44 protein-coding genes and 3 tRNA genes (2 of these 47 only partly in view) are annotated in these 57671 nt (G+C 66.0%); 27 read left to right on the top strand and 20 right to left on the bottom strand.

The features are described from left to right. The 3 genes from SB764_RS29300 to mfd form a co-directional block, all read right to left on the bottom strand. A protein-coding gene (locus SB764_RS29300; protein WP_183717029.1) for a threonine/serine dehydratase crosses the window boundary here: on the bottom strand, positions 1 to 961 show its 5' portion. Its footprint begins 50 nt before the window's first position; 961 of the gene's 1011 nt are visible here — the first part of the coding sequence; the start codon lies at positions 959 to 961; its stop codon lies off the left edge, out of view. 61 nt (positions 962 to 1022) lie between these two features. Then, positions 1023 to 2267, bottom strand: coding sequence for an acetylornithine deacetylase (gene argE, locus SB764_RS29295; protein WP_065065565.1), 1245 nt, complete (start codon positions 2265 to 2267; stop codon positions 1023 to 1025). A gap of 216 nt (positions 2268 to 2483) precedes the next feature. Beyond that, a complete protein-coding gene (mfd, locus tag SB764_RS29290) occupies positions 2484 to 5954 on the bottom strand; it encodes a transcription-repair coupling factor (protein WP_065065564.1) in 3471 nt (1156 codons plus the stop codon). 330 nt (positions 5955 to 6284) lie between these two features. Between mfd and ispD the strand changes: the two genes are divergently transcribed. The 3 genes from ispD (at position 6285) to SB764_RS29275 (ending at position 8908) form a co-directional block, all read left to right on the top strand. Further along, entirely contained in the window at positions 6285 to 7016 is a 732-nt protein-coding gene (gene ispD, locus SB764_RS29285; protein ID WP_065065563.1) for a 2-C-methyl-D-erythritol 4-phosphate cytidylyltransferase, read from the top strand. A 33-nt stretch (positions 7017 to 7049) separates the two neighbouring features. Further along, a complete protein-coding gene (gene ispF, locus SB764_RS29280) occupies positions 7050 to 7538 on the top strand; it encodes a 2-C-methyl-D-erythritol 2,4-cyclodiphosphate synthase (protein ID WP_065065562.1) in 489 nt (162 codons plus the stop codon). 230 nt (positions 7539 to 7768) lie between these two features. Next, positions 7769 to 8908 carry an acyltransferase family protein gene (locus tag SB764_RS29275; protein ID WP_176079259.1) on the top strand — a complete coding sequence of 380 codons (1140 nt, stop codon included), beginning with the start codon at positions 7769 to 7771 and terminating at the stop codon, positions 8906 to 8908. Between the two features lie 41 nt (positions 8909 to 8949). On the opposite strand, the gene SB764_RS29270 is transcribed toward SB764_RS29275, so the two are convergent. From SB764_RS29270 to ompR, 3 genes are all read right to left on the bottom strand, one after another. Continuing rightward, on the bottom strand, positions 8950 to 9498 hold the full coding sequence (locus tag SB764_RS29270; RefSeq protein ID WP_065065560.1) for a peroxiredoxin: 549 nt from the start codon (positions 9496 to 9498) through the stop codon (positions 8950 to 8952). A 194-nt stretch (positions 9499 to 9692) separates the two neighbouring features. Continuing rightward, positions 9693 to 11042: an ATP-binding protein gene (locus tag SB764_RS29265; RefSeq protein WP_065065559.1), complete on the bottom strand. Its 1350-nt coding sequence runs from the start codon at positions 11040 to 11042 to the stop codon at positions 9693 to 9695. 55 nt (positions 11043 to 11097) lie between these two features. Continuing rightward, positions 11098 to 11832, bottom strand: coding sequence for a two-component system response regulator OmpR (gene ompR / locus SB764_RS29260; protein WP_027814652.1), 735 nt, complete (start codon positions 11830 to 11832; stop codon positions 11098 to 11100). A 263-nt stretch (positions 11833 to 12095) separates the two neighbouring features. On the opposite strand from ompR, the gene SB764_RS29255 reads away from it, so the two are divergent. From SB764_RS29255 to SB764_RS29245, 3 genes are all read left to right on the top strand, one after another. After that, positions 12096 to 12383 carry a hypothetical protein gene (locus tag SB764_RS29255; RefSeq protein ID WP_231957791.1) on the top strand — a complete coding sequence of 96 codons (288 nt, stop codon included), beginning with the start codon at positions 12096 to 12098 and terminating at the stop codon, positions 12381 to 12383. Between the two features lie 663 nt (positions 12384 to 13046). Further along, on the top strand, positions 13047 to 14465 hold the full coding sequence (locus SB764_RS29250; RefSeq protein ID WP_410865845.1) for a DUF1800 family protein: 1419 nt from the start codon (positions 13047 to 13049) through the stop codon (positions 14463 to 14465). Positions 14466 to 14576: 111 nt separating this feature from the next. Further along, positions 14577 to 15806 (top strand): DUF1501 domain-containing protein, encoded by a 1230-nt coding sequence (locus SB764_RS29245; protein WP_410865837.1) that lies wholly within the window; start codon positions 14577 to 14579, stop codon positions 15804 to 15806. A 49-nt stretch (positions 15807 to 15855) separates the two neighbouring features. On the opposite strand, the gene SB764_RS29240 is transcribed toward SB764_RS29245, so the two are convergent. Continuing rightward, positions 15856 to 16698, bottom strand: a complete 843-nt coding sequence (locus SB764_RS29240) for a squalene/phytoene synthase family protein (RefSeq protein ID WP_183038122.1) — start codon at positions 16696 to 16698, stop codon at positions 15856 to 15858. A 352-nt stretch (positions 16699 to 17050) separates the two neighbouring features. Between SB764_RS29240 and SB764_RS29235 the strand changes: the two genes are divergently transcribed. Next, positions 17051 to 17137 (top strand) — tRNA-Leu (locus tag SB764_RS29235). Between the two features lie 128 nt (positions 17138 to 17265). Here the strand turns inward: SB764_RS29235 and SB764_RS29230 are convergent. Together SB764_RS29230 and SB764_RS29225 are read right to left on the bottom strand one after the other, a co-directional pair. Beyond that, on the bottom strand, positions 17266 to 17712 hold the full coding sequence (locus SB764_RS29230) for a MarR family winged helix-turn-helix transcriptional regulator (RefSeq protein WP_065065555.1): 447 nt from the start codon (positions 17710 to 17712) through the stop codon (positions 17266 to 17268). Positions 17713 to 17994: 282 nt separating this feature from the next. After that, positions 17995 to 19149, bottom strand: coding sequence for a glycerate kinase (locus tag SB764_RS29225; protein ID WP_321905513.1), 1155 nt, complete (start codon positions 19147 to 19149; stop codon positions 17995 to 17997). A gap of 689 nt (positions 19150 to 19838) precedes the next feature. On the opposite strand from SB764_RS29225, the gene tig reads away from it, so the two are divergent. The 8 genes from tig to SB764_RS29185 all read left to right on the top strand — a co-directional run bounded on the left by tig (position 19839) and on the right by SB764_RS29185 (position 29200). Continuing rightward, on the top strand, positions 19839 to 21185 hold the full coding sequence (gene tig / locus SB764_RS29220; protein ID WP_065065553.1) for a trigger factor: 1347 nt from the start codon (positions 19839 to 19841) through the stop codon (positions 21183 to 21185). Between the two features lie 154 nt (positions 21186 to 21339). After that, the gene (gene clpP / locus SB764_RS29215) at positions 21340 to 21993 is read left to right on the top strand and encodes an ATP-dependent Clp endopeptidase proteolytic subunit ClpP (protein WP_065065552.1); all 654 of its coding nucleotides are present in this window, start codon (positions 21340 to 21342) and stop codon (positions 21991 to 21993) included. A gap of 253 nt (positions 21994 to 22246) precedes the next feature. Further along, positions 22247 to 23518: an ATP-dependent Clp protease ATP-binding subunit ClpX gene (gene clpX, locus SB764_RS29210; protein WP_065065551.1), complete on the top strand. Its 1272-nt coding sequence runs from the start codon at positions 22247 to 22249 to the stop codon at positions 23516 to 23518. Positions 23519 to 23709: 191 nt separating this feature from the next. Beyond that, entirely contained in the window at positions 23710 to 26133 is a 2424-nt protein-coding gene (gene lon / locus SB764_RS29205) for an endopeptidase La (RefSeq protein WP_065065550.1), read from the top strand. Between the two features lie 305 nt (positions 26134 to 26438). Further along, positions 26439 to 26789, top strand: coding sequence for an HU family DNA-binding protein (locus SB764_RS29200; protein WP_220033099.1), 351 nt, complete (start codon positions 26439 to 26441; stop codon positions 26787 to 26789). An 89-nt stretch (positions 26790 to 26878) separates the two neighbouring features. Next, positions 26879 to 26954, top strand: a tRNA-Val gene (locus tag SB764_RS29195). 117 nt (positions 26955 to 27071) lie between these two features. Further along, positions 27072 to 27148 (top strand) — tRNA-Asp (locus tag SB764_RS29190). A gap of 102 nt (positions 27149 to 27250) precedes the next feature. Continuing rightward, positions 27251 to 29200, top strand: a complete 1950-nt coding sequence (locus SB764_RS29185; RefSeq protein WP_124261008.1) for a SurA N-terminal domain-containing protein — start codon at positions 27251 to 27253, stop codon at positions 29198 to 29200. A 119-nt stretch (positions 29201 to 29319) separates the two neighbouring features. Here SB764_RS29185 and SB764_RS29180 read toward each other — a convergent pair whose 3' ends face one another. Continuing rightward, on the bottom strand, positions 29320 to 29667 hold the full coding sequence (locus tag SB764_RS29180) for a hypothetical protein (RefSeq protein WP_065065547.1): 348 nt from the start codon (positions 29665 to 29667) through the stop codon (positions 29320 to 29322). A gap of 115 nt (positions 29668 to 29782) precedes the next feature. Beyond that, positions 29783 to 30451 (bottom strand): arylesterase, encoded by a 669-nt coding sequence (locus SB764_RS29175; protein ID WP_110329039.1) that lies wholly within the window; start codon positions 30449 to 30451, stop codon positions 29783 to 29785. Positions 30452 to 30556: 105 nt separating this feature from the next. Between SB764_RS29175 and SB764_RS29170 the strand changes: the two genes are divergently transcribed. Then, a complete protein-coding gene (locus tag SB764_RS29170; protein ID WP_410865836.1) occupies positions 30557 to 31288 on the top strand; it encodes an ABC transporter ATP-binding protein in 732 nt (243 codons plus the stop codon). A gap of 81 nt (positions 31289 to 31369) precedes the next feature. Here SB764_RS29170 and pgi read toward each other — a convergent pair whose 3' ends face one another. From pgi to SB764_RS29155, 3 genes are all read right to left on the bottom strand, one after another. Beyond that, a complete protein-coding gene (pgi, locus tag SB764_RS29165) occupies positions 31370 to 32989 on the bottom strand; it encodes a glucose-6-phosphate isomerase (RefSeq protein WP_410865835.1) in 1620 nt (539 codons plus the stop codon). Between the two features lie 327 nt (positions 32990 to 33316). Beyond that, a complete protein-coding gene (locus SB764_RS29160) occupies positions 33317 to 34969 on the bottom strand; it encodes an NAD(P)H-hydrate dehydratase (protein WP_410865844.1) in 1653 nt (550 codons plus the stop codon). A gap of 199 nt (positions 34970 to 35168) precedes the next feature. Then, the gene (locus SB764_RS29155; RefSeq protein WP_110329015.1) at positions 35169 to 36464 is read right to left on the bottom strand and encodes an FAD-dependent oxidoreductase; all 1296 of its coding nucleotides are present in this window, start codon (positions 36462 to 36464) and stop codon (positions 35169 to 35171) included. A 561-nt stretch (positions 36465 to 37025) separates the two neighbouring features. On the opposite strand from SB764_RS29155, the gene purL reads away from it, so the two are divergent. Together purL and SB764_RS29145 are read left to right on the top strand one after the other, a co-directional pair. Then, a complete protein-coding gene (gene purL, locus SB764_RS29150) occupies positions 37026 to 41111 on the top strand; it encodes a phosphoribosylformylglycinamidine synthase (protein WP_183717037.1) in 4086 nt (1361 codons plus the stop codon). Between the two features lie 191 nt (positions 41112 to 41302). Continuing rightward, on the top strand, positions 41303 to 42424 hold the full coding sequence (locus SB764_RS29145) for a Fic family protein (protein ID WP_410865834.1): 1122 nt from the start codon (positions 41303 to 41305) through the stop codon (positions 42422 to 42424). A 61-nt stretch (positions 42425 to 42485) separates the two neighbouring features. Here the strand turns inward: SB764_RS29145 and SB764_RS29140 are convergent, their stop codons facing one another. The 5 genes from SB764_RS29140 to SB764_RS29120 all read right to left on the bottom strand — a co-directional run bounded on the left by SB764_RS29140 (position 42486) and on the right by SB764_RS29120 (position 46346). Beyond that, on the bottom strand, positions 42486 to 43265 hold the full coding sequence (locus SB764_RS29140; RefSeq protein WP_065065542.1) for a peptidylprolyl isomerase: 780 nt from the start codon (positions 43263 to 43265) through the stop codon (positions 42486 to 42488). A gap of 51 nt (positions 43266 to 43316) precedes the next feature. Further along, positions 43317 to 43628: a BolA family protein gene (locus SB764_RS29135; RefSeq protein WP_110329013.1), complete on the bottom strand. Its 312-nt coding sequence runs from the start codon at positions 43626 to 43628 to the stop codon at positions 43317 to 43319. Continuing rightward, positions 43625 to 44158, bottom strand: coding sequence for a septation protein A (locus tag SB764_RS29130; protein WP_065065540.1), 534 nt, complete (start codon positions 44156 to 44158; stop codon positions 43625 to 43627). The genes SB764_RS29135 and SB764_RS29130 overlap by 4 nt, the downstream gene beginning before the upstream one ends. Before the next feature lie 105 nt (positions 44159 to 44263). Further along, positions 44264 to 44683, bottom strand: a complete 420-nt coding sequence (gene msrB, locus SB764_RS29125) for a peptide-methionine (R)-S-oxide reductase MsrB (protein ID WP_065065539.1) — start codon at positions 44681 to 44683, stop codon at positions 44264 to 44266. Between the two features lie 64 nt (positions 44684 to 44747). Beyond that, the gene (locus SB764_RS29120; RefSeq protein ID WP_321855436.1) at positions 44748 to 46346 is read right to left on the bottom strand and encodes a protein adenylyltransferase SelO; all 1599 of its coding nucleotides are present in this window, start codon (positions 46344 to 46346) and stop codon (positions 44748 to 44750) included. 182 nt (positions 46347 to 46528) lie between these two features. Between SB764_RS29120 and SB764_RS29115 the strand changes: the two genes are divergently transcribed. The 4 genes from SB764_RS29115 (at position 46529) to SB764_RS29100 (ending at position 52637) form a co-directional block, all read left to right on the top strand. Beyond that, complete coding sequence (locus SB764_RS29115; protein WP_321868161.1) at positions 46529 to 48265, top strand: 3-(methylthio)propionyl-CoA ligase; 1737 nt, start codon at positions 46529 to 46531, stop codon at positions 48263 to 48265. 280 nt (positions 48266 to 48545) lie between these two features. Then, positions 48546 to 50642: a 3-hydroxyacyl-CoA dehydrogenase NAD-binding domain-containing protein gene (locus SB764_RS29110; RefSeq protein ID WP_322007438.1), complete on the top strand. Its 2097-nt coding sequence runs from the start codon at positions 48546 to 48548 to the stop codon at positions 50640 to 50642. A gap of 59 nt (positions 50643 to 50701) precedes the next feature. Beyond that, positions 50702 to 51337, top strand: a complete 636-nt coding sequence (pncA, locus tag SB764_RS29105; protein ID WP_410865833.1) for a bifunctional nicotinamidase/pyrazinamidase — start codon at positions 50702 to 50704, stop codon at positions 51335 to 51337. Between the two features lie 121 nt (positions 51338 to 51458). Continuing rightward, positions 51459 to 52637, top strand: coding sequence for an acetyl-CoA C-acyltransferase (locus SB764_RS29100; RefSeq protein WP_074984161.1), 1179 nt, complete (start codon positions 51459 to 51461; stop codon positions 52635 to 52637). On the opposite strand, the gene SB764_RS29095 is transcribed toward SB764_RS29100, so the two are convergent. Continuing rightward, a complete protein-coding gene (locus SB764_RS29095) occupies positions 52582 to 53118 on the bottom strand; it encodes a hypothetical protein (RefSeq protein ID WP_410865832.1) in 537 nt (178 codons plus the stop codon). The genes SB764_RS29100 and SB764_RS29095 overlap by 56 nt on opposite strands. 72 nt (positions 53119 to 53190) lie before the next feature. Here SB764_RS29095 and SB764_RS29090 point away from each other — a divergent pair, with 72 nt between their 5' ends. The 5 genes from SB764_RS29090 to SB764_RS29070 all read left to right on the top strand — a co-directional run. Further along, positions 53191 to 54681 (top strand): PLP-dependent aminotransferase family protein, encoded by a 1491-nt coding sequence (locus SB764_RS29090; protein WP_065065533.1) that lies wholly within the window; start codon positions 53191 to 53193, stop codon positions 54679 to 54681. Positions 54682 to 54786: 105 nt separating this feature from the next. Continuing rightward, positions 54787 to 55089: a Dabb family protein gene (locus SB764_RS29085; RefSeq protein WP_065065587.1), complete on the top strand. Its 303-nt coding sequence runs from the start codon at positions 54787 to 54789 to the stop codon at positions 55087 to 55089. Positions 55090 to 55217: 128 nt separating this feature from the next. Further along, positions 55218 to 55667 carry a PaaI family thioesterase gene (locus SB764_RS29080; protein ID WP_065065532.1) on the top strand — a complete coding sequence of 150 codons (450 nt, stop codon included), beginning with the start codon at positions 55218 to 55220 and terminating at the stop codon, positions 55665 to 55667. A gap of 135 nt (positions 55668 to 55802) precedes the next feature. Continuing rightward, complete coding sequence (locus SB764_RS29075; protein WP_410865831.1) at positions 55803 to 56801, top strand: NADP-dependent oxidoreductase; 999 nt, start codon at positions 55803 to 55805, stop codon at positions 56799 to 56801. A 61-nt stretch (positions 56802 to 56862) separates the two neighbouring features. Then, positions 56863 to 57671: the 5' portion of an SDR family oxidoreductase gene (locus tag SB764_RS29070; protein ID WP_065065530.1), read on the top strand. The gene runs 88 nt beyond the window's last position; the window shows 809 of its 897 coding nt (coding positions 1–809); the start codon lies at positions 56863 to 56865; the stop codon falls past the right edge of the window.

Genomic DNA, 57671 nt, shown 5'->3' with positions numbered 1-57671 from the left:
TGCCGCACAGCAGAACGCCCACGCGCCTGCCTTGCAGCGTCTCGCGCAACGGGCCGTAGAGGCCCGCGAGCGCCGTCGCGCCGGCCGGTTCGACCGCGAGCTTCAATTCGTCGAAGAGACGGCGCATGGCGGCGCGCAAGGCGTCGTCGGAGACCGTGACGATGCGTTCGAGGTGACGCCGGCACAGCGTGTAGCTGTAGTCCTCCGTATGCGGCGACATCAGCGAATCGGCGATCGAATGCATCTGGCTCATGCGCACCGTGTGATTGGCGGCGAAGCTGCGGCTCATCACGTCGGCGCCTTCCGGCTCCACGCCGTACACGCGCACGCGCGGATTCGCGAGCCGCAGCGCCGTGGCCACGCCCGCCGCGAGTCCGCCGCCGCCGATCGGCACGATCACGGCGTCGAGGTCCGGCGCCTGCGTCGCCCATTCGTAGCCGAGCGTCGCGGTGCCGAGCACCGTGCGAAAACCGTTGAACGGATGCACGAAATAGCGGCCTTCCTCGGCTTCGACGCGGCGCACGATGTCGAACGCCTCGTTGCTGTCGTTCGCGCGCACGATTTCCGCGCCGAGGTCCCGGCACTGCGCCACGCGCGCCTCGCTCGCGGTGCGAAACAGCACGACCTTCGCACTGATGCCCAGACGCTTCGCCGCGTATGCCACGGCGATCGCATGATTGCCGCCCGACACGCAGGTCACGCCCGCGCTGCGTTGCGCGGTGTCGAGCGCGAGCAGATGCGTGAACGCGCCGCGCACCTTGAAACTGCCGCTTTCCTGCAGTAGTTCGAACTTGAAGTTGACGAAAGTGCCGTCGAGCGACGGCAGATCGTGGCGATCGAACACGGGCGTGCGCAGCACCCATGGTGTGAGCGCGAAGTGCTGCGAGGCGATCTCGTCGAGCGAGGGAATGGCTTCACCGTCGATGGTGCGGTCGGTCGGCAGCGGCGTGGCGGTGGACATGGGCGCGCTTCTCGTCTCGTCTCTCGTCTCGGCTCTCTCGCGTAAGCGGCGGGCGCGCCCGTTATTGCACGTGCGCGTCGACGGAGAGGCCGCGCACCAGCTTGCGCAGGAAACCTTCGCACGCCGCCAGTTGCGCGAGCGAGACGTACTCGTTCGGCTTGTGCGCCTGCTCGATGTCGCCGGGACCGCACACCACGCTCGGAATGCCCGCGCGCGCGAACAGGCCCGCCTCGGTGCCGTAGGCCACCTTGCGGCGCGACTGGTCGGCGGTGAGGGCGCGCACGAGTTGCGTGACGGCGGCCTGCTCGGTGTCGTCGAGACCGGGCGCAGCGGCGATCTTCATGAACTCGATCGCGCCCGCCGGGTTTTCGCGCTGCATTTTCGGCACCAGGGTTTCGCGCGCGTATTGCTCGATGCGCGCGAAAATCGCGTCGGGGTCGAGCGTCGGCAGATTGCGGAACTCGAACGCGAAGCGGCATTCGGCGGGCACCGTGTTGATCGCGTTGCCGCCTTCGATCGTGCTGGTCTGCGCGGTCGTGAAGGGCACGTCGTAGAGCTCGTCGAACGGACCGTTGGCGCGGAACGCGTCGGCCATGTCGCGGATGTAGCAGATCAGGCGCGCCGCGTACTCGATCGCATTGAGACCGCGCGGCGTCAGCGACGAATGCGCCGCATGACCGCGCACGCAGCACTGATACGCGTTGATGCCCTTGTGCGCCACGATCGGCCGCATGCTGGTGGGTTCGCCGACGATGCAGCCTTCGGGCTTCACGCCGCGCTTCACGAGTTCCTCGATCATCAGCGGCGCGCCCACGCAGCCCACTTCCTCGTCGAACGAGAGCGCGAGGTGCAGCGGTTTGGCGAGCTTCGTCTGCTGGATCTCGGGCACGAGCGCGAGCGCCGCGCCGATAAAGCCTTTCATGTCGCAGGTGCCGCGTCCGTAAAGCAGGCCGTCGCGAATCTCGGGCTTGAACGGATCGCTGTCCCACTTCTGGCCGTCGACGGGGACCACGTCGGTGTGGCCGGACAGCACGATGCCGCCGTTCGTCGAGCCGTCGTGCGCGGGCAGCGTGGCGAACAGATTCGCCCATTTGCCGTCGCGGCCGTAGGTGAGCGTCGATTCGATGCCGCGCGCGCGCAGATCGTCACGCACGGTCTCGATCAGGCCGAGATTCGGATGGCGGCTGACCGTGTCCATCGACACGAGGCGGGTGACCCAGGGAAGCGAGGCGGGAAGATCGGCGGACGTTGCCGCGGACGTTGCAGACGATGAGGAAGACTGCGCTGATTCAGCGGCGATGGTCATGGTGGGCTCCGGCTTGCTGTGGATTCCATCTTACCCAAAAAGAATCCCGCAAGCTAAAGAGCACGGCGAGGCCCGACGGCGCACGGGCAGCGCGCTGCCGGGCCGATCAAGAGAACGGATGGCGCAGCGCAGCATGGCGCGCCCGCGCTCGTCGTGAGCGCGGGCGCCGCCAAAAAAACATCACGCGTCCAGGCGCGTTTGCGCGCGCCGCGCCGCTCAGGCCCGCGACGGCGCGCCGAGCGCGCGCAGTGTTTCCTTCACCGTCGCCACGCGCACCGCGAGGTCGGGGCTGCGCGTTTCGATGCGCAGCTTGTCCTGACCCGCGAGCTTCACGTGCTTGTGCTTCTGCACCATCTCGATGATTCGCATCGCGTCCACCGGCGGATTCGGCACGAATTGCAGGCCGATCACGGCCTCGCCCGCGTCGATCTTCGTAATGCCGAGCGGCTTGGCAGCGAGTCGCAGTCGATGCGTCTCGATCAGCGCGTGCGCCTGCGGCGGCATCTTGCCGAAACGGTCGATCAGCTCTTCCTGAATGCCGTCGATCGAATCGTCGTGCTCGCAGTTCGCGAGGCGCTTGTAGAGCGACAGACGCTCCTGCACGTCGCCGCAATAATCGGCGGGCAGGATCGCGGGCGCGTGCAGATTGATCTCGGTGGTCGCCGCGAGCGGCGCGTTGAGATCGGGCTCGCGGCCGTCCTTGAGCGCCTTCACGGCGTCGTTGAGCATGTCGGTGTAAAGCTGGAAACCGATCTCCTGAATCTCGCCCGATTGCTTGTCGCCGAGCACTTCGCCGGTGCCGCGAATCTCCAGATCGTGCATCGCCAGATAGAAGCCCGAGCCGAGTTCTTCCATCTGCTGGATCGCTTCGAGACGGCGCTGCGCCTGCTTCGTGAGGCCCTGCGGATCGTGCACGAGCAGATACGCATACGCCTGGTGATGCGAGCGCCCGACGCGGCCGCGCAACTGGTGAAGCTGCGCGAGGCCGAATTTGTCGGAGCGGTGGATCAGGATCGTGTTCGCGCTCGGCACGTCGATGCCGGTCTCGATGATGGTCGTGCAAAGCAGCACGTTCGCGCGCTGCGCCACGAAATCGCGCATCACGGTTTCGAGTTCGCGCTCGTGCATCTGACCGTGCGCCACGGCGATGCGCGCTTCGGGCACCAGCGCTTCGAGCATCGCGCGGCGGTTTTCGATGGTCTCGACTTCGTTGTGCAGGAAGTACACCTGGCCGCCGCGCTTGAGTTCGCGCAGCATCGCCTCGCGAATCACGCTGTCTTCCTCGCGGCGCACGAAGGTCTTGATCGCCAGACGTTTTTGCGGCGCCGTCGCGATCACGGAGAAGTCGCGCAGGCCTTCGAGCGCCATGCCGAGCGTACGCGGAATCGGCGTGGCGGTTAGCGTGAGCACGTCGACTTCGGCGCGCAGCGCCTTGAGCGCTTCCTTCTGGCGCACGCCGAAACGGTGTTCCTCGTCGATGATGACGAGCCCGAGCCGCTTGAATTGCACGTCCGACGAGAGCAGCTTGTGCGTGCCGATCACGATGTCGACGCTGCCGTCGTTGATCTGCTGGATCGCGCTCGACACTTCCTTCGCGCTCTTGAAACGCGAGAGTTCGGCGATGCGCACGGGCCATTCTGAAAAGCGGTCGGTGAAGGTTTGCGTGTGCTGTTCCGCGAGCAGCGTGGTGGGCGAGAGGATCGCCACCTGCTTGCCGCCCATCACGGCGATGAAGGCGGCGCGCAGTGCGACTTCGGTCTTGCCGAAACCGACGTCGCCGCAGACGAGGCGGTCCATCGGCTTGCCGCTCGTCATGTCGCCGATCACGGCGGCGATGGCGGCGGCCTGGTCGGGCGTTTCCTCGAAGCCGAAGCTTTCCGCGAACTTCACGTAGTCGCGCGGTTCGAGCGCGAATGCGTGGCCCTCGCGCGCGGCGCGGCGCGCGTAGAGGTTGAGCAGTTCGGCGGCGGTGTCGCGGATCTGCTGCGCGGCCTTGCGGCGCGCCTTTTCCCACTGACCCGACCCAAGCGCGTGCAGCGGCGCGCTGTCCGGATCGGCGCCGCTGTAACGCGAGATCACGTGCAGTTGCGACACCGGCACGTAGAGCTTGCTCGCGTTCGCGTATTCAAGGTGCAGGAATTCGGTGTCGCCTTCGCCGAGGTCCATCGTCACGAGGCCGTGATAGCGGCCGATGCCGTGCTGCGCGTGCACGACCGGATCGCCCACTTTCAGCTCGGAGAGGTCGCGCACCATCGAATCGACGTTGCTCGCCTGTTCCTGGCGGCGGCGTCCGGCGCGGCGCGCGAGCGGGCCGTACAGCTCCGTTTCGGTGATGACGGCGAGTTGCTCGCCGGGCAGCGCGAAGCCGGTCGACAGCGGCGCGACGCCGAGCACGAAGCGTTCGTCGCTTTCGAGCCAGCTCGCGTAGCTGTCCGCCGAGGTGGGGCGCAGGTGGTTGTCGGCGAGCAGTTGCGCGATGGTTTCGCGGCGGCCCGCCGATTCCACCGCGAACAGCACGCGGTTCTTCGTGGTGTCGAGATAGCTGCGCAGCGTCGCGAGCGGGTCGTCGGCGTGACGGTCGATCGCCAGCGTCGGCAGCGGCACGGCCCAGCCGCCCGCGCTCGCGGCGGGCAGCACGAGGCGGCTGAACGGCTTGGCGAGCGTGAAGAAGTCCTCGTCGCTCAGAAACAGGCGCTGCGGTTCGAGAATCGGCCGCTCGCGATCGTGCGACAGGAAGTTGTGGCGTTGCTTCGTGTCGGCGGTGAAGCGGCGGATCGAGGCTTCCAGATCGCCGGAAAACACCAGTTGCGCGTTCGACGGCAGATAGTGGAACAGCGTGGCCGTCTCTTCGAAAAAGAGCGGCAGATAGTATTCGATGCCCGCCGAAGGCACGCCGTTGCCGATGTCCTTGTAGATCGTCGCGCGGCTCGGATCGCCTTCGAACACTTCGCGCCAGCGGCTGCGAAACGCCGTGCGCGAGGCTTCGTCGAACGGAAACTCTCGGCCGGGCAGCAGGCGCACGTCCTTGACCGGATAGAGGCTGCGCTGGCTGTCCGGGTCGAACGCGCGGATCGAATCCACCTGATCGTCGAACAAGTCAATGCGGTAGGGCAGCGGCGAGCCCATCGGGAACAGGTCGATCAGCGAGCCGCGCACGCAGTATTCGCCGGGCCGCACGACCTGGCTCACGTGCTCGTAGCCCGCCAGCGTCAGTTGCGACTTGAGCTTCGCTTCGTCGAGCCGCTCGCCCTGGGTGAACGAAAACGTGTAGGCCGCGAGGAACGAGGCGGGCGGCATGCGGTAGAGCGCCGTCGTGGCCGGCACGAGCAGGATGTCGCAACGGCCTTCGCCGAGATCGTGCAGCGTCGCGAGGCGCTCGGAGACGAGATCCTGGTGCGGCGAGAAGGTGTCGTACGGCAGCGTTTCCCAGTCGGGCAGCAGGCGCACGCGCGCCTCGGGCGCGAAGAACGGGATTTCCTGCGCGAGGCGCTGTGCGTCGACGGCGCTCGCGCAGATCACGGCGAGGAGCGGCGCGCCGGCGCGCGAGGCTTCGCGGTAGCGGGCGATCAGCAGCGCGTCGGACGAACCGTGCGTGCCGTCGAACGAGAAGCGCTGCCCGGGCTTGACGACGGCAACCGGTGACGAAGACGTGGACGGTGACTGCGAGGATGCGGCGATATCGGACATAGAGGCAACAGGTTGGCTTCGCGATGCGGGCCGGACTCCAAAAAAGTCGCGGGCGCGCGCGAGGCGGAGAGCATGCGATCCGGGGTTGACAGTTAATCGTAACGTTAGCGTAAGGTTTGCGCGCGCGCCCAAACCCGCTGCGGGCCGCGTGCGAGCGGCTTCCCAGCGGGCGCCGGCGCGGCCCGAACGTCGTCTGCACGTCGCTTTCGAAGGGCTGCCGTCGTGCCCGCCAGGCCGCCGCCCGCGTGCAGATTGCGGGCGATGGCCGTGCGGGCAAAGGACCTATTATAAAATCCGTCCTTTACTTTGACTCATGCGGCTCGCGACACCGTGACCTCACGCCTTTTTGCCTTGATCCCCTGCGCCGGAACCGGCAGCCGTTCGGGATCGGCCATGCCCAAACAATATCGAATGGTCGCCGGACGCGAACTCCTGCACTATACGCTGGCCGCCTTCGATGCCTGCTCCGAGTTCACCCAGACGCTGGTGGTGATTTCCCCTGACGATACTCATTTCGACGCTCGCCGCTTCAGCGGCCTGCGCTTCGCCGTGCGCCGTAACGGCGGGGCGTCGCGCCAGGCGTCGGTGTTCAACGGACTCGCCGCGCTCGAAGAGTTCGGCGCCACCGACGACGACTGGGTGCTCGTGCACGACGCCGCGCGCCCCGGCATCACGCCCGCGCTGATCCGCTCGCTTGTCGAGGCGCTCAAGGACGATCCGGTCGGCGGCATCATGGCGCTGCCGGTCGCCGACACGCTCAAACGCGTCGCGCCCCATCACGTGCCGGGCGGCCCGCGCATCGAGCGCACCGAATCGCGCGACGGGCTCTGGCAGGCGCAAACGCCGCAGATGTTCCGCATCGGCATGCTGCGTACCGCCATCGAGCGCGCGCAGCAGGACGGCCACGATCTCACCGACGAAGCCAGTGCGATCGAATGGCTCGGCCATTCACCGCGCCTCGTGCAGGGCAGCCTGCGCAACTTCAAGGTGACGTACCCCGAAGACTTCGCGCTTGCCGAAGCCATCCTCAGTCACAGCAGCAACCGGCCTGCCGGCGCCTGACCGCGCGCCGCGCCTCACCACACGGAAACACACATGGATATCAGAATCGGACAAGGCTACGACGTGCACGCACTGGTCCCGGGACGCCCGCTCGTGATCGGCGGCGTGACCGTGCCGTACGACCGCGGCCTGCTCGGCCACTCGGACGCCGACGTGCTGCTGCACGCCATCACCGATGCGCTGTTCGGCGCCGCCGCGCTCGGCGACATCGGCCGTCATTTCCCCGACACCGACAAGCAGTTCTACGGTGCGAACAGCCGCGTGCTGCTGCGCGAATGCCTGCGCCGCGTGGAAGAAGCGGGTTTCAAGCTCGTGAACGTCGACAGCACGGTGATCGCCCAGGCGCCCAAGCTTTCGCCGCATATCGACGCCATGCGCGCGTGCATCGCGGAAGATCTCAATCTGCCGCTCGATCGCGTGAACGTGAAGGCGAAAACCAACGAGAAGCTTGGCTATCTCGGTCGCAGCGAAGGCATTGAAGCGCAAGCGGCGGTGTTGCTCACGCGCGCTTCAATCGGGTGAGTCGCTGTTTGAGCCCTTGAAACAAGGGCTTTTCTGAACGGCGCACACGCTGGAGTCACGCTGCGCAAGCGTCGTGCCGCAAAAGCGTTCAACAGCATGAGCAGGTCGCGTGCCTGTTCGACATTCGGGGCGATGGTTGCATCTGCAATCATCGCCCCGTGCTTTTCTTGCCGATTACTTTTCGTTTTTGTCGCCTTATGCTGATGGCGTAACCGGAAACGGAAAGGGCAATGACGGTACTCGAAAGACGCGTGAAAGGCCTCGACGGTCTCCGGGCGCTGGCCGTGATGCTGGTGTTCCTCTCGCACAAGGCGCATCTCGATGCGATCGACGCGGGCAAGATCGGTGTGTGGCTTTTCTTTCTGATCAGCGGCTATCTCATCATCGGTGAGTTGCATCGCAACCGGCTGCGCGTCGAAGGGCAGGGCGCGCGCCGCGACGCCGTGCTGTATGTCTTTTTCGTGAAGCGCGCGCTGCGGATTTTTCCGGTTTATTACCTGCTGCTGATCGCGTTGACGATCGCGCACGCATGGTTTTATCAGCGCGATGTCGAACTCGGCCTCGCGTGGCATTTCGTATTCCTGTCTAATTTATGGATCGGCGTGGTGCGCGATGGCTGGCCTGGCACGGTGTCGCATTTCTGGAGTCTCGCGGTCGAGCAGCAGTTCTATCTGATCGCGCCGTTCGTGCTGCTGTTCACGCGCGCGTCGCGGCATCTGGGAATCTGCATCGGCATGATCGGGGCGGCGGCGCTCGCGCATCTGGCGCTTTACGCGACGGGCGCGATCGAGCCGCTGGTCTACGCGTTTTCGCCGTGGAATTTCGCACTGCTCGCGCTGGGCGGCTCGCTGGCGATCGGCGGCGAGCGTGTGCAGATCGACGGACCGGTGCCGCGCGCGGCATGGTTCGCGCTGGCGTTCGCGAGCCTCGCGGTGTTCGCATTCGCGCGCGCCGACTGCGAGACCTGCGAAGCGACGCAGCGCGCGGTGCTGCCGGGCTTGTTCGATATCGGGCTGGCGATGTCGCTCGGCGCGGTGTTCCTGTGGATCGTGCGCGCGCAGGACAGCGTGCTGGTGGCCGCGCTCGAAACGAAGCCGCTCGCGTATCTCGGCACGATCAGCTACGGCTTCTACCTGTTTCACAACCTCGTGCCCTCGCGTCTGGGCGACGCGCCCGTGTTCTATACGCGGCTCGGCCTGCCGCCGCTCGCGCAGGACGCGCTGGCGCTCGGCGTGCAGTTCGCGCTATCCGTGCTGCTCGCGCATCTGTCGTGGCGTCTGCTGGAAAAGCGCGTGCTCGAATGGAAGGAGCCGCTGGCCGGAGCGATCCGCGAACGCCTGCCGGCGCGCGCGGCCGCCGGCCCGACCTGATTCAGTGCAGGAGACCACCCCGGGCTAACCGACGACGCCGCTCAGAGCGTCGCGCCGCCCACCTCGCGACCGCTCGGGCACAGCTCGCCGGTTTGCAGCGCGTCGAGCACGCGCAGCACTTCGGCGGCGCTGCGCCCGACGCTGAGCGTGTTGACGCTCACGTACTGGATCGTGTTGTCCGGATCGACGATGAACGTCGCACGCAGCGCCACGCCCGCTTCCTTGTCGCGGATGCCGAGCTGATCGATCAGCTCGCCTTTCACGTCGCCGAACGCGTAGTGGTTCAGGCGGTCGAGATCCTTGTTCTCGCGCCGCCACGCGAGCTTCACGTATTCGTTGTCGCAACTGCCGCCGAGCAGCACGGTTTCGCGATCCTCGAATTCCTTTTGAAGCCGCGCGAACGCGACGATCTCGGTCGGGCAGATCACGGTGAAATCCTTCGGATAGAAATAGATGACCTTCCACTTGTCCGAAAAACTTTGCTCGGTGATTTCCTGAAACGCCGATTCGCCGTTTTCTTCCGGAAAATTAAAGCCGGGTTTGGCGGCCGTGACGGTGAAGGCTTCGAGTTTGTCGCCGATGGTTTTCATGTCGCTGCTCCCCTGGATCGAGACGGGCAAGAACGCCTGCGCGCATGACGCGCGCGGCCCATCGTCAGATTGTGGCAGGGGAAGCCGGCGCGTGCCGCGACGGTGCGCCTCGACGCGCGCGTGCGTTGATCCGCGCCCGTGCAGGCGCGAATCAACGAGCGTGAATCGACCGGAAGAAAAGTGGAGAAAGCGCCTCAGGCGCCCTTGGCGAGCGGAAACTCGATCGTGACTTCGAGGCCCGGGCCGGGCGCGCGGTTGCGCAGACGCAGCGCGCCGCGATAACGGCTCACGAGGCGCTGGACGATCGCCATGCCGAGGCCGGTGCCGTTGGCCTGCGTGCGGGCACTGTCGACGCGATAGAACGGCCGCGTGACAAGCGCGAGCTGATCCTCGGGAATGCCGGGGCCTTCGTCGACCACCGAAAGCTCCACGCGCGAGTGCGAAACGCGCGTTTCCAGCATGATGTGAGGAATGCCGTCGGAATCGCTTGCACCATATTTGCGCGCATTCTCGATCAGGTTGCCGACAATGCGGCGCATATCGGTGTCGTCGGCTTCGACCATGGCCGTGGGCGCGAGACGCGTGATCAGGCGCACGCCGTCCTCGGTCGCCAGGCGCGCCGCCATCTCGCTCGCGATCACGGACAGATCGACGCGCTCGGTCATGCGCTGCACCGGCCGCGCATAGTCGAGGAAGCGCCCGATGATCATGTCCATCTGCTCGATGTCGTCGATCATCGCGTCCTTGGTCGCCTGATCGGACGGGCTCATCTCCGTCTCCAGCCGTAATCGCGCGAGCGGCGTGCGCAGATCGTGCGAGATGCCCGCGAGCATCAGCGCCCGATCGGCCTCGAGCTGTTCGAGGTCGCGCACCATCTGGTTGAACGAGCGATTGGTTTCCGCCGCCACGCCCATGCCGCTTTCGGGCAAGGGCGAGGGCGACTGGCCGGAGCCGACCATGCGGGCGGACATTGCGAGCCGCGCGAACGGGCGGTTCACGAGACTCGTGATGAACGCCGCGCCGAACAGCGACAGCGCAAGCGCGGAAATGCCCCAGCCGACCCACTGCAGGCCGGTGACGTTGTCGAGCTGATCGCGGTCGAGCGCCACCCAGTAGTCGTCGTCGTCGATCTTGAAGCTGATCCACACGCCCGGGATGTCGTTGACCGACTGGGCAATTACCGTGTCGTCGCCGAGACGGCCGCGGATGTCGTGCTCGATCAGACGATTGAGCGATTCGTCTGGCTGCAGCTTGTATTTGTCCGTGGTCTCGCGCGGATACACGCGCACGCCCTCGTTACTCTCCAGATCCTGCAGCAGCGCGCGGCGCAGATCGGGATCGGAGTAGAGGAGCGCAGTGCGCGTGAGCTTGACCACGGCGACGAGCTGAAGCGCCACGCGCTGGGCGCGTGGCTCCCGCTCGATCACGCGAAAGCTCTGGAACCATGCCGCAAGACTGACCGCAATGAGCAGCGCGATCAGCAGGAAGGTGCGCCAGAACAGGTCGCCGAACGCGAGCGTCAGCAGACGCCGGTCAATCCGCATGAACCCTTCCCGTCAACAGAGGTCGTGCAGGCAATGAGACGCCATCCATCCTGTATCAGGCAGCGCCGTCGGGGATGAACACGTAGCCGAGGCCCCAGACCGTCTGGATGAAGCGCGGGCTGCCCGGATCGGGCTCGATCAGCTTGCGCAGACGCGAGATCTGCACGTCGAGGCTGCGGTCGAACACTTCGTATTCGCGGCCGCGTGCGAGCTCCATGAGCTTTTCGCGCGAGAGCGGCTGGCGCGGATGACGCGCGAACACCTTGAGCACGGAGAATTCGCCCGTGGTGAGCGGAATTTCCTGGCCGGCCTTGGTGAGCGTGCGGGTGGCGAGGTTCAGCGCGAATTCGCCGAACTCGAATACTTCAGTGGTTTCCGACGGCGCGCCCGGCAGTTCGGACGGCGCCTGACGGCGCAGCACGGCGTGAATGCGGGCGACCAGCTCGCGCGGATTGAAGGGCTTCGGCAGATAGTCGTCGGCGCCCATTTCGAGACCGACGATACGGTCGACGTCTTCGCCCTTGGCCGTGAGCATGATGATGGGCGTGCGGTCGTTGCTGCCACGCAGGCGGCGGCAGATCGACAGGCCGTCTTCGCCCGGCAGCATCAGGTCGAGCACGAGCAGGTCGAAGCGTTCACGCACCCACAGCTTGTTCATGGCAGGGGCGTTTTCCGCAACATATACGTTGAAACCCTGCTCGCCGAGGTAGCGGCGCAGCAGGTCACGCAGTCGGGGGTCGTCGTCGACCACGAGAATTTTGGACGGGTTCTTGGTTTCCATGCCTGGCATCTTAGCGCGATTGGGTTGCAGTGCGAGATTGCACCGATTAACGGGTTACAGTCAGTTACAAAATTTACCCGTGCTGTGCTACGGCATCAAGCACTGACAGATAGACTTCTTTACGTTGAGCGGCCATTCGGTAGATACTTCATTCGATTTTGAACCAGTGCCCGTGTTGAACTGGGTCCGAACAATGCAATCGAGGTAGCCGTTTGCCGCGTCAAGAAGGGAACAAAACGATGGGAGGGGTCAGGCCGACAATGCGCCACACCATGATTGCTCTGGCGTTGGCCAGCGGCGTCGTGGCTGCATTGGATGCGGCGCCGGCACACGCCCAGCCCTTCGGTGACGGGCCCGGTGCGGCCCGCTACGGCGGCAGGCCGCCCATTCGTCGGGTGCGCAACGACATGCCGCCTCGTCCCGCTTCGGACATCAATCAGCGCAACGCCGTTCCTCCCGATCTCGACCAACGCCGCCGCGACGGCCACATGACGCCCGACGAGCGGCGCCTGCTGCGCCAGCACATCGAAGACGCCGTGCGCGAACTCTACAAGCGCTAGACGCATCTCGCCACGTCGCGTGTGTTGCGTCGCGTGTTGCGTTGTATTGCCTGCCAGGTCATCTTTCGCCGTCGCGCTGATCGCATCTTTCGTCATTCGCTGCCTTTCTGCTGTTACGCGTTGTTTCCAGGCGTTTCTCGCTGTTTCCCGTTGTTTCCCGCTGTGTCCCTGCTCTTGTCCGTTCGGACCGCTTCGCGCGGCGCCCGTCGCTGAAAAAATCAGTTTCAAAATCCTTTGCGCCCGAGTGGCCCGCGGAGTCAACAGCGCGCCCGCTCCACTCGTTATGCCGGTACATTCACCAGGTTCGCGCGTGAACGGCAGCGGTCGTCTGGCCGGTCGTTGCGCGCTCCTTGAAACCCAGGCGCCATGAAAAGCTTCTTGCCGGTGTTCCCGCCGCGCCGCGCGGCCAGCCATGTGAGCGACGCGAGCGATGCAGCCGACGCCGGCGCATCCGTGCGAGCATCACTGGATCAGCCAGCCGTCACGCGCGCCGCGTTCTTCACGCTGTCCACGCTGCCGTTAGCGTCGGCGCTCGGCGCGTGGTCCCGACGCGCTTGCGCGCAATCCACCGCAGATGCGAGTAGCGAGACGAAGCCCGAACCGCCGCGCCGCGCGTCGCATCTTTCTCACGTGCATCGCCATGCGCCGGCGGCATCTGCGGCGATGCCTTCGTCCGTCGAAACCGAACTGCTCGACGCCGACGACGCGAGGCATCTGCTGATCCGCACGGGCTTCGCACCGGCCGGCGCCGACCTCGCGCCTTACGTCGGCCTCACGCGCGCCGAAGCCGTCGACCGCGTGCTGGCCACCGCCCGCACCGAGGCCGTCACGCCGCTGCCCGCCTGGTGCGCCGAGCCGCTGCCGACGCGCGCCGAGCGCAACGCCTGGACGCCCGATCAGCGCCGCGACGCGCAACGTACGCGCGGCAGGCATTACGACGAATTGCGCGCGTGGTGGATGGGCGAGATGCTGGTCACGCCGTCGCCGGTCACGGAGCGCATGACGTTGTTCTGGCATAACCATTTCACGTCGGGTCAGGACAAGGTGCCGGAGCCCCAGATGATGGCCCAGCAAAATTCGCTCCTGAGGCGCCACGCGCTCGGCAATTTCGCGACAATGCTGCACGAGGTGGCGAAAGATCCGGCGATGCTGCTCTATCTCGACGGCGCGAGCAATCGCAAGGGCAAGCCGAACGAGAACTTCGCGCGCGAGGTCATGGAGCTGTTCACGCTCGGCGAAGGGCAGTACACGCAGCAGGACGTCGGCGAGGCGGCGCGCGCCTACACGGGCTGGGCCGTCGACCCCGATACCGGGCAATTCGTCTCGCGGCCGGCGCAGCACGACGACGGCGTGAAGACCGTGCTCGGCCACAGCGGCCCGTTCGATGGCGACGCGATGCTCGACATTCTGCTCGGCGAGCCACAGACGGCGCATTTCGTGGCGGCGAAAATGTGGCGCGAGTTCGTGTCCGACACGCCCGATACCGCGCAGCTCGACCACGTCGCCGCGCATTTTCGCGCGAGTCGTTACGATATTTCCACTGCGTTGCGCGCCTTGCTGCTTATGCCTGCGTTCTGGGACGAGCGCAATCGCGGCGTGCTGGTCAGTTCGCCGGTGACGTTCATCGTCGGTACGATTCGGCGCTTCGGCGTGACGTATGGCGACACCGCGCCGTTCGCGCGGACCTCGGCGGCGCTCGGCGAGAATCTGTTTTATCCGCCCAATGTGAAAGGCTGGCCCGGCGGCGTGGCGTGGATCAACAGTTCGACGCTGCTCGCACGCAAGCAGTTCGTCGAGCAGCTGTTTCGCGCGACCGAGGCGGGGCGTCCACGTATGGGCGCAGCGATGACGAAGACGACCGAAAAAGCGCCGCTGCGCACGCAAGGCGGCATGCGTTTCGATCTCGACGGCTGGCTCGCGCGTTACGGCCTGAGCGCGAGCGACAAGCCCGATCTCTCGCAGCAGTTGCAGATGCAGCATGCCGTGCTGCCGCTCGCGCCCGTCGACGCCATTGCGGCGGGCAGCAGTGCGCAGGCGTATCTCCAGGCACTCCTGATGGATCCCGTGTATCAGCTCACTTGAGCGCGCCTCGAAACGAAGACGGACGATGATATCCACGAACGAAGCCATTCACCGCAGCACGCACAGCAACAACACCGCCGCGCAGCGGCGCATCGACGAGCGAGGCATGGCATGAAGCGACGCGATTTTCTGGCTGCGGCGGCCGCGGCGACGGCGGCAGGCGCGGCGTCGTGGCTGCCTGAGAGCGTCCACGCGCAAACGCTCGCCGCGACTGCGCAAGCGCGAGCGAGCGGCTACGAGAATCTGCTGATCCTCGTCGAGTTGAAGGGCGGCAATGACGGCTTGAACACCGTCGTGCCGTACGCCGATCCGCTCTATGCGCGTTATCGCAGCACCATTGGCGTGCGTCGCGGCGACGCGATCCAGCTCGACGAACGCACCGCGCTGCATCCGGCGCTCGCGCCTCTGCTGCCGATGTGGCGCGCGCACGAACTCGCGATCGTGCAGGGCGTGAGCTACGCGCAGCCGAACCTCTCGCATTTTCGCTCGATCGAGATCTGGGATACGGCGTCGCGCTCCGATCAATATCTGCGCGAAGGCTGGCTCACGCGTGCGTTCGCGACCACGCCCGTGCCGAAGGGTTTTGCCGCCGATGGTCTGGTGCTCGGCAGCGCCGAGATGGGGCCGCTCGCGAACGGCGCGCGCGCCATCGCGCTCGTCAATCCGGCGCAGTTCGCGCGCGCTTCGCGGCTCGTGACGCCGGTCGCGCTTCAGGAGCGCAATCCGGCGCTCGCGCACCTGCTCGATGTGGAGAACGACATCGTGCATGCGGCCGATCAGTTGCGGCCGCAGCCCGGTGAATATGCGTTGAAGACGGCGTTTCCGGCGGGCGCATTCGGCGCCTCGGTGAAGACGGCGATGCAGGCGCTGGCGTCCGGCGAAACGGCACAAGGCGCGCCGGTGCAAGGCGACGGCGTCGCGGTCATCCGCCTCACGCTCAATGGCTTCGATACGCACGAGAACCAGCCCGAACGTCACGCGGAGCTGTTGCGCCAGTTCGCGGCGGGCATGGTCGCGATGCGTTCGGCGCTGGTCGAAATGGGGCGTTGGGATCGCACGCTGATCGCCACGTATGCCGAGTTCGGACGGCGCGTGCGCGAGAACCAGAGTCGCGGCACCGATCACGGCACGGCATCGGCGCATTTCGTGGCGGGCGGGCGCGTGGCGGGCGGTCTGTATGGCGAGGCGCCGGCGCTTGCGCGTCTGGATGGCAACGGCAATCTGCCCGTGGCCATCGATTTCCGGCAGATCTACGCGACAGTGTTGAACGGATGGTGGGGACTCGACGCCGCCTCGGTCTTGCAGCAGCGCTTCGAGCCGTTGCCGTTGTTGCGCGCTTGAAGTTGCTCGACGTCGCGCGATATTGAAAGCGGCGCGCTTTGCGCCGGTCTCAGTTACGTCGTGCCGCGCGCCACGCGATCCAGAGCTTGCGGATTGGCGTGAGCGCGATGTGCTGATGCAGCACCTGAAAGCCTTCGCGTTCCACTTCGTCCAGCAGCGCGAGTTCGAGCGCGGCGAGCGCGCGCAGCGCTCGCTGCGGTTTGCGCTCGGCGGCGGGAATCGCGTCGAGCGCGGCAGTCAGCGCTTCGCGCGCACGCGCCGTCTGGAACTGCATCAGCTCGGTGAATTCGGCGCTGTAGCGGCGGTTGATCAGATCGGCGGCGGTGACGTTGTAGCGCTGCAATTCGTCGATCGGCAGGTAGATGCGGCCATGACGCGCGTCGTTGCCGATCTCCGGCACGAACTGAGCGAGCGTCAGCGCATTGCCGAGCGGGGCGGCCCAGCGTGCGGCCGACTCGTGTTCCTGCGGCGTGCGCACGCAGGCCTGCGCGACGAGCGTGGCGAACGTGCCGCCCACGCCGTCGATATAACGGCGCAGATTCGGCATGTCGAGATAGCGGGCCTGCTCGAAATCCATCTCGAAGCCCGCGAGCAATTGCTGTAACAGGGGATAGAGATTTGCGGGATCGTCGAGATGCGCGGCGAGCGCTTTCGTGACCGGATGCGAGGGATTGCCGGCGGCCAGCGCGGCGAGTTCCTTCTGCCACCAGGCGAGCTTCGTGCGGCCCACGGTCGGGTCGCTCGTTTCCTTGGCGGTTTCCTCGAGTTCGCGGCGCAGGGCGAACAGGGCGGCAAGGAGCGGCTGGCGCGCGGCGCTCGCCTGGCGCAGCGCGTAGTACGTGCTCGATCCGGGTGGGGCCGCCTTTTGCAGGCAGTAATCGTCGAAATTCACGGCGTTCGGGGCGTGGGGAGGCGCGGCGCTGTCGCTGCCCGGCTGAATCGTTCAGCGAGGTCGGCGGTGGGGCATAGAGCCGCGGAGCGGCGATTCTAGCACCGGCCTGTTTTTCGGGCCGCGGGCGCACCGGTCGCCGCCCGTCCGCCGCCCGTCGAGCGAGGAAAGGGCGCAATCCACGCCGCGCTGCAAGTTGCAGACAAGCGCAATTCAATCGGTTAGAATCTCGCGCTTGCGCGTTCGCGGCGGTTTTATCCGACCGAGCAGCGCGCCCAGGCAGGTCCGTATTGCATTCGATGCACGCGATGGTTCTCAGTCGTTTCCACTCGCAGCGGTCTCGCCAGCAGCATTCGCGTGAGTGGCGAAATTGGTAGACGCACCAGGTTTAGGTCCTGACGCCCGCAAGGGTGTGCCGGTTCGAGTCCGGCCTCACGCACCAAAGACAAAGGCCACGTACCTCAACGGTACGTGGCCTTTTTTCTTGTGCCGATTACGCCGGGCGCGCGGTGAATCGGCCCGCCGATCAGCCCGTATTAACCATCTGTTTCGTTTATCGCGAAGGCGCGGTTACAGATCTTCCTGGGCTGCCGCGATGACTTTCTCCAGCGCGCGGTTCAGCAGTTCGCGCTCCTTCTCTTCGAGGCAGGCGAACAGGTCCACATTCCACTTGCGGGCGATGGGCATGACCTTGCGATAAAGCGCGCGGCCTTCGGCCGTGAGCGAGACGAGCACGAGCCGGCCGTCTTCCTCGCTGGCGTCGCGTTGCATGAGGCCGCGGCGCATCAGCGCTTCCGCGGCGCGGCTGGCCTGGCTCTTGTCGAGATTCGCGTGGCGCGCGAGCTCCATCACTGAAAACGGGCCGAATGCGCCGACCGCGGCGATGAGACGTGCTTCGGGCAGGGTAACGCCGAGCTTCGCCTGGTAGCGCTCGCTTGCGCCGCGTTCGGAGAGCTTGTTCAGGACATGGAGCCGATAGGTCAAAAATTGTTCGAGTCCGGCTTTGCTTGCCTTCATGGTCGTCCTGGTCTGGTCGCGTGAGGTATGCGCGATCGTGTCGCGATGATCATGATTGTTGCCTCAACGAGCGCCGGGGTCAACGCGCATGAACCCTCGTAAGCGCATCTTCAATGAGCGTACGAATCTATTAATCGCTTACTGCGAACGCAAGCGCGTTCGCGGACCAAAACGTCTGACTATTCGCACGATTCAAGGAGCGGTTTAACGCTTCGCGCGCAACGAGCGCCAGCAGCAAATGCGATTCGTTGCGCGCGAAATGTCCTGTGCTCCGGGCGGCGCTCAAGGGCGCGCGGCACCGTACTTGAGACGCGTGAGCTGTTCCGCTTCGTTCGCGAGCAGCGCGGCGGCGTCGCGAATGGCGGTTTCGAGCGTGATCGGGCCGGGCGCGGGCGAGAAGCAGCCGCTGAAGTGCTCGGCCAGCCGCGGCAGCGCGGCGGAGTCGACGGCGCCCGAGAGCAGCGTCGCCGGCACGCCCGCGGCCTGCGCGTGGCGGCAGGCGATGAAAGGCGCCTTGCCGTGCAGGGTCTGCACGTCCGAGCGTCCCTCGCCGGTGATGAGCCATTGCGCGCCCGCGAGCGCCTGATCGAGGCCGATGGTGCGCGCGACGACTTCCGCCCCCGGCTCGAAGCTCGCGCCCAGCATGCGCAGCGCGAAACCGAGGCCGCCCGCCGCGCCGGCGCCCGCTTCGTCACGCGCGGTGCGTCCGAGTGCGGCTTCGAGCAGATCGGCGAAACGGCCGAGCGCGGCGTCGATCGGCGCGACTTCGCCGGGCGTCACACCTTTTTGCGGACCGAACACGGCCGTCGCGCCGTGATCGCCGGTCAGCGGATTGTCGACATCGGACATCGCCACGAAGCTGGCCTCGGAAAGACGCGCATCGAGCCCCGATATGTCCACGCGCGCGACGCGCGTGAGCGCTTCGGGCGTGGGCGCGAGCGCATTGTCCGCCGCATCGAAGAGTTGCAGGCCGAGGCCCGCGAGCAGGCCCGCGCCGCCGTCGTTGGTGCTGCTGCCGCCGAGCGCCACATAGAAGCGCCGCACGCCTTCGTCGAGTAGCGCGCTGATCGCTTCGCCCATGCCGCGCGTGCTGCGCGCGGCGACCGGCACGCCCATGCCGACGGGGTCGGTGATGCCGACGATCTCGGCGGTTTCGACGATCGCGCTGCCGTCGTGCAGCAGGCCGACCGTGGCGTCGCGGCGCGCGAGCGCGGCGCCTTCCACATTGAGGATGCGGCGTTCGCCGCCCACGCTGAGCATGGCATCGAGCGTGCCTTCGCCGCCGTCGGCCATCGGGCAGATGCGGATTTCGGCGTCGGCGCGCGCGCGGCGAATGCCTTCGGCGATGGCGGCGGCGACCCCGTCCGCGCTCAGCGAGCCTTTGAATGAATCGGGAGCAATGACGACGACGGGTGCCTCGAACGACGGGTTGGACATGGTGCCTCGACGGAAAGAGTTGGGATGGCGGCTGCATCCGGCGGGGCGTCCGGCGCGAGCACTAGCTTAACAGCGCGGGGCCGGGCGCTGGATAAGCGCGCTGCGATAGCGTGCATCGCGCAAGGCCGTGCCGCTAACGTGCTTACAGTACGAAAGCGCCGCGGAGCGTGGCGCTCCGGCGTCGCATCAACGAGTCGATGCGGACGCGACGAAGTCGGCACCCGAGCGAAGGCCGAAGGGCGATTCGGGCCTGAAAACCCACCAAATTCACATGGAAAGGCGCCGTTTTGGCGTCCCGAACGGCAATTCCATTTGAGTGGGGAAATAGTTTGCTAAAATACTTGGCTCTTTTGACGGAACCGCACGGCAAGCCGTCCGTTTCGGCCTTCACCGGCCGATGTCGGCCGGGCCGGGTCTCGCGGCTTCCGGAAAGGGCGCCGCCCAGCCGGCAGCGTCCGCGAAGCGCCCGTTCCACGCCGTTGCGTGGTGCGCGGCCAGCGCGGCGGTCTGCGGCGAGAGGCGCCATGGGATGCGCCCGCCGGCCTTGGGCGCGACCGAATGGTCGCGATCGAAGCCGGCAGGCGGCGCCGACGAGGCACTAGCGAGACGCAGGCGATGCGGGCTTTCCCATCGAACTGCGGCAGCAAAGATTACTGATACGCTCGAACAATTTTAGGACGATTGAAGCCATGGCTAACGCTGTTGAAAACCTCGGCAAGCTCGAACGCCGCGTGACGATTTCCCTGCCGAAGGACGCCGTGCAGAAAGAAGTCGATTCGCGCATCCGCCAACTGGCAAAGAACGTGCGCATGCCGGGTTTCCGCCCGGGCAAGGTGCCGCTGAAGATGGTCACGCAGCAGTACTCGGGCCAGGTGGAAGCCGAAGTTCTGAGCGACAAGGTCGGCAAGGAATTCTTCGACATCAGCCGCGCTGAAAACCTGCGCGTCGCCGGCCAGCCGAGCTTCGCCCCGAAGGCGGACGCCGCTGAAGGCGACTACGCATTCGACGCGACCTTCGAGGTCTACCCGGAAGTCAAGCTCGGCGACGTCGGCACGGCCGAAATCGAGCGCACGACCACGACCATCAGCGACGCGGAAATCGACCGCACGCTCGACATCCTGCGCAAGCAGCGCGTGCACTTCCACGCACGCGGCGAAGCCGGCGAGCACGGTGACGGCGGCGCCGACACCGCAGCCAAGGAAGGCGATCGCGTGACGGTCGACTTCGTCGGCAAGATCGACGACGTCGCATTCCCGGGCGGCAGCGCGGAAGGTTTCGCGTTCGTGCTCGGCGAAGGCCGCATGCTGCCGGAATTCGAAAAGGCCGCCATCGGCCTGAAGAACGGCGAGTCGCGTGAATTCGACCTCGCGTTCCCCGAGGACTATCACGGCAAGGAAGTCGCCGGCAAGACCGCGAAGTTCACGATCACGATGCAGCAGATCGAGTGGCCGCACCTGCCGGAAATCGACGGCGAATTCGCCAAGTCGCTCGGCATCGCCGACGGCGACCTCGTGAAGATGCGCGCTGAAATCAAGGACAACCTTGAGCGTGAAGCGAAGCGTCGCACGCAGTCGATCGTCAAGAACCAGGTGATGGACGCGCTGCTGAAGATCGCCGAACTCGACGTGCCGAACGCACTGATCGAACAGGACCAGGAACGCCTCGTCGAAATGGCGCGTGCCGACCTCGCGCAACGCGGCGTGCCGAACGCCAAGGACGCACCGATCCCGGCCGAAATGTTCAAGGAACAAGCCGAGCGTCGCGTCAAGCTGGGCCTCGTGCTGGCCGAGCTGGTGAAGGCCAACGGTCTCGAAGCAAAGCCGGAACAGATCCGCGCTGAAGTCGACGAATTCGCGAAAAGCTACGAAGACCCGAAGGAAGTCGTGCGCTGGTATTATTCGAACCAGCAGCGTCTGGCCGAAATGGAAGCCTACGTCGTTGAATCGAACGTCGTGGACTTCGTGCTCGGCAAGGCCAAGGTAACGGACAAGCAAGTCAGCTTCGAAGAACTGGCAAGCGCGACGGCGCAGGCTTAAGTCTGCCCGCCACGGCGTGCCGGCTGTCGGAGCGACCGACGGCCAGCACGCCGTTTTTGTATCCGCTGAATTTAGCCATGCTGTCCGTGTGGTTGATTTATGCGGGGTCCGTCGCCATACCAGAACAACTCTCTTCCAGACAAGGATGCACCGCATGACTTTTCGCGCTCAATCGCTGGACACGCTGACCTCCCAGGCTTCGCGGGATTTCGATCCGCAGGCGCTCGGGCTCGTGCCGATCGTCGTGGAGACGAGCGGCCGCGGCGAGCGTTCGTACGACATCTACTCGCGTCTGCTGAAGGAGCGCGTGGTGTTCCTGGTCGGTGAAGTGAACGACCAGACGGCCAATCTCGTGGTCGCCCAGCTGCTGTTTCTCGAAAGCGAAAATCCGGACAAGGACATCAGCCTGTACATCAACAGCCCGGGCGGTTCGGTGTCGGCCGGCATGGCGATCTACGACACGATGCAGTTCATCAAGCCGAACGTTTCGACCCTTTGCATGGGCCTCGCGGCCAGCATGGGCGCGTTCCTGCTGGCAGCCGGCGAGAAGGGCAAGCGCTTCGCGCTGCCGAACTCGCGCGTGATGATTCACCAGCCGCTCGGCGGCGCGCGCGGCCAGGCATCGGACATCGAAATCCAGGCGCGGGAAATCCTGTACCTGAAGGAGCGCCTGAACCAGTTGCTCGCGCACCATACGGGTCAGCCGGTCGAGCGTATCGCGCGCGACACCGACCGCGACAACTTCATGTCCGGCGACGACGCGCAAGCCTATGGTCTGGTCGATCAGGTCCTGCACAAGCGTCCCTGATCCGGAACGCGTTTCGGCGCCCCTCGCGGGCGCCGGTTCAGGCGCCTGAATGGTGCAAATCGGGCGCCCGGGCGGCGTGCCACCCCCGTGAAAAAGGGGATAGGCACAGCCGCCCGGAGCCTGTGAAATAATCGGCAAACGCGCTTCGCGGCCTGCGGCCCCAACGCCGTCACAGCAAGCGGTTCACGCGTCCCCCGGCACGCCGGGGGAAACGGCGTATCATGTAACAGAGTGTCCGGAGGCTCATCTATCCATGGCGGACAAAAAAGGTTCTAACAGCGAAAAGCTGTTGTATTGCTCGTTTTGCGGCAAAAGCCAGCACGAGGTCAAGAAACTGATCGCTGGCCCGTCGGTGTTCATCTGCGATGAATGTATCGACCTGTGCAACGAGATCATTCGCGACGAGGCCGCCGGTGCGGGCGTCGACGCGGCGCTGTCGCGCTCGGACCTGCCGAGCCCGCAGGAAATCCGCGACATCCTCGACCAGTACGTGATCGGGCAGGAACGCGCGAAGAAGATCCTTGCGGTGGCGGTGTACAACCACTACAAGCGTCTCAAACATCTCGACAAGAAAGACGAAGTCGAACTCTCGAAGAGCAACATCCTGCTGATCGGCCCCACGGGTTCGGGCAAGACGCTGCTCGCGCAGACGCTCGCGCGCCTTCTGAACGTGCCGTTCGTGATCGCCGACGCCACCACGCTGACCGAAGCCGGTTACGTGGGCGAAGACGTCGAGAACATCATCCAGAAGCTGCTGCAGAACTGCAATTACGAGGTCGACAAGGCCCAGCGCGGCATCGTCTACATCGACGAAATCGACAAGATCAGCCGCAAGTCGGACAACCCGTCGATCACGCGCGACGTGTCGGGCGAGGGCGTGCAGCAGGCGCTGCTCAAGCTCATCGAAGGCACGATGGCGTCGGTGCCCCCGCAGGGCGGCCGCAAGCACCCGAATCAGGACTTCATCCAGGTCGACACGACCAACATCCTGTTCATCTGCGGCGGCGCGTTCGACGGTCTGGAAAAAGTCATCACGGACCGCACCGAGAAAACCGGCATCGGTTTCGGCGCGAGCGTGAAGAGCAAGCAGGAGCGCGACGCGGGCGAAGTGCTGCGCGAGACGGAACCGGAAGATCTGATCAAGTTCGGCCTGATTCCCGAACTGATCGGCCGTCTGCCGGTGGTCGCCACGCTCGGCAAGCTCGACGAAGCGGCGCTCATGAAGATCCTCGTCGAGCCGAAGAACGCGCTCGTCAAGCAGTATCACAAGCTCTTCAACATGGAGCGCGTGGAACTGGAGATTCGCCCGGCTGCGCTGCAGGCCGTCGCCCGCAAGGCGATCCGCCGCAAGACCGGGGCGCGGGGCTTGCGCTCCATCCTGGAACAGGCATTGCTCGACGTCATGTACGAGCTGCCGACCATGAAGGGCGTGAGCAAGGTGATCATCGACGACAACGTGATCGATGGCGACGGCAAGCCGCTTTTGATCTACGAAGACGCTCCGAAGGTTTCAGGGTCGAACTGATGGTGGTGATCGGCTAAAGAGTTCCTGGAAAAAGCCGTTCATACAATGGGATGAACGGCTTTTTCGTTTCACTTGTGGTCGATGGCGCACTTTTTTGGAGTCACTGAACTTTTCCCACACGCGAGAGGCTTGTAATCGACTTTTCAGGCCTCACTTACCGAACGAATTGATTCCACTCATGGGGAAATGAAATGTCAGGAACCCAACTCCTCCCGCCGGAACGCACCACGCTCCCGCTGCTCCCGCTGCGAGACGTCGTAGTCTTCCCGCATATGGTGATTCCCCTTTTCGTGGGCCGGCCGAAGTCGATCAAGGCCCTCGAGGCGGCAATGGAAGGCGGCAAGCACATCATGCTCGTCGCCCAGAAAACTGCCGCCAAGGATGAGCCGACCGAAAAGGACATGTACGAAGTGGGATGTATCGCGAACATCCTGCAAATGCTCAAGCTGCCCGACGGCACCGTGAAGGTGCTCGTGGAAGGCCTGCAGCGCGCGAAAACGCTCTCGATCGAAGAGCAGGAAACGCAGTTTTCGTGCGAGGTCATGCCGCTCGAGCCCGACCACGCGGACGGCGCCGAAACCGAAGCGCTGCGCCGTGCGATCGTCTCGCAGTTCGATCAGTACGTGAAGCTCAACAAGAAGATCCCGCCTGAGATCCTGACCTCGCTGTCGGGTATCGACGAGGCCGGTCGTCTTGCGGACACCATCGCCGCGCATCTGCCGCTCAAGCTCGACCAGAAGCAGCACATCCTCGAAATGTTCCCGGTCGTGGAACGTCTTGAGCATCTGCTTGCCCAGCTCGAAGCCGAAATCGACATCCTCCAGGTCGAGAAGCGCATCCGTGGCCGCGTCAAGCGCCAGATGGAAAAGAGCCAGCGCGAGTACTACCTGAACGAGCAGGTCAAGGCCATCCAGAAGGAACTGGGCGAAGGCGAAGAAGGCGCGGATCTCGAGGAACTCGAGAAGCGCATCACCGCCGCGCGCATGCCCAAGGAAGCCAAGAAGAAGGCCGACGCCGAGCTGAAGAAGCTCAAGCTGATGTCGCCGATGTCGGCGGAAGCCACCGTCGTGCGCAACTACATCGACACGCTGATTGGCCTGCCGTGGCGTAAGAAGAGCAAGGTCAACAACGACCTGACCAACGCCGAATCGGTGCTCGACGAAGACCACTACGGTCTCGAGAAGGTGAAGGAACGCATTCTCGAGTATCTCGCGGTGCAACAGCGCGTGGACAAGGTCAAGGCGCCGATCCTGTGCCTCGTCGGGCCTCCGGGCGTCGGCAAGACCTCGCTCGGGCAGTCGATTGCGCGTGCAACGAACCGCAAGTTCGTGCGCATGGCGCTGGGCGGTGTGCGTGACGAAGCCGAAATCCGCGGCCATCGTCGTACGTACATCGGCTCGATGCCGGGCAAGATCCTGCAGAGCCTGACCAAGGTCGGCGTGCGCAATCCGCTCTTCCTGCTCGACGAAGTCGACAAGATGGGTATGGATTTCCGCGGCGATCCGTCGTCGGCGCTGCTCGAAGTGCTCGATCCGGAACAGAACCACACGTTCGCCGACCACTACATCGAAGTCGATTTCGATCTCTCCGATGTGATGTTCGTGGCAACGTCGAACTCGCTCAACATTCCGCCGCCGCTGCTCGACCGGATGGAAGTCATCCGCCTTTCGGGTTACACGGAAGACGAGAAGGTCAGCATCGCCCAGCGTTATCTCCTGCCGAAGCAGAAGAAGAACAACGGGCTGAAGCCGGGCGAGATCGACGTGACCGAAGGTGCGATCCGCGACATCATTCGCTACTACACGCGTGAAGCGGGCGTGCGTTCGCTCGAGCGCGAAGTGTCGAAGATCTGCCGCAAGGTCGTGAAGATGCTGCTGCTGAAGAAGGCCGACAAGGCCGTCACGGTGGACAGCGCGAATCTGGACACCTTCCTCGGCGTGCGCAAGTACGACTTCGGTCTGGCCGCGAAGGAAAACCAGATCGGTCAGGTCACAGGCCTCGCATGGACGGAAGTGGGCGGCGACCTGCTGACGATCGAAGCGGCGGTCATGCCCGGCAAGGGCAACGTGATCCGCACGGGTTCGCTCGGCGACGTCATGAAGGAATCGGTCGAAGCAGCACGCTCGGTGGTGCGCTCGCGTTCGCGTCGTCTTGGCATCAAGGACGAAGCGTTCGAGAAGCAGGACATCCACATCCACGTGCCGGAAGGCGCGACGCCGAAGGACGGTCCGTCCGCCGGTATCGCAATGACGACCGCGCTGGTGTCCGTGCTCACGGGCATTCCGGTGCGCGCCGACGTTGCGATGACGGGCGAGATCACGCTGCGCGGCGAAGTGCTGCCGATCGGCGGGCTGAAGGAGAAGCTGCTTGCGGCGCATCGCGGCGGCATCAAGCTCGTGCTGATTCCGGAAGAGAACGTCAAGGATCTCTCGGAGATCCCGGACAACGTGAAGAACGCCATTGAAATCGTGCCGGTCCGCTGGATCGACAAGGTGCTCGAACTGGCGCTCGAACGTGTGCCGCAGGCACTGCCGGAAGAAGAGGCCAAGACCGAAGAGGCCAAGACGCCCGTGGCCGAGTCGAAAGACGCGGCAAGCGAAGTGGTGAAGCACTAAGCTGAAACACTTGGCGCTATTCAACTAGCGTCATTTCGTAGCACCCTCGAAGAACCCGCGGCCTCGTCCGCGGGTTTTTTATTGCGCGCGCCGCGAAGATCGTTGGGCTTGCAACCGCTTGTGCGCGCGGCGTGCGAGCTTGGCGTCTTCAAGGTCGAAAGGCGTTTGGAAGTTGCTTTCACATGGCCGCGCGAGATCGAATGCACGCGGGAGAAATCGGGCGGAACCCAGCTTGACATGGGTCTTTCGGCCTCGTTAAATGAGCGGGCTTCGGCGCAGACCGAAGTCGTTTTGCCAATAAGTTGATGTCCTTCCCGGCGCCGCGCCGGCGTGTCTCATGGCGCGTGCCATCACGATTGCCCAACACATTCTCGGGGGCTGGAATGAACAAGACGGAATTGATCGACCATATCGCGCAGCAAGCGGACATCTCGAAAGCGGCGGCAGGGCGCGCACTCGACGCCGTGATCGGCGGCGTCAAGGGAACGTTGAAGAAGGGCGGGTCGGTCACGCTGGTCGGCTTTGGCACGTTCGCGGTCAGCAAGCGCACGGCGCGCACGGGTCGCAATCCGCGCACCGGCGACGCTATCAAGATCAAGGCAGCCAAAGTCCCGAAATTCAGGCCTGGCAAAGCGCTCAAAGATGCGCTAAACTAGCGGGCTCGCTGCTTGATGAGGCAGCGCAGCAGAAGTCGCAGTGCCGCAGCAGTTTTCAGCAGGTTTTCGGCGGTCATCAGCATGAAGCTGGGTGCTTAGCTCAGTTGGTAGAGCGGCGCCCTTACAAGGCGTAGGTCGGGAGTTCGAGCCTCTCAGCACCCACCACAGCTTCAGATGAACCTCGGTCGAGCCGAGCAGTCGTGCATCAGCCTGAACGCAGGCTAAAGCAGACTGAATGCGCGAAAACATCGCTAGCGACGCAGCGCACGCAGCAAACCGCATGGAGCGGTAGTTCAGTTGGTTAGAATACCGGCCTGTCACGCCGGGGGTCGCGGGTTCGAGTCCCGTCCGCTCCGCCAGACATCTCAGCAAGAAGGCGAACTCCGGTTCGCCTTTTTTGTTGGCCGCTGTTGTAATATCGGGCGTTCTGTTTTTTGGCGCTCTCCAACGCTTGGTCACGCATGCTCGACTTTTTCCGCAATCACAAACGGCTGATGATGTTCATGCTGCTCCTGGTGATCCTGCCAGGGCTCGGCTTCGTCGGTATTCAAGGTTTCCGCGGCTTTTTTGACGAAAGCGCGAATGTCGCGAGCGTCAACGGTCACAAGATCACGCGCGTCGAATTCGACAACGCGTCGCGTCAGCAACTCGACCAGGCGCGCCAGGTCATGGGTGCGCAATTCGACGCGAGCGCTTTCGATACGCCGCAGCATCGCAAAGACATTCTCGACGGCCTGATCCAGCAACGCGTGCTGCAGGACGAAGTCCAGCGTCTGCATCTCACCGCTTCCGACGACGCCGTGCGCCGCACGCTGCTCGCCGACCCGATCATCTCGTCGCTGAAGAACCCCGACGGCTCGATCGATCTCGACAAGTACAAGCAACTGCTCGCCATGCAGGGCATGACGCCCGAGCAGTACGACGAGCGCGTGCGCTACAGCATGGCGCTGCAGCAGATTCCCGCTTCGCTGATCAACAGCGCGTTCACGCCGAAGTCGCTCGCGCAACAACTGACCGAACTGTCGGAGCAGCAGCGCGACGTGCAAGGTCTCGCGTTCCGCGCCGGCGATTTCGCCGCGAAGGTCCAGCCGACCGACGCGCAACTGCAGGCGTATTACGACGCGCACAAGAACGACTTCGCCACGCCGGCGACGGCGCAGATTCAGTATCTGGTGCTGTCGGCGGCTACGGTCGCGGCTTCGGTCAACCCGAGCGACGCCGACCTCAAGAAGTATTACGACGACAACATCGCCCGCTACAAGACTCAGGAAGAAGTGCGCGCGAGCCACATCCTGATCACGGTGGCGAAGGACGCGAGCGCGGCTGACCGCGCCGCGGCGAAGCAGAAGGCCGACCAGATCCTCGCCGAAGTGAAGGCGCATCCGGACCAGTTCGCGCAGCTCGCGCAGAAGGATTCGCAGGATCCGGGTTCTGCCTCGAAGGGCGGCGACCTCGGCTACTTCGGCCCGGGCATGATCGCGGGCGGCCAGGCGTTCGACGACGCGGTCTTCAAGCTCAAGAAAGACGAAATCAGCGACGTGATCCAGTCGGACTTCGGCTATCACATCGTCAAGGTCACGGACATCAAGCCGTCGGTTACGAAGCCGTTCGACGACGTGAAGGCGCAGATCGCGACCGAAGTGAAGGCGCAACAGGCCGCCAAGCTGCTGGCCGATGCGAGCGACGGCTTTACGTCGATGGTGTACGAAAAGTCGAAGAGCCTCCAGCCGGCCGCCGACAAGTACAAGCTGACGATCCAGACCGCCACGGTTACGCCGCAGCCGAACGCCACGCTGCCGCCGGACAGCCCGCTGAACAACAAGAAGTTCCTCGACGCGGTGTTCGCGACCGACTCGGTCAGCCAGCACAACAACACGCAGGCGGTCGACGTGGGCAACAACACGCTGATCTCGGCGCGCGTGACCGACTTCAAGGCGGCTGCCGTGCCGGCATTCGCCGCGGTCAAGGACGCCGTGCGCCAGAAGGTGGTTGCGCAACTGGCCGCCGACATGGCGCGCAAGCAAGGCGAGGCGAAGCTCGCGGACCTGCAGAAGTCGAAGTCGACCGATGGTTTCTCGTCGGCGCTCAAGGTGTCGCGCAACGACGCACAAGGGCTGCCGCCCGCCGCGCTGTCGGCGGTGTTCAAGGCCGATGCGCAGAAACTGCCCGCCTACGTGGGCGTCGATCTCGGCGACCAGGGCTACGCGATCTATCGCGTGAACAGCGTGACGAACGGCGCGGCCGCCGACGGCAACCGTCTTGCCGCAGCGCAGCAGCAACTGGCGCAGGTGGCCGGCCAGTCGCAGACTCAGGCTTACCTCGACGCGCTGCGCGACCGTTCGAAGGTCAAGCTCTACGGCACGCTCGGTTCGTCGAGCCAGCAGAGCGACGGCGACGGCGACGGCCAGTAAGTTCGCCAGCGCCGTTTCCAGGCGCCGAGACACAAAAAAGCCCCGCGAAATTCGCGGGGCTTTTTCTTTGCTGCTTACGTGGCGCGAGGCGTGAAGCGCCGCGCCGCGTGCGCTGCCCGTTAGAGGCAGGCGCTGATATCGCCCGTGGCGTCGCCGCCCGCACCGCCGCCGGCACGGAATCCCACCCAGGTCTTGGCGTTGGCGTTCCACGCCGGACGCACCGTCGCCGCGGCACCGTTAGGCGGCTGCTGGCCCGGCACGTAGACGTCGATCGCCTGGTCGTTCGCGAGCACGCTCTGCGAGACGACCTGCTGCTGCGATTTGTTGGCCCACTTTTGCGCGATGCACTGCGCGACGGCCTGAGGCGGTTGCTGGCTGGTGCCAACCGATTGCGAGCCGCTCGGCACCGGCTGATTGGCGCAGGCAGCAAGGGCTGCCGTTACGACAATAAGAGGTAAATATTTCACGTTTTATCCCTCCAGTCAGGGTCATTCGGAATGTAGACGAGCGTCGCTCGTCTGGCGCAAAGATGTGACCCGGTACGCGACGCGCATGCCGCAAAGACGCGGCGCGCAGCGCACGTCAGCGCTGCGCGCCGCCGCCGAGCAGCGGCTTGAGCGTCGGCCACACGTTGTCGAGGAGCAAAGGCTGTGCCTGCTGGGTCGGATGCAGCTGGTCGGACTGGAACAGCTCGGGTTTGTCGGCGAGTCCGGCGAGCAGAAACGGCACCAGCGGCACCTTCAGCTCCTTCGAAAGCTGGCCATAGAGACCATGGAATTTCTGAGTGTAGTCGGGACCGTAATTCGGTGGCACGAACATGCCCACCAGCACGGGCTTCGCGTTGGCCTTGCGCACTGCGGCAATGATGGCGCGCAGATTGCTCTCGGTGGTGGCGAGCGGCACGCCGCGCAGCGCGTCGTTGGCGCCGAGTTCGATCACCACGATCGCCGGCTTCATGCGTTGGAGCACGAGCGGCAGACGGGCGAGGCCGCCGCTGGTCGTGTCGCCGCTGATGCTGGCATTCGCGACGCTATAATCGATTCGCTCGGTCGCGATGCGTTGACGCAGCAGCGCGACCCAGCCGGTGTCGCGCGGTAACCCGTATTCGGCGGACAGGCTGTCGCCGAGCACGGCGATCACGGGTTTGGCCGTCGTGGGTTGGGTCGCAGGTGCGGCAGGCACGGTGGCCGCATGGGCGTCGCGCACGCCGCCAGGCAGCGCGACCGTGCCCAGCGCAACGCCGAACGACACAGCCAGCGCCACGGCGCAGGCGCCGGGCGCGGGAAGCAGGGTGCGGGCGGCGCGCGCCGCGGCGCGCTTTGTTTTGACAGCTAATCTTGGCTTCATCATGTGCGAATGAATAGCGATCCAGTCATCGAAGTACGGGGCCTGTGCAAACGCGTCACCGACGCAACCGGCGAACTCACGATCCTCGACGGCATCGACCTCACGGTGCACGCGGGCGGCAGCGTGGCGATCGTCGGCGCCTCGGGTTCGGGCAAGTCCACCTTGCTCGGCTTGCTGGCCGGGTTGGACAGCGCGAGCGCGGGCTCGGTTCGTCTGCTAGGACATGAGCTTACCGGCATGGCGGAAGATCAGCGCGCGGCGCTGCGCAACGGCGCGGTCGGTTTCGTGTTTCAGTCGTTTCAATTGATGCCGCATCTCACAGCGCTCGAAAACGTCGCGCTGCCGCTTGAGCTGCAGGGCGGCCTGAGCACGCGCGAAGCCTTTGCGCGTGCGCGGACCTTGCTCGAACGCGTGGGCCTCGGTCAGCGCACCTCGCATTATCCGAAGCTGCTGTCGGGCGGCGAGCAGCAGCGCGTGGCGCTGGCGCGCGCGTTCGTCACGCATCCGGCCGTGCTGTTTGCCGACGAACCCACCGGCAGCCTCGACGCCGCCACGGGCCACGCCGTCATCGACCTGATGTTCGAACTGAACCGTGCGAATGGCGCGACGCTCGTGCTCGTCACGCACGACATCGAGCTGGCGAAGCGTTGCGATGCGATCGTCACGATCGAGGCCGGGCATCGCGTGATCGACGGCGCGCAGGCCGCGCACGCAGCGAGCCGCGTCGAAGCCGGGCGCTGAAACGAAAAGGCGTGCCGGTTTGCACCGTGCACGCCTTTTTCCTGACATCAACTCAACCTGTGCAGCCAGCGCTAACGCCTGTTAGCGCTTCAGCGCGGCACGCGCCTTCGCGATCAGCGCCGACGTCGACGAATCGTGCGCCTTCACGTCGCCGGTCGATGCGGTGAGGTCGGCCTCGACCACCTTGCCGAGAATCTTGCCGAGTTCCACGCCCCACTGGTCGAACGGATTGATGTCCCACACCGAGGCCTGCACCAGCACCTTGTGCTCGTAGAGCGCGATCAGCGCGCCGAGCGAGCGCGCCGTGAGCGCGTCGACGAGCAGCGTCGTGGTCGGGCGATTGCCGGGGAACATGATGTGCGGCACGAGTTCGGGCTTGTCCGGACCGGCGATCTTGCGCGCTTCTTCCTCGGTGCGGCCGAGCATCAGCGCCTCGCTCTGCGCGAAGCAGTTCGCTAGCAGTTTCGGATGATGATCGGCGAGCGGATGCTCGGGCGTGAGCACGGCGATAAAGTCGATCGGCACGATCGTCGTGCCCTGATGCAGCATCTGGAAGAACGCGTGCTGGCCGTTCGTTCCCGGCTCGCCCCACGTGATGGCCGAGGTCGCGTAATCGACGAACTGGCCGTCCAGACGCGCCTGCTTGCCGTTGCTCTCCATTTCGAGCTGCTGCAGATACGACGGCAGGTAGTGCAATGCTTCGGAGTACGGAGCGACGAGATAGCTCTGCGAACCAAAGAAGTTGCGATACCAGACGCCGATCATGCCGAGCAGCACGGGCAGGTTCTTGTCGAGCGGCGCGGTGCGGAAATGCTCGTCCATATCGTGCGCGCCGGCGAGCAGTTCGTCGAACTGTTGCGGCCCGATCGCGATCATGATCGAGAGCCCGACCGCCGACCACAGCGAGTAGCGGCCGCCAACCCAGTCCCACATTTCGAAGACGTTTTCCTCGGCGATGCCGAACTTCACGACTTCGGCCGGATTCGCGGAGACGCCGACGAAATGCTTCGCGAGCGCGCTTTCCGGGCAGCCGTGCTTGATGAACCAGTCGCGCATCGAGCGCGCGTTGGTCATGGTTTCGAGCGTCGTGAAGGTCTTCGAGACGATGATCGCGAGCGTCTCTTCCGGATCGATGTGTTCGATCGTGCGCCACAGATCGGCGCCGTCGACGTTCGAGACGAAGTGTGAGCTGATCTCCGGCGATTCGAGATGCTGGAGCGCATGCACGACCATCTTCGGCCCGAGATCCGAGCCGCCGATGCCGATGTTCACGATATGGCGGATGCGCTTGCCGGTGTAGCCGGTCCAGGCGCCGCTGCGCACGGCGTCGGCGAACTTCGCCATCTTCGCTTTCTCGGCGACGATCTGCGCGTGGAACGGCGCGTTCGGCTCGGTGGCGCGCAGCGCGGTGTGCAGGGCGGCGCGGCCTTCGGTCGGGTTGACGATCTCGCCCGCGAACATCGCGTCGCGGCGCTGCTCGACGCCGGCTTCGTGCGCGAGCTGCACGAGCAGCTTCAGCGTGGCGTCGGTGATGCGGTTCTTCGAGAAGTCGGCGGCGAGACCGCCGCCCGAATACGTGAAGCGTTCGGCGCGGGTCGGCGCGGGATCGTTGGCGGGCGCGAACCAGTCGCGCAGCTTGTCGTTGCGGATCTGTTCGTAGTGCGTCTGTAGCGCGGACCAGGCGGGGAGCGGATTCGTCATGTTCGTCGAGCGAGGAAAAACGAATGGAAGGCGGCGGGCGGCATCGACCGGTCGGGCCGACGCGCGCATCACGCACTGCGGGGAGGCGCGCGGCTTCTGTGGAAGCGGCACGCGCGGAGGATCAGTATAGCGGGCCGAGCAAAGCTGCGTGGCGCTATGGCGATCGACGGCTGAGGTTAGCAAACGGCGTGCCGCTTGGGACGGCTACGCGCGCCGTGAACGCGTGCGCGAAGCTTGCAGCCATCTTTCGACGCGTGGTTGAACGGGCGGTTGGCGATTTTCGTCGAGTGCGTGGCGGAGAAGTCGGCGGATAGAACCCATCGCCGTTCAAGCCGATGCGAGATTGCGCGAATAGAAGCGGCGGTTCAACAGCTTGCGCACCATCGGCGCGAGTTCGCCTGCCGTGAGCCCGGCGGGACCGTCGCCTTGCTCGACCAGCGTGTCGGCGGCGAGACCGTGCAGATAGACGCCCGCGAGCGCCGCTTCGAACGGTGGCAGACGTTGCGCGAGCAGCGCGCCGATCAGGCCGCCGAGCACGTCGCCGGTGCCGCCGCTCGCGAGGCCCGCGTTGCCGGTCGGGTTGACGGCCACGCGGCCGTCGGGCGCGGCGATCACCGTGCCGCTGCCCTTGAGCACCGCCACGGCCGCGAAACGCTGCGCGAGCGCGCGCGCCGCAGCGAGGCGGTCGCGTTGCACCGTGGCCGTATCGACGGCGAGCAGACGCGCCGCTTCGAGCGGATGCGGGGTGAGCACGCAAGGCGCATCGCCGACCTGCGCGCGTTCGGTGACGCGCGCCGCGAGCGCTTCGTCGCGCGCGACGAGATTGAGCGCGTCGGCATCGAGCAGCACCGGCACGTTCAGACGCAGGATCTGATCGACGAGCTGCCGCGCCGATGCGCTGCCGCCCATGCCGCAACCGGCCGCGACGGCGTCCATCGCGTCGAGCGAGAGCTTGGCCGCCGCGTGCAGCATCAGCTCGGGATGCGGTGCGTCGTAGGGCGGGGCGTCGTTGCCGAGAAAGCCCGCGTGGACCTTGCCCGCGCCCGTGAGCAGCGCCGCGCGCGCGGCGAGGATCGGCGCGCCGCACATGCCGGTGTCGCCGCCGATTACCGCGAGCGTGCCGAAGGTGCCTTTGTGCGTGGCGTTGTCGCGCGCGGGCAGGGCATCGGCGAATAGCGCGGGGGCGTTGAGGCGCGCCGGCGCGTCGGCGGGTGCAGGCGCTTGAGGCGCCGTGTCGTTGCTGAAGTCGATGCCGTCGGCCAGCCCGATCGGCGCGACGCTGACCGTGCCCGCGTAATCGCGGCCCGCGCCGGTATAGAGCCCGGGTTTCGCGGCGATGAACGTCACGGTATGGGTCGCGCGAACGGCAACGCCGCCGCCGACCACGTTGCCGGTGTCGCTGTCGAGACCGCTCGGCACGTCGAGCGCGAGCACGTGCCCGCGTTGCCGGGCGCGCGCCGTGAGCCGTGTGGCGAGATCGGCGAAGACGCCGTCGAGCGCGCGCGCGAGCCCAATTCCGAACATGCCGTCGACGAGCCAGCCCCAGGCGTCGAACGACGCGGGCGGCGCATCGACGATCTTCACGCCGGCGTCGCGCGCGACGCCCAGCGCCCAGCGCGCGTCGTCGGGCTTCACTTCCACGGGCATGCAGACTTCGACCGCGATACCCGCGCGCTTGAGCTGCGCCGCGACGACGAGCGCATCGCCGCCGTTGTTGCCGGGTCCCGCGACGATCCACACGGGCTGCGCGCCGAGCGGCGCGGGCGCGTGGGCGATCTGTTCGAGCAGGAAGTGGGCCGCCGCGGCGCCCGCGCGCGCCATCAGCGTGTGCGCGGGCACGGCGGATTGCGCGGCGGTCTCGCTCACGCGCAGTTGCGCGACGGTGAGGAGCGGCACGGCGCGATCGTGCGGGTTGACGAGCGTGGCGGTGGAAGCGGCTGAAGAAGCGGCTAAAGAAGCGGCGGGCGTGGCGTCGGTCATGGTGGCGAGCGTCGCCGGAGGGGCCGGCGGCGCGTGCGGTGAAGGCATCGATACCGCAACGATACCCGAGCCGTCAGACCTTGGCGTGCGCGCTTGCGTTCGTCGCGTGGAAGATCAAGCAGGAGGGAAGTCAGACGCGCCCTGAGTCGGGTGCGCCCGCTTGGTCGACAAAGCGTCGATCATGCTGACCAGCCGACGCTTAGCTACGCCCAGGCCAGAGCGCCTCGATCGTCTCGGCGGGCAGGTCCGGACGGGTGTTCGAGATCTGCTGCGCGATCAGGCGCGCGGAGCCGAGCGCGAGCGCCCAGCCCGCCGGGCCATGCGCCGCGTTGACGTAAAGGCGCGGGTTGCCCACGCTGCCCACCAGCGGCAGGCCGTCGGCCGACAGCAGCTTCATGCCTTCCCACGCGAGCGCGGCGGAAATGCGCGCGGCGCCCGGCGCCCAGTCGCGCGAAGCTTCGCCGAGCAGCGCGAGCGCTTCCTCGGTGAGCGATTCGGGCAGCGGTTCGTCGAGCTGCTTGGCGTGCTGGAGCACCGCGCCGCCCGAAATGCGCAGGCGATGGTTCATGCGTGTGATGGCGATGCGCCGCGCGGCGTCGATCAGCGTCGAGTGCGGCACGCATTCCTCGTGCGCGACCGGCGAATTCAGCGTGTGCATGCGCAGCGGATAAACCGGCAGCTTGATGCCCAGCGGCGCGAGCAGATTCACGGTCTGCGCGCCGGCTGCGACGACCACGGCATCGGCGGAAATCACTTCGACTTCGCGCGTGCGCGAGGCGTCGTCGGGACGCGGCGCGAGCTCGACGGCCGCGCGCTGGCTCTCGATGCGCACCGCGCTCACTTCGCGGCCGGTCTGGAACTGCACGCCGCCGAGCGTATCGAGCACCTGTTTGAGCTGCTTGACGAAGAGCGGGCAGTTCGCCACCCGGCCCTGGTCGAAGCGCACGGCGCCCGCGAACGGCGGATCGGCGGGAATGGTGTGTTCGGCGGCCACGCACTCGTGCGGCGTGAGCACGTGATGCGGCGTCTCGAAACGGCGCAGCAGTTCGAGCGCGGGCTGCGTGAGCGACCATTCATCGCTGCCGCGCACGAGATAGAGCAGGCCTTCGCGCTGTTCGTACTCGAGCTGGAAGCGGCCTTCGGCGTCTTCCAGCACGCTTTGCGCCGATTCGATCAGCGGACGCAGCAGCGCGTAGCGCGCCTCGAAGGCTTCGGAGCCGTGCAGCGTGGCGAGGCGTTTGACGAAGGCGCGCGCCTGACCGGTGAAACCGGTCTTGCAGATCACGCCGCCCGAGGACTGCCGGCCGTTGCGCAGGAAGGTGGGGCCGAACCAGACGTCGAGCGGGGTCGGCAGCACGATGCCGCTATGACCGTAGGTCGCGCCTTGCGCAACGGTGGCGTGGCGCTCGACCACGCAGACGCGATGGCCCGCCGCGCGCAGCTGGTAGGCGGTGGCGACGCCGGCGATTCCGCCGCCAATGACGATGACATCCATGACGATTCGATCTGCTGGCAGGCGGCGTGCCGTCGAACGAGGGCGCCGTGCCGAAGAGGGTGTGGCATGCGGCGCGCAAGCTGCGCGCCGATCGGTGAAACGCGCAATCATAGCAGCGAAATCGCCCGTCTCGCCATGCGCGTGCGTCGCTTGACCCGCCCGGCGCAAGGTGGCGCGCGCATCGATTGCGGGCCGCAACGCGCGTGGGCACGGGCAGGGCGACTGCTCAGGCGGCCCCGTTTTATTGCCATTCACCCGCCGTTCGTGCCGGGCCGCCGGCTGCCGCTGCGCCGTCCCGTATCGCGAAAAAAGCGGCTGTGCCGGACGCCGCGTCACCGTCTGCCGCGGCGACATCGCGAAAACGCGCACGGGCGTGCGCCTCGGGATGCGTGCGGATCGGCCTCGGGGGCGATCGGACGGGGTCTTCCGGGTTATAATCGCGGTCTCCTTTCATCGCCCGACGTCGGCCCGACGTCGTCGCCTGCGCGCGACGCATCGCCCCCCCGCGACGCACCCGTGCGAGGCCAGGCGCGACGTAACCTCGACGCAACGCCCCAGTCCATGGCCCACTTCTCGTGTTTCCCCGGTGCTTCGGCCCTCTCCGACTTCCGTCAGACCCGCCTGCTCGAGACGCTTCAGCGTATCGATGCCAACATCGTCGGCGTGCGCGGCCAGTTCCTGCATTTCGTCAACTCGGCCACGCCGCTTTCCGCTGACGACAGCGCGAAGATCGAAGCGCTGATGCACTACGGCGAGCCGTTCGCGGCCCCGCAGGAGCGCGGCAGCACGGTGACGTTCCTCGTGGTGCCGCGTTTCGGCACGGTGTCGCCGTGGGCGAGCAAGGCCACCGACATCGCGCATCACTGCGGCCTCGAACACGTGCGCCGCATCGAGCGCGCCGTCGAATACACGGTGATCCTCAAGAGCGGCTTGCTCGGCGGCAAGAAAACGCTGTCGGACGACGCGCACGCGGCCGTCGCCGCGGCGCTGCACGACCGCATGACCGAGAACGTCGCGGCCTCGCGCGACCAGGCGCTGCATCTGTTCGACGAACTGCCGGCGCGCCCGATGCAGACCGTCGACGTGCTCGGCCACGGCCGCAAGGCGCTGGAAACGGCGAACGGCGAACTGGGCCTCGCGCTCGCCGACGACGAAATCGACTACCTCGTCGAGAACTTCACGAAGCTGGGCCGCAACCCGACCGACGTCGAACTGATGATGTTCGCGCAGGCCAACAGCGAGCACTGCCGCCACAAGATCTTCAACGCGAGCTGGACGATCGACGGCCAGGAGCAGGATCTGTCGCTGTTCGCGATGATCCGCAACACCGAGAAGATCAGCCCGCAAGGCACGATCGTCGCGTACTCGGACAACTCGTCGATCATGGAAGGCGCGGTGGCCGAGCGCTGGTTCCCGCGCAAGACCGGCGCGGACGGCGCGCCGGGCGAGCAGTACGGCCGCCACACCGAACTCACGCACACGCTGATGAAGGTGGAGACGCACAACCACCCGACCGCGATCTCGCCGTTCGCCGGCGCGGCCACGGGTTCGGGCGGCGAAATCCGCGACGAAGGCGCAACGGGCCGCGGCGCGCGTCCGAAGGCCGGTCTCACGGGCTTCACGGTCTCGAACCTCGATCTGCCGGAAGCGCGCGAAACGTGGGAAAACGCCCGCGACGCCGCCACGCCGCTCACGCACCGCAATCCGGCCGACGCGCAGGGCGCTCATGCTGTTTATGGCCGTCCGGACCGCATCGCCTCGCCGCTGCAGATCATGATCGACGGCCCGCTCGGCGGCGCCGCGTTCAACAACGAATTCGGCCGTCCGAACCTCGGCGGCTACTTCCGCGTCTACGAGCAGAACGTCGCGGGCACCGTGCGCGGCTATCACAAGCCGATCATGATCGCGGGCGGCATCGGCAACATCAGCGCGCAGCACACGCACAAGCACGATCTGCCCGCGGGCTCGCTGCTGATCCAGATCGGCGGCCCCGGCATGCGCATCGGCATGGGCGGCGGCGCGGCCAGCTCGATGGCGACCGGCACGAACACCGCCGAACTCGACTTCGACTCGGTCCAGCGCGGCAACCCGGAAATCGAGCGCCGCGCGCAGGAAGTCATCAACTCCTGCTGGCAGCTCGGCGAACACAATCCGATCCTGAGCATTCACGATGTGGGCGCGGGCGGTCTGTCGAACGCGTTCCCCGAACTCGTCGACGGCGCGGATAAAGGCGCGCGCTTCGAGCTGCGCAAGGTCCAGCTCGAAGAATCGGGCCTTTCGCCGCGCGAAATCTGGTCGAACGAATCGCAGGAACGTTACGTTCTGGCGATTGCGCCCGCCGATCTGCCGAACTTCGAAGCGATCTGCGCGCGCGAGCGCTGCCCGTTCGCCGTGGTGGGCGTGGCGACGGCCGAACGCGAACTGAAGCTGATCGACACCGACGCGCAGGCGCTCGCCGCGAACGGCGGCCACCAGCCCGTCGACATGCCGATGGACATCCTGCTCGGCAAGCCGCCGCGCATGCACCGCAACGTCGAGCACGCGAGCACGCCTCTCGTGCCGGTCGACGTCACGGGCATTGCGCTCGACGAAGTCGCGAAGAGCGTGCTGCGCCATCCGACCGTCGGCAGCAAGTCGTTCCTGATCACCATCGGCGACCGCTCGGTGGGCGGCACGAACGTGCGCGACCAGATGGTCGGCCCGTGGCAGGTGCCGGTCGCCGACTGCGCGATCACCACGCTCGACTACGCCGGCTACAAGGGCGAAGCGATGACGATGGGCGAGCGCACGCCGCTCGCCGTGATCGACGCGCCGGCGTCGGGCCGCATGGCTATCGGCGAGGCCGTCACGAACATCGCCAGCGCGCCCATCGCGTCGCTCGACAAGCTGAAGCTGTCGGCGAACTGGATGGCCGCGTGCGGCGCGCCGGGCGAAGACGCCGCGCTCTACGACACGGTCAAGGCGATCGGCATGGAACTGTGCCCGGCGCTCGGCATCGGCATTCCGGTGGGCAAGGATTCGCTCTCGATGCGCACGAAGTGGAACGACGAAGGCGTGGCGAAGGAAGTGGTCGCGCCGGTTTCGCTGATCATCTCGGCGTTCGCGCCGGTCGAGGACGTGCGCCGTCACCTCACGCCGCAACTGCGCCGTGTCGACGAAGCGGGCGAGTCGGTGCTGATCGCGATCGATCTGGGCCGCGGCAAGAACCGCATGGGCGGCTCGATTTTCGCGCAGGTCACGCAACAGGTCGGCGATGCCGCGCCGGACGTCGACAGCGCCGAAGACCTCAAGCAGTTCTTCAACGCGATCCAGAAGCTCAACGCGAACGACCAGTTGCTCGCGTACCACGACCGCTCGGACGGCGGCCTGTGGGCGACGGTCTGCGAAATGGCGTTCGCGGGTCACACGGGCGTGTCGCTGAACGTCGACATGCTCACGCTCGACGGCGAGCACGGCACGGACTTCGGCGACGCCAAGGACTGGGCGAAGCAGACCAGCGGCCGCCGCGACGACCGCACGCTGCGCGCGCTGTTCTCGGAAGAACTGGGCGCCGTGATCCAGGTGCCGGCGACGCAGCGCGACGCCGTGCTGGCCGTGCTGCGCGAGCACAACCTGTCGGTGTGCTCGAACGTGATCGGCACGCTCAACAACCGCGACTCGATCGAGATCTACCGCGACGCCAAGCGCATCTACGAAGCGCCGCGCGCCGAGCTGCAACGCGTGTGGAGCGAAGTGAGCTGGCGCATCGCGCGTCTGCGCGATAACCCGGCCTGCGCCGACGCCGAATACGACGCGCTGCTCGACGCCGCCGATCCGGGCATGCAGCCGCAACTCACGTTCGATCCGGCCGAAGACGTCGCCGCGCCGTTCATCGGCAAGGGCGCGCGTCCGCGCGTCGCGATCCTGCGCGAGCAGGGCGTGAACTCGCACCTCGAAACCGCCTACGCGTTCGATCGCGCCGGTTTCGATGCGCACGACGTCCACATGAGCGACCTGCTCGCAGGGCGCGCCACGCTCGCCGATTTCGCGGGCGCGGTGGCCTGCGGCGGCTTCTCGTACGGCGACGTGCTGGGCGCGGGCGAAGGCTGGGCCAAGACGATCCGCTTCAACGCGCAGCTCGCGGACATGTTCGCAGCCTTCTTCGCGCGCCAGGACACGTTTGCGCTCGGTATCTGCAATGGTTGCCAGATGCTGTCGAGCCTCGCCTCGATGATTCCGGGCGCCGAAGCCTGGCCGAAATTCACGCGCAACAAGTCGGAGCAGTTCGAAGCGCGCTTCTCGCTGGTCGAAGTGCAGAGCTCGCCGTCGATCTTCTTCAACGGCATGGAAGGGTCGCGCATTCCGGTCGCGGTCGCGCACGGCGAAGGTTTCGCGGACTTCTCGCAGCAGGGCGACATCTCGAAGGTTGCGGTGGCGATGCGTTACGTCGATCACCGCGGTCAGGCGACCGAGGGCTATCCGTTCAACCCGAACGGTTCGCCGCAAGGCATCACCTCGGTTACGACCGCCGACGGCCGCTTCACCGTCCTGATGCCGCACACGGAACGCGTGCAGCGCACCGTGACGATGAGCTGGCATCCGGAAAGCTGGGGCGAGGCGAGCCCGTGGCAGCGTGCGTTCCAGAACGCGCGCAAGTGGGTGGGTTAAGGCGCACCAGGGCTGGCTGATGTTGGATTGAGGCCAGCCCCCCCGTTCGCATCCCGGAATCCCGGTCAGGTCCGCTACGGCGGGCGTGACCGGGGTTTTTGTTTGGGTGTGCGGTGAATAGCGGGTTTATTCGCCGCATAATGTGCGGCGAATAAATTGTGCGTGCGGCGAATCCGCGCCATAATCACCGCATGAATAGCGGCGAATACACCTATATCTGGCAGGCTGGCGACTGGCCCGAGTGGCGCTTCGACATGGCGGCGCTCGCCGAGCCCATGGCCGAGGCGAGCCGCGCTCAGGGCGTGCTGATGGGCCGTCTCGCGGATGTCGGCATGCGCCTGCGTGACCAGGCGAGCCTCGCGGCGCTCACCGAGGACGTGCTGAAGACCAGCGAAATCGAGGGCGAGCGTCTGAGCGTGGTCTCGGTGCGTTCGTCGATCGCACGGCGTCTGGGCGTGGACATCGGCGCGCTCGCGCCCGTCGATCGGCATGTGGAAGGCGTCGTGGAAATGGTGCTCGACGCGACGGCCGCCAGCCGTTTTCCGGTCACGCGCGAACGCTTGTTCGGCTGGCACGCCGCGTTGTTCCCGACCGGTTATGCGGGCCTCACGCCGATTCGCGTCGGCGCCTGGCGTGACGATGCCACCGGTCCGATGCAGGTCGTGTCGGGGCCGATCGGGCGTCAGCATGTGCACTTCGAAGCGCCGCCCGCGCCGCGTCTCGAAGCGGAGCTGGCGCGCTTTCTCGCCTGGGTCAACGCGCCCGCGCAGATGCCGCCGCTGATCAAGGCCGGACTCGGCCATCTCTGGTTCGTCACGCTGCATCCGTTCGACGACGGCAACGGCCGTGTCGCGCGCGCAATCGGCGATCTGCTGCTCGCGCGCGCGGACGGCAGTCCGCAGCGCTTCTACAGTCTGTCGGCGCAAATCCAGCGCGAGCGCAAGGCGTACTACGAGATTCTCGAACGCACGCAGCGGCGTTCCATGGATGTGACCGAGTGGCTGCGCTGGTTTCTCGACACCTTGCATCGCGCGGTCGATCACGCGCAGATCACGCTCGACTCGGTGCTCGTCAAGGCGCGCTTCTGGCGTCAATGGGCGGACGCGCCGTTCAACGAGCGCCAGGCCAAGGTCGTCAATCGTCTGCTCGACGGTTTCGACGGCAAGCTCACCAGCAGCAAATGGGCCGCGCTGGCCAAGTGCTCGTCGGATACGGCGCTGCGCGACATCAACGACCTGCTCGCGCGCGGCGTGCTGCGCAAGAACGAGAGCGGCGGGCGCAGCACGAGCTACGAACTGAATCCGCCAGCATGAAAAAAACCCCGCGCCTCGAAAGGTCGCGGGGTTTTTTCCACAGCAAAACCGCGGTGCGGATTTACTGGATCTTCGCTTGCGCGCGCAGTTGCTTCTCGAACGCGAGCAGCTTTTCCTGCTGGAGCTGCTGCACGATCTGCGGGCGAACCTGCTCGAGCGGCGGCGGGGCGATCGCGCGGATGTCGTCCACGCGGATGATGTGCCAGCCGAACTGCGTGTGCACCGGCGTATCGGTGACCTGGCCTTTCTGCAGCGACGTAGCGGCCGCGGCGAACTCAGGCACGTAGGCCTTCGGGTCCGACCAGTCGAGATCGCCGCCGTTCTTCGCCGAACCCGGATCCTTCGAGTATTGCTTCGCGAGGTCTTCGAAGCTCGCGCCGCCCTTGATCTTCGCGATCAGGTCCTTGGCCTGCTGCTCGTTGTCGACGAGGATGTGATGCAGGTGATATTCCTTGCCGCCCGCGCCTTGCGTGAGCTTGTCGTACATGGCCTTGACGTCGGCGTCCGTCGGCTGGTTGGTCTTGAGGAAGTCCTCGATCCACGCGTGCAGGATGACCTGTTGCTGGGCCATCGCCAGTTGCGCCTTCACGTCCGGACGATTCGGAATGCCCAGACGCGCCGCTTCCTGCATCAGCACTTCGCGGTTGATCAGCTCTTCACGCACGGCCTTTTGCAGATCCGGCGTGTCTTGCTGGCCCTGGGCCACGACCTGGGCGACGAGCGCGTCGGCGCGCGACTTCGGAATCGGCGTGCCGTTCACGACGGCGATGTTCTGCGCAAAAGCGGGAGCCGCAGCGAACGCAGCCAGCAACACCCAGAGACGGGTTTTCTTCAAGGTCATCTGTAAGTCCTAACAGGGCGAACCAAAAGGGCGAACCAAATAAAGTGGGGCTTAGCGGGGCAGCGCCGCGGCTTCTTCGGGCGTGAGCGCCGTGATCGCGAGTGCATGGATGCCGCGCTGCATGGCCTCGGCCAGCGCATCATACACCATGCGGTGCCTTGCCACGCGGGCTTTCCCGGCGAATGCGGACGCAACGATCGTGACGTGATAATGCCCGCCCGCCGAGGCACCGGCGTGACCGGCGTGCTGTGCGCTGTCGTCGCGCACGACGATCGAATCGACCGGCGCGAGCGCCGCGCTGACGCGCGTTTCGATCAGCGCCATGCGTTGCGCCGGCGTGGCGTTGAGGAACTCGTCGCTCATTCTTCTTCCTTCATGTGACGCGACAGCCACAGGCTCTGGCCGACGATGAACACCACCAGAATGCCGGTCGCGCCGAACAGTTTGAAATCGACCCAGGCGTCGGTCGAGAAGTGGAACGCGACGAACAGGTTCAGGATGCCGAGCAGCGCGAAGAAGACCGACCAGACGAAGTTCAGTTGCGTCCAGATGCGCGTGGGCAGCGTGATCTGCTTGCCCATCATCGCTTCGATGAGGTTCTTGCCGAACGCGACCTGCGAGACCAGCAGCACGATGGAGAACGCCCAGTAGAGCACCGTGGGTTTCCACTTGATGAAGGTTTCGTCGTGCAGCATGAGCGTGGCGCCGCCGAACACGACGACGATGCCCAGACTCAGCCACAGCATCGGGTCGACCTTGCGGTGACGAAACGCGACCCAGGCGATTTGCACGAGCGTCGCCGCGATGGCCACGGCGGTGGCCGTGAAGATGCCCCACAGCTTGAAGGCGACGAAGAACAGGATGATCGGGAACAGATCAAACAGAAATTTCATTATCGGCCTGGAAGTTGGCTCTATGAGCCGCTAAAAGAGGGCGCGACGCCCGCGCGGCCCCAAGGCCGGCGGGCGTTTGCGCCCTCGCGCGAGGCGGCGCCTCGCTTACTTGGGCTCGAATTGTAACGCAGCCGAATTGATGCAATACCGCAGGCCGGTCGGGGCCGGACCATCTTCGAACACGTGGCCCAGATGCGCGCCGCAGTTCTTGCAACGCACCTCGATGCGCAGCATGCCGTGCGTGCGGTCCGTGCGCTCCTCGATTACCTCGCCGTCGATCGGACGGAAGTAGCTCGGCCAGCCGCAACCGGCGTCGAATTTCGTGTCGGATTCGAACAGCGGCGTGCCACAGCAGACGCAGTCGTAGATGCCGCGCTCGTTGTGGTCCCAGTACTTGCCGGTGAAAGCCCGCTCGGTGGCCGCGTGGCGCGTGACCTGGTATTGCGTGGGGTCGAGCTTCTCGCGCCATTCGGCGTCGGACTTGTGGCCGGGGTAGGCGTCGGAGTTGTGGTCGTCCTGGCTCATGTCGGGTTCCTGTCGGGTTGCGGTCGAGGGGAAGTGCGGAAGAGTCGCTTAGATGGGGGCGCGCTCACGAAGAGCAACTGACTTCGAGCGAGCTCGCCCAGTCGGGCGGCAGCGCCGCGTAGCTTTCGTATTCCGGCTGCTCGTCGAAGGGACGCCTGAGCACCGTCGCGAGCCGCTCGACTTCGCTGAAATCCTTCTGTGCCGCGCGCTCGATGGCCGTTTGCGCGAGGTGATTGCGCAGCACGAACTTCGGATTGACGCGGTTCATCGCTGCGGCGCGCGCGGCGTCGTCGCGGGTTTCGTGCGCGAGACGCGCGCGATAGGTGACGGCCCACGCGTCGAACGCGGCGCGATCGAGGAACAGGTCGCGCACGCTCGTGTCGCCGCTCGCGTCGTGCTTCGAAACGCGCGAGAGATGGCGGAACGTCAGCGTGAAGTCGGCGCGATTCGCATGCATGATTTCGAACAGCTGGTTCGCGAGCTGATCGTCGCCTTCACGCGCGTGTTCGAGGCCGAGCTTCGCACGCATGCGCGCTTCGAGCGCGGGCGCGAAATGCCCCTTGAAGCCTTCGAGCACGCGTTGCGCGTCGGCGATGCAGCGCTCGGTGTGCGCTTTCTCGTCAGTCTGGTCGTACTGCGGGCCGAACAGCGGCAACAGCGCCTGCGCGAGGCAAAAGAGATTCCAGTAGCCGATCTGCGGCTGATTGCGGTACGCGTAGCGACCCTGCGAATCCGAATGATTGCAGATGTGATTCGCGTCGAAGCCGTCGATGAAACCGAACGGGCCGTAGTCGATCGTGAGACCGAGGATCGACATGTTGTCGGTGTTCATCACGCCGTGGCAGAAACCCACGGCCTGCCACTCGACCATCAGCGCCGCCGTGGTGCGCACGGCCTGATCGAGCAGCGCGAGATACGGGTCGTCGGCTTCGCGCAGCTGCGGATAGAAGCGGTCGATGACGTGATCGGCAAGCGTGCGCAGCGCCTCGACGTTGTCCTGCGAATAGAAGTGCTCGAAGTGGCCGAAGCGCACGAAGCTCGGCGAGACGCGCGTGACGACCGCGGCCGTTTCGAGTTCCTCGCGGCGCACGGTCTGATCGGAGCCGATCACGGCGAGCGCGCGCGTGGTCGGAATGCCGAGGTGATGCATGGCTTCCGAGCACAGATATTCGCGGATCGACGAGCGCAGCACCGCGCGGCCGTCGCCCATGCGCGAGTAGGGCGTGCGGCCCGCGCCCTTGAGCTGGACGTCGTAGCGCCGGCCCGCGTGCTCGACTTCGCCGAGCATCAGCGCGCGGCCGTCGCCGAGCTGGCCCGCCCACACGCCGAACTGATGCCCCGAGTAAACGGCCGCATACGACATGGCCGAGGGCGAGCGTTCGCGGGTGAAGTTGCCGCAGAAAAACGCCGCGAATGACGGATCGTTCACGACGCCCGGATCGAGCCCGAGCAGCGCGGCCGTGTCCGCCGAGAACCCGACCACGTAGGGCGCGGGCAGCGGCGCGCCGGGCAGGCGCGTGTGGAAGGTGGCGCCGAGCGCGGCGAACGCGTCGTCGCGCGCTGCGGTGAGCGCGCGTTCGAAGTCGGCGAGTGCGCCGCTTTGCGGCGCCTGGGGGGCGGACGTGCCGCCTTGCGAGTCTGAAAGGCCTGGTGAAAACGACATGTTGAGCGCCTGTGGATTAGCCGATATTGTAAGTCCGCGCCCGCCGGCGTGCAGGACAGGCCATCGTTGTCATCGACACCGTCGGGCGGCACGCCTCCCGCATGCGCACGCGCCGGACCCGGCGAGCCCCGCTCCATCCCATAACGAGAATGATCGCATTCGAGCCGAGGAGACCGACGAGCATGACTGCGCCGCTGCTGGGACATATGATGGACGTGCCGCTTCTCGTGTCGTCGCTGATCGCGCATGCCGCGCGTCATCACGGCAACACCGAGATCGTTTCGCGCCGCATCGAGGGCGACCTGCACCGCTATACCTACCGCGATTGCGAGACGCGCGCGAAGCAGCTCGCGCAGGCGCTCATCGCGCTGGGCGTCGAGCCCGGCGAGCGCGTCGGCACGCTGGCCTGGAACGGCTACCGGCACATGGAAGCGTATTTCGGCGTGACCGGTTTCGGCGCCGTGTGCCACACGATCAATCCGCGTCTCTTTCCCGAGCAGATCGCCTGGATCGTCAATCACGCCGACGATCGCTATGTGCTGTTCGACCTCACGTTCGCGCCGCTCGTCGACGCACTCGCGCCGCAATGTCCGAACGTGCGCGGCTGGATCGCGCTGTGCGACGAATCCTGTCTCCCGGCGATGAAAACGCCGGTGCTCGCGTATGAAACGCTGCTCGCGGCGCAAGACGGCGATTATGCCTGGCCCTTGCTCGACGAGCGTAGCGCGTCGAATCTCTGCTACACATCGGGCACCACCGGCAATCCGAAGGGCGCGCTCTACACGCATCGTTCGTCGGTGCTGCATGCGTACGCGGCGTCCTTGCCCGACTCGATCGGGCTCTCGGCGCGCGACGCGATCCTGCCCGTCGTGCCGATGTTCCATGTGAACGCGTGGGGCATTCCGCACGCGGCGCCGCTGAACGGCACCAAGCTCGTGCTGCCCGGCAAGGATCTCGACGGCAAGTCGCTCTACGAGTTGATGGAGTCCGAGGGCGTGACCTGTTCGGCGGGCGTGCCGACAGTGTGGCTCGGCCTGCTCACGTATATGCGCGACGCGGGTGTGAAGTTTTCGACCTTGCAGCGTACGGTGATCGGCGGTTCGGCGTGTCCGCCCGCGATGCTGCGCACTTACGAAGACACCTACGGCGTGCAGGTGATTCACGCGTGGGGCATGACGGAGATGTCGCCGCTCGGCACGCTCGCGAAGCTCAACTGGGAGCAGTCGCAGCGTCCGCCGGACGCGCGCCGCGCGCTGCTCGAAAAGCAGGGGCGCGTGATTTTCGGCGTCGACATGAAGATCGTCGGCGACGACGGGCGCGAGCTGCCGTGGGACGGCGTCGCGTTCGGCGACCTGCATGTGCGCGGGCCGTGGGTCATCGACCGTTATTTCCGGCAGGCGGGCGGCACGCCGCTGATCGACGGCTGGTTCCCGACCGGCGACGTCGCGACCATCGACGCCGACGGCTTCCTGCACATCACCGACCGCAGCAAGGACGTGATCAAGTCGGGCGGCGAGTGGATCAGTTCGATCGAGCTGGAAAACATCGCGGTTTCGCATCCGGCGATTGCGGAGGCCGCGTGTATTGCCTGTGCGCATCCGCGCTGGACCGAGCGGCCGCTGATCGTCGCGGTGAAGAAGCCCGGCGCCGAGGTCACCCGCGAGGCGCTGCTCGCGTATTTCGACGGCAAGGTCGTGAAATGGTGGCAGCCCGACGACGTGGCTTTCGTCGACGAACTGCCGCACACGGCCACCGGCAAGCTGCAAAAGCTCAAACTGCGCGATCAGTTCCGCGATCACGTGCTGCCCACGGCGGCAGCGGCGAGCGAGCAATGTCCGATGGAGCCGCTCGACGCGAATATCGATGCGCACGCGGGCGGCGGCGCGCACCCGGTCAAGTCGGCGGCGACGCCCGATTAGATCCGCATCGCGGTTCGCTCGGCAGCCGTCGAGCGTTGCTTCGGCGCGGCCTGCGGGCCGCGTTTTTTTATGCGCTTTCCGTGCGCTTTCCGTGCGCTTTTCGTACGCTTTGAGCCGTTTGTTCCCAAACCTGCACGACGGTCGGTACAAACCCTGACGCCTTTGTTATCGAAAAAAATGGAACGAACGTTCTTTTTTCGGTATTCTGCCTGCTGACCGGGAATGTCGGACAATGAAGCCGGCGACGCACAACGCGGCCCGCAAGCATGGAGGCAGGCAAATGGTAGTGGACAACGCGGCAGTGATTTACACGACTCGCGACGGCGTCGCCGTCATCACGCTCAACAATCCGCCCGTCAACGGCTTGGGTCACGCGACCCGTACCGGCATCGTCGAGGGCATCGCGCGCGCCAACGCCGACACGGCGGTCACGGCCATCGTCATCACGGGCGCGGGCAAGGCGTTTTCGGGCGGCGCCGACATCACCGAATTCAACACGCCGAAGGCCACCCAGGAGCCCACGCTCCACACCGTCATCAAGGAAGTGGAGAAGAGTGCGAAGCCGGTGGTCGCGGCGATCCACAGCGTGGCGATGGGCGGCGGCCTCGAACTGGCGCTCGGCGCGCACTATCGCATCGCGGCGCCCGGCGCGCAGATCGCGCTGCCCGAAGTGAAGCTCGGCATTCTGCCCGGCGCGGGCGGCACGCAGCGCCTGCCGCGCGCGATCGGCCTCGAAGCCGCGCTGAACATGATCGTCAGCGGCGCGCCGGTGCCGAGCGAGAAGCTCGCGAAGTCGGGCCTGTTCGACGCCATGGCGCAAGGCGATCTGCTCGACGAAGCCGTTGCGTTCGCGCGCAAGGCCGCCGACAAGCAGGGTCCGCATCCGCTCGTGCGCAACCGCAAGATCGAGCATCCGAACGCCGAAGGCTTCCTGCAATTCTCGCGCAACACCGTGGGCGCGATGTCGAAGAACTATCCGGCGCCGGTCAAGTGCATCGACGCCATCGCCGCGGGCGTGAAGCAGGGCTTCGACAAGGGCCTCGCCTACGAGCGCGAATGCTTCGTCGAACTGGTGCAAACGCCGGAATCGCACGCGCTGCGTCACGCGTTCTTCGGCGAGCGCGCCGCGAGCAAGATTCCCGATGTGCCGTCGAGCACGCCCACGCGCGACATCCAGAAAGTCGCGGTGATCGGCGCGGGCACGATGGGCGGCGGCATCACGATGAACTTCCTGAACGCGGGCGTGCCGGTCACGCTGCTCGAAACGAAGCAGGAAGCGCTCGATCGCGGTCTCGCCACGATCCGCAAGAACTACGAAGCGCAGGTCAAGAAGGGCAAGCTCACGCAGGAGAAGCTCGACGCGCGCATGGCGCTGATCAGCCCGACGCTGTCCTACGACGACCTCAAGCAGGCCGATCTCATCATCGAAGCGGTGTTCGAAGAACTCGGCGTGAAGGAGCAGGTGTTCAAGCGTCTGGACGAAGTCGCGAAGCCGGGCGCCATTCTCGCCTCGAACACCTCGACGCTCGACGTCGACAAGATCGCGGCCTTCACGAAGCGTCCGCAGGACGTGGTCGGTCTGCACTTCTTCAGTCCGGCCAACGTGATGAAGCTGCTCGAAGTCGTGCGCGGCAAGGAAACCGCGAAGGACGTGCTGGCCACCGTCATGCAGGTCGCGAAGAAGATCCGCAAGACGGCCGTGGTCTCGGGCGTGTGCGACGGCTTCATCGGCAACCGCATGATCGAGCAGTACGTGCGCCAGGCGCTCTACATGCTCGAAGAAGGCGCGCTGCCCGCGCAGGTCGACCGCGCGATCGAGAAGTTCGGCTTCGCGATGGGTCCGTTCCGCATGAGCGACCTCGCGGGCAACGATATCGGCTGGGCGATCCGCAAGCGTCGTTACCAGGAACATCCGGACATGAAGTACTCGAAGATCGCCGACCGTCTGTGCGAAACGGGGCGCTTCGGCCAGAAGACCGGCGCGGGCTGGTACGACTACAAGGCGGGCGAACGCAATGCGCTGCCCTCGAAACTCGTCGACGACATGATCGTCGCGTACTCGAAGGAAGCGGGCGTCGAACGCCGCAAGATCAGCGACGAGGAAATCGTCGAGCGCCTGGTCTACGCGCTCGTCAACGAAGGTGCGAAGATTCTCGAAGAAGGCATCGCGTCGAAGGCGTCGGACATCGACATGGTCTATCTCACGGGCTACGGCTTCCCGCTGTGGCGCGGCGGCCCGATGCTCTACGCCGACACGGTCGGTCTCTACAACGTGGCGCGCTCGATTCGCCGCTACGCGCAACAGCCGAACGGCGACGCCTGGCAGATCGCGTCGTCGCTGGCCGAGCGCGCGGAGAACGGCGGCGCGTTCAACTGAGCGACGCCCGCACGCGTATCAACCAGATGTATCAACGCTAGCAAGAACGGACGAACACGATGAGAAGCGCAGACGACGTGCTCCTGCTGATCGACCTGCAATACGACTTCATGCCGGGCGGGGCGCTGGCCGTCGCGCACGGCGACGAAGTCGTGCCGGTCGCCAACCGGCTCGCGCAGAGCTTCGCGCATGTGGTGCTCACGCAGGATTGGCACCCGGCGGCGCACGTGTCGTTTGCCGCGAATCACGCGGGGCGCCAGCCCTTCGAGACCGTCGCGCTGTCGTACGGCGAGCAGGTGCTGTGGCCCACGCACTGCGTGCAGGGCACGTCAGGCGCGGCTTTGCATCGCGATCTCGACGTGCCGCATGCGCGCGCGGTCATCCGCAAGGGTCATCACGTGGACGTCGACAGCTACTCGGCGTTTCTCGAAGCCGATCGCACGACGCCCACCGGACTCGCGGGCTATCTGCGCGATACGGGCGCGAAGCGCGTGTACTGCTGCGGCCTCGCGACCGACTATTGCGTTGCGTGGTCCGCGCTCGATGCGCGCGCCGCGGGCTTCGAAACCGTGCTGATCGAAGACGCCTCGCGCGCCATCGACCTGAACGGCTCGCTGGCCGCCGCGTGGGAGCAGTTGCAGGCGGCGGGCGTGAAGCGCGCGCAGTCGGCCGACGTGCTGCGCGGCGCGGCCTGAGGGCGCAGATTCCCCCGCATTCGTTCGTTCGAAGCGACAGAGATTCACCGGATCAAACCATTGGGATGGGATCGGCGCACCGCGCACAGGCGCAAGCGCCGATCGACAAGGAGACACACAGATGACTGACGCCGTAATCGTTTCGACCGCCCGCACGGGCCTCGCCAAATCGTGGAAGGGCTCGTTCAACATGACGCACGGCGCCACGCTCGGCGGCCACGTCACGCAGGCCGCCGTCGAGCGCGCGAAGATCGACCCCGCGCGCGTCGAGGACGTGATCATGGGCTGCGCCAACCCCGAAGGCGCGACGGGCGCCAACATCGCTCGCCAGATCGCGCTGCGCGCGGGCCTGCCGGTCTCGGTGCCGGGCATGACGGTGAACCGTTTCTGTTCGTCCGGTCTCCAGACGATTGCGCTCGCGGCGCAACGCGTGATCGCCGGTGAAGGCGACGTGTTCGTGGCGGGCGGCGTGGAATCCATTTCGTGCGTGCAGAACGAAATGAATCGCCACATGATGGCCGAAGGCTGGCTCAGCCAGCACAAGCCGGAAATCTACTGGAGCATGCTGCAGACGGCGGAAAACGTCGCGAAACGCTACGAAATCTCGAAGGATCGTCAGGACGAATACGGCGTGCAGTCGCAACTGCGCGCGGCCGCGGCGCAGGCGGCGGGTCTCTTCAACGACGAAATCGTGCCGATGACGGTGCTCGCGGGCGTCGCCGACAAGGCTTCGGGCCAGCTGATCACGAAGGAAGTGACGATCTCGTCCGACGAAGGCATTCGCGGCGACACCACGCTCGAAGGCGTGGCGAAGATCCGCACGGCGATGCCCGGCGGCGTGATCACGGCGGGCAACGCGAGCCAGTTCTCGGACGGCGCGAGCGCCTGCGTGGTGATGAACGCCAAGGTCGCGGAACGCGAGGGCCTGCAACCGCTCGGCATCTTCCGCGGCTTCGCCGTGGCCGGTTGCGAGCCCGACGAAATGGGCATCGGCCCGGTGTTCGCGGTGCCGAAGCTCCTCAAGCAGGCGGGCCTCAAGGTCGAGGACATCGACCTGTGGGAACTGAACGAAGCGTTCGCGGTGCAGGTGCTCTATTGCCGCGACAAGCTCGGCATTCCCGCCGATCGCCTGAACGTGAACGGCGGCGCGATTGCGGTCGGTCACCCGTATGGCGTTTCGGGTGCGCGTCTCACCGGTCATGCGCTGATCGAAGGCAAGCGCCGCGGCGCGAAGCTTGTCGTCGTCACGATGTGTATCGGTGGCGGTCAGGGCGCGGCGGGACTTTTCGAAGTCGTGTAACGCCCGCAAGGCGCGCGATCCAGCGGCGCGCCCACGCCACGAGCGGCGACGCGGCCGCCGGCACGATCAGCACGCCGGCGGCATCGCGTCCCGCGCCGCTCAAGCCGTACCAGCCCCGATCGCTGATCGGATAACGCTCGCCTTCGTCGAGGCGCCGCGTCTGTAGCGGTGCGACGTGCCCGGCCAGGGCGAGAGCGGCATCGCGATACGTCACGCACAGCGCGCCTTCCACTGCAACGAGCGCAGCGCCGCGACGCAAGGCGATCCAGTGAACCTGATGGGGCGCGATGCGCAGCAGCGGCGGCGGTGACGCCAAAGCCGCGTCGGGCGCGCCCGGGGCAAGAGACGAGAGGGTGGGCAAGTCGTGCATGATCGAGACCTGAACGTTGAAGTGCTGACATGCCCCGACTTTATGGGCGCGAACGCGCGCGCAACAGGCACAACGGGGCGCGATCCGTTGCGCTACAGCGGTGACAAACATCGCGCTGTATCGGTGCAAAGCGACAAGACGTGTATCTGTCGCGCCAGGCCGCCGCTCTGGCATCATCGACCGATGAACGTCCCCGATCAGCCTCTTTACCGGCAACTCGCCGGCCACTACCGGCGCTCCATCGAAAGCGGCGTGCTGCGTCCCGGCGACCGCATGCCGTCGATGCGCGCGTTCATGCGCCAGCACGACGTGAGTCTCGCCACCGCGACCGAAAGCTATCGCGTGCTCGAACGCGAATCGCTGATCGAGGCGCGTCCGCGCGAAGGCTATTTCGTGCGCGCGGCGAATGCGAACACGCTGCCCGCCGCGCGCGAGCCCGACTGGCAGGACGCGACGCACCGCGAACCGCTCGTCGCGCAGTTCGTCGGCATGCACGCGGCCATTTCCGCGCTCGTGGCGCGCTTTCAGCAGGTGCCCGATGCGCTCAATCTCGGCGGCGTGACCGCCGCCGACGCGCTGTTTCCCGGCGAGGAATTGCAGAAGATCGCCGTGCGCATCCTGCGCCGCCGTCCCGATCTGCTCACGTCTCCGGGCCATGAACGTGGCGATCCGCAACTGCGCGCCGTGATCGCGCGACGTGCGCTTGCGGCGGGCTTCGCCGTTCACGCCGACGAGATCGTCATGACCAACGGCGGCACCGAGGCGGTCAATCTCGCCCTGCGCGCGGTGACGCAGCCCGGCGACACGGTCGCCGTCGAATCGCCGTGTTTTTACGGCTTGCTGCAGGTGCTCGAAAGCCTCGGTCTGCGCGCGCTCGAAATTCCGGCGAGCCCGACCACCGGGCTGTCGGTCGAGGCGCTCGAATTCGCCTTGCAGCAGCATCCGGAACTGAAGGCCGTGGTGGTGGTGCCGCATCTGCAGAATCCGCTCGGCTGCGTGATGCCGGATGCGCACAAGCAGCGCATTGTCGAGTTGTGCACGCAGGCGGGCGTGGCCGTGATCGAAGACGATCCGTACCGCGAACTCGTCGAGGGCGAGACCGCGCCGCGCGCCCTGAAAGCGTGGGACAGCGCGGGCACGGTGATTCACTGCACGTCGTTCAACAAGACGCTCGCGCCGGGCATGCGCGTGGGCTGGATGGCGGGCGGGCGCTGGCACGCGCGCATCGCGATGCTGAAGTTTTCGCAGTCGCGCCTGAACGAACCGCTTTCGCAGGCCGTGCTCGCCGAGTTCCTGCAAAGCCAGGCGCACGAACGCCATTTGCGCCGCCTGCGCGAGCGGCTGCGCGCGCAGCGCGAACGTATGGCGCAGGGCATCGGCGCGGCGTTTCCCGAGGGCACGCGCTTCACGCCGCCGGCAGGCGGGCTGGCGTTCTGGATCGAGTTGCCGCGGCATGTGTCGTCGATGGCGCTGTTCGACGCCGCGCTCGCCGAGCGTATCCGCATCATGCCCGGCACCGTGTTTTCGAACTCGGGGCGTTTCGAACATTGCATCCGCGTGAGCTGTCCGGGTCCGCTGCCCCATAGCGCCGACGATGCGCTGCTGCGGATCGGCGCGATCGCACACCGGCTGGCCCGCGAAAACGCGCTGCCGGGCGCGGGCGCGAAGGCATGAGCGGGCCATGTACGCGCGCTCGCACGGGTATCATGACGGCTGCCTTGCGCCCGTGCTTCGCACGGCGCGCGAGCCCCGTTCATGCAACAGAGAAAAGGTGAAACCGTGATTCGTCATATCGTGATGTGGAAGCTCAAGGAAACGGCCGAAGGCGCGACGCGCGCCGAGAATGTCGCGAAGTTCAAGACGCTGCTCGAAGCCTGCCGCGACCTCGTGCCGGGCACGCTGCATCTCGAAGTCGGCGTGGCGGGCGAGGGTCTCGATTCGACCTACGATCTCGCGCTGCTTTCCGATTTCGCCGACAAGGCCGCGCTCGACGCTTACCAGGTTCACCCCGAACACCTCGTCGTGAAGGACTTCGCCAAGCGCGTGGTCGAGTCGCGTCAGGCTGTCGATTACGTCGTGTGAAGCTCGCCATGATCGGAACCGCAGATACCACCCAGGGCAGCGCGCCGAGCGGCGGCGAGGCCCAGCAGCCAGCGCAGCCGGCCCCAACGGCACAATCGGCACAGCCGCACGATGCCCAGAACGCGGGCATGGTGATCGAAAGCCCGTTCGTCGACCATCTGGGCGCGCAGCTCGTCAGCGCGCGCGACGGCGCGAGCGAAGTGATGCTGCCGCTTGCCGAGCGTCACCTGAACACGTGGGACGTCGCGCATGGCGGCGTGACCATGACGCTCGCCGACATCGCGCTCGCGATGGCCGCGCGCAGCGTCGCCGCTGACGGCGTGGGCGTCGTCACCGTCGAGATGAAAGTGAACTTCATGCAGCCGGGGCGCGGCGAACTGCGCGCCTATGGCCGCGTGCTGCACCGCTCGACCACGATGGCTTATTGCGAAGGCGAGATCCGCGACAGCGAAGGCCACTTCGTCGCCAAGGCGCTCGGCACCTTCAAATACATGCGCAAGCTCGCTGTGGGACGCGACGTCACGCGTCAGCGCCTGCGCAGCGATCCCAACGCGAAGCCGGGCCCGAGCGACGGCTGATCGTCGCTTTCGCCCGGCTTCGCGCCTGGCTTGCGCGCCCGCTCCGCAATGAAACGATCACTGTTTCTGGCGGGCGCGCATCCGTTTCCACCCCGCGCGGCCCGTGCCGCGCCTCTTCGAAGCCTGACCACGCTCATGACCCAGACCAATCGCCAGATCCTGCTCGCCTCGCGTCCCGAAGGCGCTGCCAGCGTCGATAACTTCCGTCTCGTCGAAACGCCGCTCGCGCCGCTCGCCGAGGGTCAGGTGCGCGTGCGCAATCACTATCTGTCGCTCGATCCGTACATGCGCGGCCGTATGAACGACAGCAAGTCGTATGCGGCGCCGCAACCGCTCGATTCGGTGATGATCGGCGGCACGGTGGGCGAGGTGGTCGAGTCGCTCAATCCGAAATTCAAGGTGGGCGACAAGGTAGTCGGCATGGCCGGCTGGCAGGAATTCGCGACCTCGGACGGCAACGACATGCACGTCGTCGATACGACGCATGTGCCGCTTTCCGCGTACCTCGGTCCGGTCGGCATGCCGGGCGTCACCGCCTGGTACGGCCTGAACCGCATCATCGCGCCGAAGGCGGGCGAGACCGTGGTCGTGAGCGCGGCAAGCGGCGCGGTCGGCAGCGTGGTTGGCCAACTGGCGAAGCGTGCGGGCTGCCGTGCGGTCGGCATCGCGGGCGGCGCGGAAAAGTGCCGTTACGTGGTCGAGGAACTGGGCTTCGACGCCTGCGTCGACTACAAGGCCGGCAATCTGTATCCCGATCTCAAGGCCGCGACGCCGGACGGCGTGGACGGCTATTTCGAAAACGTGGGCGGCGCGGTGCTCGACGCCACGCTCGCGCGCATGAACGCGTTCGGCCGCATCGCACTGTGCGGCATGATCGCGGGCTACGACGGCGAGCCGATGCCGCTCAAGTATCCGCAACTGCTGCTCACGCAGCGCCTGCTGGTGCAGGGTTTCATCGTGAGCGAACACATGGACGTGTGGCCGCAGGCGCTCGGCGAGCTCGGCGCGCTGGTCGCGAAGAAACAGTTGGCGTATCGCGAGACGATCGCCGACGGTCTCGACAACGCGCCCGCCGCGTTCCTCGGCATGCTCAAAGGCCAGAATTTCGGCAAGCAGCTCGTCAAACTGATCTGACGAACCGCGCCGGCCCCTTTCCATGACTTCTGCATCCCTAACGAATAGCACCGGAGACGCGATGTCCGATCCATTTCAGTTCGAAGGCCGCGTGGCCGTCATCACCGGCGCGGCGAGCGGCTTTGGCCGCGCGTTCGCGCAACAGGCCGCCGCGCTCGGCATGAAACTCGTGCTCGCCGACGTCGATGCCGCCACGCTCGACGCCGCCGTGCAGGCAATCCGCGAGCAGGGCGCGCAGGCGATCGGCGTGCGCACCGACGTACGCGATCCCGCCCAGGTCGACGCGCTCGCGCAAGCGGCGATCGAGGCCTATGGCAAGGTCCATCTGCTGTTCAACAACGCGGGCGTGGGCACGGGCGGCTTCCTCTGGGAAAGCAGCGCGAAGGACTGGGAGTGGGTGTTCGGCGTGAACGTGATGGGCGTGGCGAACGGCGTGCGCAGCTTCGCGCCGGTCATGCTCAAGCAGGGCGAGCGCGCGCATATCGTCAATACGGCGTCGGTGGCGGGTCTGCTGTCGCCGCCCGCGATGGGCGTCTACAACGCGTCGAAGCACGCGGTGGTCTCGCTCACCGAAACGCTCTATCACGACCTCAAGAACGTGAGCGACGTGGTGAGCTGCTCGCTGCTGTGTCCGGCCTTCGTGCCGACGGGCATCGCCAACGCCGAGCGCAGCCGTCCCGACGATCTGCGCAACGACGCGCCGCCCACGCGCTCGCAACAGGCCGCCGATCTGCAATTGCAGCGCGCCGTGCGTTCGGGCCGCCTCACGCCCGACGACGTCGCGAAAGCCACGTTCGACGCCGTGCGCGATGCGCGCTTTTACATCCTCACGCATCCGGGCATACTCGCTTCGGTCAAGCTGCGTCACGA

Origin of the sequence: Paraburkholderia sp. SIMBA_027 (assembly GCF_046535315.1) — a bacterium.
GTDB lineage: Bacteria > Pseudomonadota > Gammaproteobacteria > Burkholderiales > Burkholderiaceae > Paraburkholderia > Paraburkholderia tropica.
Note: the sequence above shows the minus strand (reverse complement) of the source record. Positions and strands in the feature narration are given on the sequence as shown.

Bases quoted from the DNA above. Each gene is read 5' to 3' on its own strand.
- argE (WP_065065565.1), bottom strand. From the start codon at position 2,267: ATGACCATCGCCGCTGAATCAGCGCAGTCTTCCTCATCGTCTGCAACG.
- mfd (WP_065065564.1), bottom strand. From the start codon at position 5,954: ATGTCCGATATCGCCGCATCCTCGCAGTCACCGTCCACGTCTTCGTCA.
- ispF (WP_065065562.1), top strand. From the start codon at position 7,050: ATGGATATCAGAATCGGACAAGGCTACGACGTGCACGCACTGGTCCCG.
- SB764_RS29275 (WP_176079259.1), top strand. From the start codon at position 7,769: ATGACGGTACTCGAAAGACGCGTGAAAGGCCTCGACGGTCTCCGGGCG.
- SB764_RS29270 (WP_065065560.1), bottom strand. From the start codon at position 9,498: ATGAAAACCATCGGCGACAAACTCGAAGCCTTCACCGTCACGGCCGCC.
- SB764_RS29265 (WP_065065559.1), bottom strand. From the start codon at position 11,042: ATGCGGATTGACCGGCGTCTGCTGACGCTCGCGTTCGGCGACCTGTTC.
- ompR (WP_027814652.1), bottom strand. From the start codon at position 11,832: ATGCCAGGCATGGAAACCAAGAACCCGTCCAAAATTCTCGTGGTCGAC.
- SB764_RS29255 (WP_231957791.1), top strand. From the start codon at position 12,096: ATGATTGCTCTGGCGTTGGCCAGCGGCGTCGTGGCTGCATTGGATGCG.
- SB764_RS29250 (WP_410865845.1), top strand. From the start codon at position 13,047: ATGCCTTCGTCCGTCGAAACCGAACTGCTCGACGCCGACGACGCGAGG.
- SB764_RS29245 (WP_410865837.1), top strand. From the start codon at position 14,577: ATGAAGCGACGCGATTTTCTGGCTGCGGCGGCCGCGGCGACGGCGGCA.
- SB764_RS29230 (WP_065065555.1), bottom strand. From the start codon at position 17,712: ATGAAGGCAAGCAAAGCCGGACTCGAACAATTTTTGACCTATCGGCTC.
- SB764_RS29225 (WP_321905513.1), bottom strand. From the start codon at position 19,149: ATGTCCAACCCGTCGTTCGAGGCACCCGTCGTCGTCATTGCTCCCGAT.
- tig (WP_065065553.1), top strand. From the start codon at position 19,839: ATGGCTAACGCTGTTGAAAACCTCGGCAAGCTCGAACGCCGCGTGACG.
- clpP (WP_065065552.1), top strand. From the start codon at position 21,340: ATGACTTTTCGCGCTCAATCGCTGGACACGCTGACCTCCCAGGCTTCG.
- clpX (WP_065065551.1), top strand. From the start codon at position 22,247: ATGGCGGACAAAAAAGGTTCTAACAGCGAAAAGCTGTTGTATTGCTCG.
- lon (WP_065065550.1), top strand. From the start codon at position 23,710: ATGTCAGGAACCCAACTCCTCCCGCCGGAACGCACCACGCTCCCGCTG.
- SB764_RS29200 (WP_220033099.1), top strand. From the start codon at position 26,439: ATGTCCTTCCCGGCGCCGCGCCGGCGTGTCTCATGGCGCGTGCCATCA.
- SB764_RS29185 (WP_124261008.1), top strand. From the start codon at position 27,251: ATGCTCGACTTTTTCCGCAATCACAAACGGCTGATGATGTTCATGCTG.
- SB764_RS29170 (WP_410865836.1), top strand. From the start codon at position 30,557: ATGAATAGCGATCCAGTCATCGAAGTACGGGGCCTGTGCAAACGCGTC.
- pgi (WP_410865835.1), bottom strand. From the start codon at position 32,989: ATGACGAATCCGCTCCCCGCCTGGTCCGCGCTACAGACGCACTACGAA.
- SB764_RS29160 (WP_410865844.1), bottom strand. From the start codon at position 34,969: ATGACCGACGCCACGCCCGCCGCTTCTTTAGCCGCTTCTTCAGCCGCT.
- SB764_RS29155 (WP_110329015.1), bottom strand. From the start codon at position 36,464: ATGGATGTCATCGTCATTGGCGGCGGAATCGCCGGCGTCGCCACCGCC.
- purL (WP_183717037.1), top strand. From the start codon at position 37,026: ATGGCCCACTTCTCGTGTTTCCCCGGTGCTTCGGCCCTCTCCGACTTC.
- SB764_RS29145 (WP_410865834.1), top strand. From the start codon at position 41,303: ATGAATAGCGGCGAATACACCTATATCTGGCAGGCTGGCGACTGGCCC.
- SB764_RS29140 (WP_065065542.1), bottom strand. From the start codon at position 43,265: ATGACCTTGAAGAAAACCCGTCTCTGGGTGTTGCTGGCTGCGTTCGCT.
- SB764_RS29135 (WP_110329013.1), bottom strand. From the start codon at position 43,628: ATGAGCGACGAGTTCCTCAACGCCACGCCGGCGCAACGCATGGCGCTG.
- SB764_RS29130 (WP_065065540.1), bottom strand. From the start codon at position 44,158: ATGAAATTTCTGTTTGATCTGTTCCCGATCATCCTGTTCTTCGTCGCC.
- msrB (WP_065065539.1), bottom strand. From the start codon at position 44,683: ATGAGCCAGGACGACCACAACTCCGACGCCTACCCCGGCCACAAGTCC.
- SB764_RS29120 (WP_321855436.1), bottom strand. From the start codon at position 46,346: ATGTCGTTTTCACCAGGCCTTTCAGACTCGCAAGGCGGCACGTCCGCC.
- SB764_RS29115 (WP_321868161.1), top strand. From the start codon at position 46,529: ATGACTGCGCCGCTGCTGGGACATATGATGGACGTGCCGCTTCTCGTG.
- SB764_RS29110 (WP_322007438.1), top strand. From the start codon at position 48,546: ATGGTAGTGGACAACGCGGCAGTGATTTACACGACTCGCGACGGCGTC.
- pncA (WP_410865833.1), top strand. From the start codon at position 50,702: ATGAGAAGCGCAGACGACGTGCTCCTGCTGATCGACCTGCAATACGAC.
- SB764_RS29100 (WP_074984161.1), top strand. From the start codon at position 51,459: ATGACTGACGCCGTAATCGTTTCGACCGCCCGCACGGGCCTCGCCAAA.
- SB764_RS29095 (WP_410865832.1), bottom strand. From the start codon at position 53,118: ATGTTTGTCACCGCTGTAGCGCAACGGATCGCGCCCCGTTGTGCCTGT.
- SB764_RS29090 (WP_065065533.1), top strand. From the start codon at position 53,191: ATGAACGTCCCCGATCAGCCTCTTTACCGGCAACTCGCCGGCCACTAC.
- SB764_RS29080 (WP_065065532.1), top strand. From the start codon at position 55,218: ATGGTGATCGAAAGCCCGTTCGTCGACCATCTGGGCGCGCAGCTCGTC.
- SB764_RS29075 (WP_410865831.1), top strand. From the start codon at position 55,803: ATGACCCAGACCAATCGCCAGATCCTGCTCGCCTCGCGTCCCGAAGGC.